This is a genomic window from Klebsiella sp. Lac1, assembly GCF_009825425.1.
GTDB lineage: Bacteria > Pseudomonadota > Gammaproteobacteria > Enterobacterales > Enterobacteriaceae > Klebsiella > Klebsiella electrica.
Map to the genome: position 1 here is coordinate 2,962,471 of NZ_VJZJ01000001.1, position 57,671 is coordinate 3,020,141.

50 protein-coding genes and 6 tRNA genes (2 of these 56 only partly in view) are annotated in these 57,671 nt (G+C 53.7%); 22 read left to right on the forward strand and 34 right to left on the reverse strand.

Going from position 1 to position 57,671, the window contains the following annotated elements; all coding sequences use genetic code 11:
• The 16 genes from FNY10_RS14430 to tssB form a co-directional block, all read right to left on the reverse strand.
• Positions 1-2,783, reverse strand: the 5' portion of a protein-coding gene (locus FNY10_RS14430; protein ID WP_160702936.1) for an ImcF-related family protein. The gene continues 631 nt to the left of window position 1, outside the view; the window shows 2,783 of its 3,414 coding nt (coding positions 1-2,783); it begins with the start codon at positions 2,781-2,783; its stop codon lies off the left edge, out of view.
• On the reverse strand, positions 2,770-3,930 hold the full coding sequence (locus tag FNY10_RS14435) for a hypothetical protein (protein ID WP_160702938.1): 1,161 nt from the start codon (positions 3,928-3,930) through the stop codon (positions 2,770-2,772). The genes FNY10_RS14430 and FNY10_RS14435 overlap by 14 nt, the downstream gene beginning before the upstream one ends.
• 3 nt (positions 3,931-3,933) lie before the next feature.
• Entirely contained in the window at positions 3,934-4,200 is a 267-nt protein-coding gene (locus FNY10_RS14440) for a PAAR domain-containing protein (RefSeq protein WP_131048840.1), read from the reverse strand.
• 55 nt (positions 4,201-4,255) lie between these two features.
• On the reverse strand, positions 4,256-4,918 hold the full coding sequence (locus tag FNY10_RS14445; protein WP_160702940.1) for a hypothetical protein: 663 nt from the start codon (positions 4,916-4,918) through the stop codon (positions 4,256-4,258).
• Positions 4,915-6,795 carry a LysM peptidoglycan-binding domain-containing protein gene (locus FNY10_RS14450; RefSeq protein WP_160702942.1) on the reverse strand — a complete coding sequence of 627 codons (1,881 nt, stop codon included), beginning with the start codon at positions 6,793-6,795 and terminating at the stop codon, positions 4,915-4,917. The genes FNY10_RS14445 and FNY10_RS14450 overlap by 4 nt, the downstream gene beginning before the upstream one ends.
• 8 nt (positions 6,796-6,803) lie before the next feature.
• The gene (locus FNY10_RS14455; protein ID WP_227521256.1) at positions 6,804-7,334 is read right to left on the reverse strand and encodes a hypothetical protein; all 531 of its coding nucleotides are present in this window, start codon (positions 7,332-7,334) and stop codon (positions 6,804-6,806) included.
• Between the two features lies 1 nt (position 7,335).
• Positions 7,336-9,972 carry a type VI secretion system Vgr family protein gene (locus FNY10_RS14460; protein ID WP_100682838.1) on the reverse strand — a complete coding sequence of 879 codons (2,637 nt, stop codon included), beginning with the start codon at positions 9,970-9,972 and terminating at the stop codon, positions 7,336-7,338.
• An 80-nt stretch (positions 9,973-10,052) separates the two neighbouring features.
• The gene (locus tag FNY10_RS14465; RefSeq protein WP_131048835.1) at positions 10,053-10,280 is read right to left on the reverse strand and encodes a hypothetical protein; all 228 of its coding nucleotides are present in this window, start codon (positions 10,278-10,280) and stop codon (positions 10,053-10,055) included.
• Positions 10,277-10,882, reverse strand: coding sequence for a DUF2778 domain-containing protein (locus FNY10_RS14470; protein ID WP_100682840.1), 606 nt, complete (start codon positions 10,880-10,882; stop codon positions 10,277-10,279). Before FNY10_RS14470 ends, FNY10_RS14465 begins: the two co-directional genes overlap by 4 nt.
• 1 nt (position 10,883) lies before the next feature.
• Positions 10,884-13,532 carry a type VI secretion system ATPase TssH gene (gene tssH / locus FNY10_RS14475; protein WP_160702944.1) on the reverse strand — a complete coding sequence of 883 codons (2,649 nt, stop codon included), beginning with the start codon at positions 13,530-13,532 and terminating at the stop codon, positions 10,884-10,886.
• A 169-nt stretch (positions 13,533-13,701) separates the two neighbouring features.
• Entirely contained in the window at positions 13,702-14,193 is a 492-nt protein-coding gene (hcp, locus tag FNY10_RS14480) for a type VI secretion system effector Hcp (RefSeq protein WP_131048833.1), read from the reverse strand.
• A 4-nt stretch (positions 14,194-14,197) separates the two neighbouring features.
• A complete protein-coding gene (locus FNY10_RS14485; protein ID WP_202395316.1) occupies positions 14,198-15,922 on the reverse strand; it encodes an OmpA family protein in 1,725 nt (574 codons plus the stop codon).
• A gap of 3 nt (positions 15,923-15,925) precedes the next feature.
• Positions 15,926-16,579, reverse strand: coding sequence for a type VI secretion system protein TssL, short form (gene tssL, locus FNY10_RS14490; RefSeq protein WP_160702946.1), 654 nt, complete (start codon positions 16,577-16,579; stop codon positions 15,926-15,928).
• Entirely contained in the window at positions 16,576-17,913 is a 1,338-nt protein-coding gene (gene tssK, locus FNY10_RS14495) for a type VI secretion system baseplate subunit TssK (protein WP_160702948.1), read from the reverse strand. Before tssK ends, tssL begins: the two co-directional genes overlap by 4 nt.
• An 18-nt stretch (positions 17,914-17,931) precedes the next feature.
• Positions 17,932-19,482, reverse strand: coding sequence for a type VI secretion system contractile sheath large subunit (gene tssC / locus FNY10_RS14500; protein WP_160702950.1), 1,551 nt, complete (start codon positions 19,480-19,482; stop codon positions 17,932-17,934).
• A gap of 34 nt (positions 19,483-19,516) precedes the next feature.
• A complete protein-coding gene (gene tssB / locus FNY10_RS14505; protein WP_160702952.1) occupies positions 19,517-20,014 on the reverse strand; it encodes a type VI secretion system contractile sheath small subunit in 498 nt (165 codons plus the stop codon).
• 632 nt (positions 20,015-20,646) lie between these two features.
• On the opposite strand from tssB, the gene FNY10_RS14510 reads away from it, so the two are divergent.
• Together FNY10_RS14510 and ypdK are read left to right on the forward strand one after the other, a co-directional pair.
• Complete coding sequence (locus FNY10_RS14510) at positions 20,647-21,129, forward strand: WbuC family cupin fold metalloprotein (protein ID WP_100682848.1); 483 nt, start codon at positions 20,647-20,649, stop codon at positions 21,127-21,129.
• Positions 21,130-21,498: 369 nt separating this feature from the next.
• Positions 21,499-21,570, forward strand: coding sequence for a membrane protein YpdK (ypdK, locus tag FNY10_RS14515; RefSeq protein WP_099130696.1), 72 nt, complete (start codon positions 21,499-21,501; stop codon positions 21,568-21,570).
• A 71-nt stretch (positions 21,571-21,641) separates the two neighbouring features.
• On the opposite strand, the gene alaC is transcribed toward ypdK, so the two are convergent.
• Complete coding sequence (gene alaC / locus FNY10_RS14520; RefSeq protein WP_141964032.1) at positions 21,642-22,880, reverse strand: alanine transaminase; 1,239 nt, start codon at positions 22,878-22,880, stop codon at positions 21,642-21,644.
• A 398-nt stretch (positions 22,881-23,278) separates the two neighbouring features.
• Between alaC and FNY10_RS14525 the strand changes: the two genes are divergently transcribed.
• Positions 23,279-24,958, forward strand: a complete 1,680-nt coding sequence (locus FNY10_RS14525) for a sensor histidine kinase (RefSeq protein WP_160703313.1) — start codon at positions 23,279-23,281, stop codon at positions 24,956-24,958.
• A gap of 11 nt (positions 24,959-24,969) precedes the next feature.
• Entirely contained in the window at positions 24,970-25,713 is a 744-nt protein-coding gene (locus tag FNY10_RS14530; RefSeq protein WP_100686538.1) for a LytR/AlgR family response regulator transcription factor, read from the forward strand.
• A gap of 64 nt (positions 25,714-25,777) precedes the next feature.
• Here FNY10_RS14530 and glk read toward each other — a convergent pair whose 3' ends face one another.
• Positions 25,778-26,743, reverse strand: coding sequence for a glucokinase (gene glk / locus FNY10_RS14535; RefSeq protein ID WP_100686537.1), 966 nt, complete (start codon positions 26,741-26,743; stop codon positions 25,778-25,780).
• 264 nt (positions 26,744-27,007) lie between these two features.
• On the opposite strand from glk, the gene FNY10_RS14540 reads away from it, so the two are divergent.
• Positions 27,008-28,243, forward strand: coding sequence for an ion channel protein (locus FNY10_RS14540; RefSeq protein ID WP_160702954.1), 1,236 nt, complete (start codon positions 27,008-27,010; stop codon positions 28,241-28,243).
• Here FNY10_RS14540 and FNY10_RS14545 read toward each other — a convergent pair.
• A complete protein-coding gene (locus FNY10_RS14545; RefSeq protein ID WP_160702956.1) occupies positions 28,240-29,901 on the reverse strand; it encodes a thiamine pyrophosphate-binding protein in 1,662 nt (553 codons plus the stop codon). The two genes, FNY10_RS14540 and FNY10_RS14545, sit on opposite strands and share 4 nt — an antisense overlap.
• 177 nt (positions 29,902-30,078) lie before the next feature.
• On the opposite strand from FNY10_RS14545, the gene mgrA reads away from it, so the two are divergent.
• Together mgrA and FNY10_RS14555 are read left to right on the forward strand one after the other, a co-directional pair.
• Positions 30,079-31,071 carry an L-glyceraldehyde 3-phosphate reductase gene (mgrA, locus tag FNY10_RS14550; protein ID WP_100686534.1) on the forward strand — a complete coding sequence of 331 codons (993 nt, stop codon included), beginning with the start codon at positions 30,079-30,081 and terminating at the stop codon, positions 31,069-31,071.
• A gap of 153 nt (positions 31,072-31,224) precedes the next feature.
• Positions 31,225-31,617: a DUF2502 domain-containing protein gene (locus tag FNY10_RS14555; RefSeq protein WP_160702958.1), complete on the forward strand. Its 393-nt coding sequence runs from the start codon at positions 31,225-31,227 to the stop codon at positions 31,615-31,617.
• 50 nt (positions 31,618-31,667) lie between these two features.
• Here the strand turns inward: FNY10_RS14555 and FNY10_RS14560 are convergent, their stop codons facing one another.
• Entirely contained in the window at positions 31,668-32,906 is a 1,239-nt protein-coding gene (locus FNY10_RS14560; RefSeq protein WP_131048821.1) for an Nramp family divalent metal transporter, read from the reverse strand.
• Between the two features lie 346 nt (positions 32,907-33,252).
• Here FNY10_RS14560 and FNY10_RS14565 point away from each other — a divergent pair, with 346 nt between their 5' ends.
• Positions 33,253-34,455: a NupC/NupG family nucleoside CNT transporter gene (locus FNY10_RS14565; protein ID WP_100686531.1), complete on the forward strand. Its 1,203-nt coding sequence runs from the start codon at positions 33,253-33,255 to the stop codon at positions 34,453-34,455.
• A gap of 40 nt (positions 34,456-34,495) precedes the next feature.
• On the opposite strand, the gene FNY10_RS14570 is transcribed toward FNY10_RS14565, so the two are convergent.
• From FNY10_RS14570 to FNY10_RS14580, 3 genes are all read right to left on the reverse strand, one after another.
• Positions 34,496-36,676, reverse strand: a complete 2,181-nt coding sequence (locus tag FNY10_RS14570) for an EAL domain-containing protein (RefSeq protein WP_131048820.1) — start codon at positions 36,674-36,676, stop codon at positions 34,496-34,498.
• Positions 36,677-36,885: 209 nt separating this feature from the next.
• Positions 36,886-36,961: transfer RNA gene (locus tag FNY10_RS14575), tRNA-Ala, on the reverse strand.
• Positions 36,962-37,001: 40 nt separating this feature from the next.
• Positions 37,002-37,077 (reverse strand) — tRNA-Ala (locus FNY10_RS14580).
• A 219-nt stretch (positions 37,078-37,296) separates the two neighbouring features.
• Here FNY10_RS14580 and FNY10_RS14585 point away from each other — a divergent pair.
• A complete protein-coding gene (locus FNY10_RS14585; RefSeq protein WP_100686529.1) occupies positions 37,297-37,650 on the forward strand; it encodes a YfeC-like transcriptional regulator in 354 nt (117 codons plus the stop codon).
• A gap of 4 nt (positions 37,651-37,654) precedes the next feature.
• The gene (locus FNY10_RS14590) at positions 37,655-38,047 is read left to right on the forward strand and encodes a YfeC-like transcriptional regulator (protein ID WP_100686528.1); all 393 of its coding nucleotides are present in this window, start codon (positions 37,655-37,657) and stop codon (positions 38,045-38,047) included.
• A gap of 58 nt (positions 38,048-38,105) precedes the next feature.
• On the opposite strand, the gene gltX is transcribed toward FNY10_RS14590, so the two are convergent.
• Positions 38,106-39,524 carry a glutamate--tRNA ligase gene (gene gltX, locus FNY10_RS14595; RefSeq protein ID WP_141964023.1) on the reverse strand — a complete coding sequence of 473 codons (1,419 nt, stop codon included), beginning with the start codon at positions 39,522-39,524 and terminating at the stop codon, positions 38,106-38,108.
• Between the two features lie 259 nt (positions 39,525-39,783).
• Here gltX and FNY10_RS14600 point away from each other — a divergent pair.
• From FNY10_RS14600 to FNY10_RS14615, 4 genes are all read left to right on the forward strand, one after another.
• A tRNA-Val gene (locus tag FNY10_RS14600) sits at positions 39,784-39,859 on the forward strand.
• A 42-nt stretch (positions 39,860-39,901) separates the two neighbouring features.
• Positions 39,902-39,977 (forward strand) — tRNA-Val (locus tag FNY10_RS14605).
• A 46-nt stretch (positions 39,978-40,023) separates the two neighbouring features.
• Positions 40,024-40,099 (forward strand) — tRNA-Val (locus FNY10_RS14610).
• Between the two features lie 4 nt (positions 40,100-40,103).
• Positions 40,104-40,179 (forward strand) — tRNA-Lys (locus FNY10_RS14615).
• 316 nt (positions 40,180-40,495) lie between these two features.
• On the opposite strand, the gene FNY10_RS14620 is transcribed toward FNY10_RS14615, so the two are convergent.
• Positions 40,496-41,422 (reverse strand): LysR family transcriptional regulator, encoded by a 927-nt coding sequence (locus FNY10_RS14620; RefSeq protein ID WP_100683213.1) that lies wholly within the window; start codon positions 41,420-41,422, stop codon positions 40,496-40,498.
• 89 nt (positions 41,423-41,511) lie between these two features.
• Here FNY10_RS14620 and FNY10_RS14625 point away from each other — a divergent pair, with 89 nt between their 5' ends.
• Positions 41,512-42,510: a bile acid:sodium symporter family protein gene (locus tag FNY10_RS14625; RefSeq protein ID WP_100683214.1), complete on the forward strand. Its 999-nt coding sequence runs from the start codon at positions 41,512-41,514 to the stop codon at positions 42,508-42,510.
• Here FNY10_RS14625 and FNY10_RS14630 read toward each other — a convergent pair.
• The 3 genes from FNY10_RS14630 to zipA all read right to left on the reverse strand — a co-directional run bounded on the left by FNY10_RS14630 (position 42,507) and on the right by zipA (position 45,845).
• Positions 42,507-42,725: a DUF3820 family protein gene (locus FNY10_RS14630; protein ID WP_013878164.1), complete on the reverse strand. Its 219-nt coding sequence runs from the start codon at positions 42,723-42,725 to the stop codon at positions 42,507-42,509. The two genes, FNY10_RS14625 and FNY10_RS14630, sit on opposite strands and share 4 nt — an antisense overlap.
• A gap of 1 nt (position 42,726) precedes the next feature.
• Complete coding sequence (ligA, locus tag FNY10_RS14635; protein WP_160702959.1) at positions 42,727-44,742, reverse strand: NAD-dependent DNA ligase LigA; 2,016 nt, start codon at positions 44,740-44,742, stop codon at positions 42,727-42,729.
• A gap of 74 nt (positions 44,743-44,816) precedes the next feature.
• Complete coding sequence (gene zipA, locus FNY10_RS14640) at positions 44,817-45,845, reverse strand: cell division protein ZipA (RefSeq protein WP_160702960.1); 1,029 nt, start codon at positions 45,843-45,845, stop codon at positions 44,817-44,819.
• Positions 45,846-46,075: 230 nt separating this feature from the next.
• Here zipA and cysZ point away from each other — a divergent pair, with 230 nt between their 5' ends.
• From cysZ to crr, 5 genes are all read left to right on the forward strand, one after another.
• Positions 46,076-46,837, forward strand: a complete 762-nt coding sequence (cysZ, locus tag FNY10_RS14645; RefSeq protein ID WP_131048817.1) for a sulfate transporter CysZ — start codon at positions 46,076-46,078, stop codon at positions 46,835-46,837.
• A 201-nt stretch (positions 46,838-47,038) separates the two neighbouring features.
• Positions 47,039-48,010, forward strand: a complete 972-nt coding sequence (cysK, locus tag FNY10_RS14650; RefSeq protein ID WP_095100420.1) for a cysteine synthase A — start codon at positions 47,039-47,041, stop codon at positions 48,008-48,010.
• 379 nt (positions 48,011-48,389) lie between these two features.
• On the forward strand, positions 48,390-48,647 hold the full coding sequence (gene ptsH, locus FNY10_RS14655) for a phosphocarrier protein Hpr (protein WP_000487600.1): 258 nt from the start codon (positions 48,390-48,392) through the stop codon (positions 48,645-48,647).
• Positions 48,648-48,691: 44 nt separating this feature from the next.
• On the forward strand, positions 48,692-50,419 hold the full coding sequence (ptsI, locus tag FNY10_RS14660) for a phosphoenolpyruvate-protein phosphotransferase PtsI (RefSeq protein ID WP_100683219.1): 1,728 nt from the start codon (positions 48,692-48,694) through the stop codon (positions 50,417-50,419).
• Between the two features lie 42 nt (positions 50,420-50,461).
• The gene (gene crr, locus FNY10_RS14665) at positions 50,462-50,971 is read left to right on the forward strand and encodes a PTS glucose transporter subunit IIA (RefSeq protein WP_003861316.1); all 510 of its coding nucleotides are present in this window, start codon (positions 50,462-50,464) and stop codon (positions 50,969-50,971) included.
• Positions 50,972-51,012: 41 nt separating this feature from the next.
• Here crr and FNY10_RS14670 read toward each other — a convergent pair whose 3' ends face one another.
• A complete protein-coding gene (locus tag FNY10_RS14670) occupies positions 51,013-51,252 on the reverse strand; it encodes a cytoplasmic protein (RefSeq protein WP_131048813.1) in 240 nt (79 codons plus the stop codon).
• Positions 51,249-52,115 carry a pyridoxine/pyridoxal/pyridoxamine kinase gene (gene pdxK / locus FNY10_RS14675; protein WP_160702961.1) on the reverse strand — a complete coding sequence of 289 codons (867 nt, stop codon included), beginning with the start codon at positions 52,113-52,115 and terminating at the stop codon, positions 51,249-51,251. Before pdxK ends, FNY10_RS14670 begins: the two co-directional genes overlap by 4 nt.
• 82 nt (positions 52,116-52,197) lie before the next feature.
• Between pdxK and ptsJ the strand changes: the two genes are divergently transcribed.
• On the forward strand, positions 52,198-53,493 hold the full coding sequence (gene ptsJ, locus FNY10_RS14680) for a transcriptional regulator PtsJ (RefSeq protein ID WP_160702962.1): 1,296 nt from the start codon (positions 52,198-52,200) through the stop codon (positions 53,491-53,493).
• 132 nt (positions 53,494-53,625) lie between these two features.
• Positions 53,626-54,027 carry an SgcJ/EcaC family oxidoreductase gene (locus FNY10_RS14685; RefSeq protein ID WP_160702963.1) on the forward strand — a complete coding sequence of 134 codons (402 nt, stop codon included), beginning with the start codon at positions 53,626-53,628 and terminating at the stop codon, positions 54,025-54,027.
• Here the strand turns inward: FNY10_RS14685 and cysM are convergent.
• The 4 genes from cysM to cysT form a co-directional block, all read right to left on the reverse strand.
• The gene (gene cysM / locus FNY10_RS14690; protein ID WP_131048808.1) at positions 54,024-54,935 is read right to left on the reverse strand and encodes a cysteine synthase CysM; all 912 of its coding nucleotides are present in this window, start codon (positions 54,933-54,935) and stop codon (positions 54,024-54,026) included. The two genes, FNY10_RS14685 and cysM, sit on opposite strands and share 4 nt — an antisense overlap.
• A 119-nt stretch (positions 54,936-55,054) precedes the next feature.
• Entirely contained in the window at positions 55,055-56,149 is a 1,095-nt protein-coding gene (gene cysA, locus FNY10_RS14695) for a sulfate/thiosulfate ABC transporter ATP-binding protein CysA (protein ID WP_100683227.1), read from the reverse strand.
• The gene (cysW, locus tag FNY10_RS14700; RefSeq protein ID WP_131048807.1) at positions 56,139-57,014 is read right to left on the reverse strand and encodes a sulfate/thiosulfate ABC transporter permease CysW; all 876 of its coding nucleotides are present in this window, start codon (positions 57,012-57,014) and stop codon (positions 56,139-56,141) included. Before cysW ends, cysA begins: the two co-directional genes overlap by 11 nt.
• Positions 57,014-57,671 carry the 3' portion of a sulfate/thiosulfate ABC transporter permease CysT gene (cysT, locus tag FNY10_RS14705; RefSeq protein WP_100683231.1) on the reverse strand. 176 nt of this gene lie beyond the right edge of the window, so the window shows 658 of its 834 coding nt (coding positions 177-834); its start codon lies off the right edge, out of view; the stop codon is at positions 57,014-57,016. Before cysT ends, cysW begins: the two co-directional genes overlap by 1 nt.

The following is a 57,671-nucleotide window of genomic DNA, read 5'->3' on the forward strand; positions in this document are numbered from 1 at the left end:
GAATCTGCATTGAGGTATTTAGCCAGCAGCGGTAGTGATACGTCACTGCCGGAGTTGTTAAACGGATAGCGTCCACCAAAGGCACTGTTCCACTCAGCAACCACTGCCTGTTGCCACTGGGCATTGAGGCTGTCGGCCGCCGGGGTCAGTACCAGCTGCCAGGCCAGCTCCATTGGGTTAACAAATACTGTGCGACCAAAACCGCTCCACTCCTGGCCCAGACCGGCGGCAATCAGACTACCGTAGTCACGGGTTTCGGTCAGGTCCACCGCTTTACCCTGAAATACGGTCTGAGCAATGGCCTGGGTCATCGCCTGCGGGTCGGTAGCATTGGTCACCTGCTGCAGACGCAGACGCACCTGCGTCACGCGAGTCAGGTATGACTGCAGGCTCTGCTCCTGTGCCCCCGTGCGATTCTTGTCCATCAGCACCAGCACCGGGGCAAAGGTCGCATCCAGCGGGCCATAGACACCGGCACGCTGGTCAATAGCCCCCTTGTTATCACCGCCCAGCAGATTTTTCGCCGATTTCACCAGAGAGTCCGAAATCGCTTCGCCGGTTTGCCCGGTACGCCCCTGCACGTTCAGGGTGTTCATCAGCGCCACCAGAGGTGACTGACGCACGTCGGCCATCAGAGTCAGTTGGTCAATGGAGTCCGACAGCGTGGCAGTTTCGCGAAGCCGCAGACTGTTGAGGAACGCCAGCCACGCCCCGCTAAAATCGGCGAAGTAACGCTCCGTCAGTCGATTTTTCAGCGCTTCCGGGGACCTCTCATCCTGTGTATTCACCTGATGCTTGCTGTCAGTCAGCACCCAGTCAAGCTCATCCCGGCGCGCCTTCACCACTTTCTCAATGGCAGGCTGCACCGCTTGTTCCCATGCCTGACGGGTAAACATCCCCGGCACGATTTCGGTGGTGCTGAACAGGCGAGCAGCATCGGTATCGCCAGCCATATCTTCGAGACGCATATCGGCATACAGATGCGCCACCTCAGAGAGCATTTTCTGGTAGAGGGTCGATTCACTGTTGCGCATGCCCATCAGGCGAACCAGCAGCGAGCGGGCCTGACTGACCATGCTCTCATCTGCCCATAGCTTCCACTGCGGATGGGTCGCCAACTGCGCGCCATAAAACGACAGCAGTGACGGGGCCATCCCCTGCCAGACGCCGTCTTTCACGCCATCACGCTTCAGCCAGTCGCGCAACAGTGCCGAACTGAACCAGTTGGCGTCCATATGTTCCGGACGGGTCAGCATCAGGTACAGTTTGAGCTGGTCATAGGTATTTTTTGCCATCTGCTCACGCAGCGGGCTGCCCGGCGGCAGCGCATTAAAGGCACTGACCTGTTTCTGCAGATGGTCAGCGGCCGCATCCCGCAACAGCGGCAGGGCGCTGTCCTGATAACGTGGCCAGAGTGCGGCCAGCAGGGCATTATTCTGACTCAGTCCGGCCTGCTCGTACCATGGCACACCATGCTCAGCGCGGTACTGCAGACGGGCCAGGGTTTTCTGCAGTTCAGACAGAGCATGCAGGCGCTGTTCCAGGGGCTGATTCTGTCGGGTGGCAAGTGCGGCCTGGGCATTCGCGCCATCAATCTGACTGCGGTTGGTGACATACGCGATACTCATCCACACGGCCCATGCCACCATCGCCAGGGCGACAGCCGATGCCATTACCCTGCGCCACGGAATGCCCGGTTTACGCGGACGCAGTCCGGCAGGAAGCGTCCGGACGGACTCAGGCAGAACATCCCAGCGCTTATCCATGCCCCAGTGGTGCGGCACGGCACGTTCAGCATCGGCAGAAGGCTGGCTGAACACCACCCCTGCCAGCGGTAGCGGGCGGTACGGATTGAGCATCACCGACAGCGGAGCGGTCACGCTCTGTGGTTCGCGAATAATCTGGTCGGCAAGCGTCAGTAAGAAGTGATGTTTAACCTCGCCGCAGGTCTGCTGCAGACCTTGCGAGGTCAGCCCGGACGTCAGGGCTGCAAACTGTTCAGCCAGCGTTTCAGGACTGCATCCAGCAGGCAGCAAACAGCCAGTGGCCTGCACAATCCGGCCTTCCGGCTTTCCGGAGCGTGGATGCAGGGACCAGACATACAGGGGAAGTTTCCAGCCCAGTTCATCCATACGCGCACTGATGGCATGAGACAGGGAATCCATGGTGCTTTCAGACGGTACCGGCAGCGGCTGCTTCAGTCCTGGCGCTGAGAGCTGGTCAAAAGCCGAGGTAACCCATACCAGACCATCCACCGGACGGCGGCGCAGCTTTTGCAGTGCCTTCAGCCAGGCACTGTCTGCTGGCGTATTGAGGTCACCGCCCCACAGCAACAGCGTGCCGCGGTCTTCCTGCCAGAGCTGGTCTGTCAGGCCAGGGGTCAGTTGCTCAACCTCAGCGACGGTGCCGGTTATCAGCAGGATGCGTGTTTTACTGCCCCAGCGCCGACCGTAGAGGTTGCGCATGGCGAGGCGGATAGTGTCGACGGTGATATTGCGTGGTGCGGTCTGCTTGACGCGCCCCTCATCGGCAGGCAGGACACTTTTACGTTTCGCCTGAAAACGAGACCACTGTTGTTTAATTGCTAGGCTAATGGTTTTGCTATGACGGACAAGCAACAGAAGGATTATCGCCGCCACAAATCCCAGCAACTTTAGTCCATTGCTGGTAAGTCCGAATGCATCACCCTTTTTCCAGATGGCCAATCCGATCGCGGCAGTAATGAGTACGGTAATACTGAGGCGTCCCCAGTTACCACGCCACACTGAACTATCCTTCGCCATTTATCTGATTCCCTGTAGTTACGGTATTTATAAAACGCAGCTCTTTGTCACCCGAAAGCATCAGGCAATCTTCTTTTGTCAGCGCAGCAATATCGCTGACGACAGCAGCCATGATCCAGGGTGAGAAAGGGCCGCTAAGTCCGGCATACTTTTCCAGCCAGTGGCACTGTTGAGGTTTCCAATTACCTTCATATTGTTTTGCACTGGCCAGAAGAGTGGAAAAATCACCCCCCCACTTCATGCTGTCGCCCACTATTGCATGCGCAGCAATAGCCTGTGACTGGGTTGAGAAAAAGGTATCGAGCTCTTCACTCAGCATTTGGGCTGATTCAAGCGACATAGGCCGAAGCAGGCGAGCGTGATGGTTTAGCTGATACTTCGTTGCTACATCATCAGAGGTCAACATTAAAGCCGAGAGCGAATCACTGTACTCATTCCCTCCCTGAGTCTGGTGAACCAACAGAAGCTCAACATCCAGAATAGGGGCTTTTAGGCGATCGCCCACCCAATCGAAGGCCCGGTCTTTAAAAATCGTCAGTAATGGTACGGGATACGCCTGTCCAACTAACTGGAGCCAGCATGCTGAAAATTCTCTCTGCAATGTCTCATCAGGATCGTGTGAATCAGTCAGTAAGGTTGCGTGGAAAGGGAGGTCAGATAAGCGCTGTAATTCTGATATATCCAGGCCCCCAATCAATACTGAAAAAACATCTTCGCCTGCAGGTAACGTTATTCCCCGACTAAAAGAACTACCCTGCTCTCGATCTTTGGGAGCCTGCAGAAATATGGATGGCGTCAATTCATCAGGCAGGATAACCCGACTATACATAACTGCCAGGTAACGTCCAGCCCAGGAAATCCATTGCTGCTGAACATAATCTGCCTCATCGGATTCAAACTGATGACGGTCCATTGCATGGTTATACATCCAGCCACGAAGACAAATCGTAATGAACCAGATTAAAATAGGACTCCCAGAAACAATCCAGAGGTTGAATTTTTGCAATTCACCCAGAAACTGATTGGCATGGAGGACAAAGAGCAGCACTCCAGCAATTACAGCAACAAGACCTGCAATCAGCCAGATGACCAGAGACGGTTCTTCTGGCTCTGTAGTAATTGTGGCTTTCTGACGCTCCCAGCTCATAACTTATCCTACTGAACAATCCGGCGCACTTGAGATAACATGGCAACCACATTCACATTTGCAGCCATCCACAACAACAGACTTGCCATCAGAGATCCATTCTGGTGATCCTTCAATAATGGCATTAACACCATGCCCTTCAACAGGGCAATTAATTTCGTCGCCAACAAGAGCTACTTTCTTTCCGTTCACAATCATGGTCGAAGATGCAGATATAACCTCACCACCGTGAGTAGTTTTATCTCCTAGCAATACAAATCCTTTGGACATAATATCCCCTAGAATATTTAACTGGTCGAAAGATCAAGCTCAAGAAGCAGAAGTTTCATTGAATTTTTTCAAAAAGAATTCGCCCTTCTTTTATTTGCCGAACATTGTCATCATTAAGCAATAGGCCGCAAATTCCTGAATCGGTTGCAAATATATTTGTATTGTATGAAATATCATCCTCCGTGTAATCAGGGAGTCCATTTTCATAATAACCATTTATCTTTAAATATTTTTTGCAATCTACGCTAAAGGCATCAGGCCTTTCAACCTTGAAAGGAATAATTTCCTTTTGGGCGGGAGAAGTGTCCCTCCCTGAAAAATCATAATTGATATAGAATTTCCCAGGTGGAATCTTACCATCAAAGAAAGTATTTGATATATTGTTTTTTATGCTGAAGACACCATCCAAAATATCGACATCACCACGACCGATTGTCACAACGCCCCCATCATCATTCACTTGCCTGTAATATATATTTACAGTATCATCCGATACTCGTAGATAAATTTCATCACCAATTATTGACGCATTATCTGGAAGTAAGTACACCCCATTTTTATCGCGATTAAATTTATTAGACAGTATTGGATACACTTTTTCCATATTGTTTTCTGAGTAAACCCATTTAGAATAATAAACTCCATTTGTTAAAATATTTGCATTAACATAAAAAGGGAACTGAGTTACAATAAAAACAAGCATGAGTCTTATATTCATTGTCTCACCTCCAAATGGAAAACGGGCTCACCGTTATAAGCATAAGGACTTATATAATAGATATCATCATTACTTTTCATGTACGCTTTAACTGCTTTATCAAAGGGTTTCGCGAGTTTATTCATCCTTGACTTGCTAATGTCGACCACATTTCTTTGCGCATATATTTCCTCACTAACGCAATGTCTTGATACTACTTGCCCGTCACTCATAAGAGTATTAATTTCATCAACCATTGCCTGAATGGCTTTATTGCGATCTTCTATGCCTGCAGCCACACCTGCCTGAATTACTTTCCAGCCAGCTGGTTTGTAATGATGCTGAGAATCCACACCTAAATTTTTAGCATTAGAATACATCGCCTGCGCTTGTTCCAAAGGTGTCCTTAGAGTACTGGTAATGTGAACCTTGTGAATCCCTGCACTTTTAGCTATGTTTATTAAAATTTCTTTAGTTTTACTGCTTACTCTGTTTTTATCACTATTGCCTTTATCAAAAATCAGTACTGGTACGAAATCAGCATTTGTTTCAATTTTTTTAGATGTTCCCTGCGTATCTGTTTGATGTTTCTCAGGCTCTTTTCCAGTTCTACTATTAACAGATTTATCGGTTGTCGTAGTTTTAATGTGAATTACATTGTCTTTTTTTTCTGAGTCCGCAGATTTACTTCCTTTAGGCAACACGATATGACTTCTTGAATACTCTATGGCCGCTTTAGCATTAGCATTTTCAACTCCAACATTTTTGAGAATCTCTTTTTTGGTTTGTTCAGAAACATAGCGGCTAACATACCCATGATTTTGATTACCTACAGGTATTTTCAATTTAGTACCCACGCGTAACATGTTTACGTTATGAATCTTATTAACTCTTGCTAGCTTCTCAACTGATACGCCATGGCTCTTAGCTATTGCTGATAAAGTGTCACCTTTCTTAACGGTATAAGTTAGAGTCTTATGCTTTTCATCGGTGTCTTTTCCACCAGTTGCTTTAGCTAATTCTTTGTAATTATCAGCAAGAATAGTAAACACAATTTCTGAACCTGCGATAGCATTGACTGATTCAGTCATCCCGTTTTCATCAGTCACGCCTGTGATAAAAACCAGAGATTTCTCATAGTCTGACACTAAATTTGGGCATGTTGAACTTGGAAATGGAGAGATTGCAGCAATATAATTTTTGTTTTTGAATGCTGTGTTATTTCCCGTAGACAGTTTAAATTTAGTATTAACTTCAGTATTTTTTAGTAATCCTTCCACAACTGATAAATGCTTAGTTATATACAGTGCCCACTTCTTGCCATCTGCACTTTTCTTACGCGTACCATCCAGATATTTCCCTAAGCTATAGGCACCATCATGATGCAACAAATAAAGCCATTCCCAATATTCACTTTGATCTGATGTGTAACTCTCCATTACCTTAGACTTGTTGAGTAAAAATGAATAAATTACCGCATAACATCCTTTCTCAGCATCAAAAACTTCTTCATTACGAAGATCTAGCTGAAAACCAAGAATGTCTTCAGATTGTGTCAATGCATCTTTGATAAAACCAACTGTTCCTTGTGCTAAACCAGCTGCACTAGTAGTCCCTGCTGCCGCATCGGGGTTAAACCCGGACTCGACTTTAGTTGTTAATAAAATATATGATATCTCTTTATAACTTAATCCATAGCGGACAGCTATGGTAATAATCATATCTATAATAGCATCTTGAACATCTTTATCAGCATCTCCTGTTGTACGGCTGTTACCTCTTAGCTTTCGGGATGTATCTATATCCGGATAGAGTGAGATTAGCGAAAATGGCTTAATCTGATCATCAAAATATGCTTTTCCCTTCTTGGCATTTAAATACTCATATAAATCAGACATACCATACCTCAGCGATTGCTAATAAAGTCTATATTCGTATTGTCATATGGTTTTTTTATCTCTCGAGATCTAAGCTCAGAAAGCTTGTTACCTGTAATAAAGTTACCTGAAAGATCAATAAATGGGGCGTCAATATAGGACAACAATGAACCCTTTACGCTCTCCTCTTCATCCAACCCTAGATGGTATCCGATCACAATGTTTTCATTATCATAGCATTTCATTGTGGAGGGGACCCAATCACCAGGCTTAACTACATCATTAAAGGAATAACCCTGTCCTTCCAGGAGGACTTTTTGGCTATTCGGGATGTATGGCAAAGAAAAGTCTTTATTATTCGTGCCGTTTTTTATTTCCAACTGGTAATTTTTGCATATATTCTCCGTTGGGCTTTTCTGATTCACCTGGCATTCAGCACTGACTTTTACCAAAGCTGAGCCACATTGCATTTGTGCTGATTTAGCATTCCATGTGCCACTTGCAAAAGAAAAAAATGGAGCCGGCAACATGCATAACAATAATTTAAACTTTAAAGTCATATCACGCACTTTTATTTCCCTCACAATCACTGCATTGACAACCATCATCCTGGAATGACATATCTGAAAATGATGAACAATGTACTCTATCCACAATATTCTCACTATCGTACCAATAATCACTTTGAATCATTTCAAGTTCAAAAGGCTCATTCGGGTTTGATGAGTAAACTGGGACTGTTTCACCGTTCTCGTCTGTTCTACCAAATAATTTCTGCCCATTACTCGATGTCAACATATATGCCGCAGCTGCAACTGGAACACCTGCATCAGACGATGCCGTGAATTTCCCACTATATCCAGATGGAAACTGGGGCATAACACTACTCATGCTTACACTACCCATTTTCTGCGCATTGGCACATTTCCACAGAATATTACCTTCACAACCCAAAATAATGTTTTTACCTTGTAGCTGAATGAAAGACCCATCCAGATTTTTCAGCACAACATCTTTCGCCGCTGTGATTTCGACCCGCCCTTCCGTGCTGGTTACGGTCACATCCTTTTTGGCTATCGCATCAAGCGCATCATCCTGAGCCTGAATTTCTACTTTGCCCTTAGCAGCAAAGAGTTTCATCCCAGCCTTACGGGCCAGCATACTCACGGCTTCACCCGCAGCTACCGTAAAACGCTTAAGTGCACTGATGTCAGTGTTTTGTTGTGACATAATCCCGACGCTGGCGCTTCCCGAGGCCATACGCACTGCCTGCGGACTGGTGATACTCACGCCTTCTGGTGCATTCAACACCATGCCTGGCTGCACCAGATCTTTGAGGGCATCACTCAACTTCACCTGGCTCTGTATATCTGCAGGAAGTGCCTGCGCGGTTTCAGCTGCATCTGACATGCTTCGGGCAATACTCAGTGCATTCTCAAGCTGGGCTATCGCCTCCTGCATGGAAAGCATCTTGTCCCCGGCAAACGGCTGTTTATCTGCAGTGATAAACACCCCGGCACCACCCCGGATAGAAACGTGTCGGTCAGTACGAAGCTCAGCACCTTCGCCGCGAAGTTTCCTGGAAGCGTCTACATTGTGCCCTAAATTAAGTTGGGTCTTACCCCCATACTCTGTGCTGAGCTTAACGTGCTCTTCGCCGCGCTTGTCCTCCATCCGCAGCTTGCTCAGGCCAGCTGTGCGGATAACGTTACGCGTGCTGTTCAGTTCAGTGACATGGTCAACGTGACGGGAGTCGTGCAGGGCGTGAGCGATATACGGACGATCCGGATCGCCTTCATGGAACGCGATGGCGACTTCAGTGCCCTGTATCAACGGGAAGTGGAAGCCGTACTTGTCACCACCGTAAGGTTTGGCAAAACGTACCGGCATACTTTCCATGCCCTGTCGTTTATCGTCGCGATCAGCATCAAATTTCACCCGGTACATGCCTGATGCATCCTGCCAGGCGTAGATGTCGTTATCTTTGGCGCTGGTCACTCGTGCCGTCAGGGTGCCGCTGACCACCGGGCGCTTTTTAGCAGCAGGACGCCAGCAGCGGTTCTCGTAGTACGGCATGGCCGCCCATTCCACCTTCAGCGCGTTCTGACGGCTGGCGGAGTAACCGGCGCTGATGATGACAAGACCGTTTTCGGTTTCACGCGGCAGCGTCGGGGGGATAGCCGTTTCAGTGATAGTCAGCACCTGAGCCGGGCCCAGGGTATGGTCGGTACTGCTGCCAGTTACAGTGGTCTGAGTGGAAAGGTAGCGTTCATGCTCCAGGCGTGCCCAGAAGTTACCTGTTTCTGCCGTCGGCGTGATTTTGTCGCCACGTTCAAGGTGACGCGGGCGATAATGGTACACATCGCCGTAGGTATTCCCTTCCCCGTCACCGCGGGTCATATCCGCCGGAACGGACGTCAGGACGTTCTGGGCTTCGCGGTGGTTATAGTCGCTGGCAGTGACTGAACGTTCCACCACGTTATGCCAGACATGCACGTCCCACACCGAATCCGCCGCATTGTCATTCGCCCCTGACGGGCTGTTCAGCGGGAGCTTTTTACCAAACGTCCACGCGCTCTGCTTGTCCGCAAAGTGCACCACTTCGGTCTGGGTGTCGGGCTGCAGGGTGAAGAAGTAAAAAATCCCCACCTCCGCCAGCAGACGTTCTATGAAGGCGAGGTCGTTTTCCTGGTACTGGTTAATCTGCTCACGCTTTGGATAGTCGGCTTTGAGCGTGAACTCATACTCCCAGCCTTTCAGGCCATGCTCCGTGAGCACCTCTGCAACCACTTCTGGTACTGACTTGTTGACGAAAAAGCGGTGAGTGCGGAACTGATTGCCCAGCAGCGCCAGAAACGGCTCCAGCACAATGCAGTACTGCGCTTCATCTGCAGAACCTCCGGTACGCTCGAAATGCGTCACCACCCCGTGAACCACCTTGCGATCCGCCAGGGAAAGCAGATTGCCGGCCCCCATGGTCAGTGTCGCAGGCTTACTCATCATCTGGCGGGCATCAATGTTCTTGTCGGCACTGGTGAAGTTGATGGTGTAGCTGTAAAGCTCGCTCATCGCTTCTGAACCACTGAAGTCCTCCACGTCGATATCGGCCGTACAGGAAGGGATATCGAGGCGGTAGCGGTTCAGGGCTTTTCCGGTGACGGTGGTCACCATCGTGTTCAGGGTATCCGTCAGGCTCATGGCGTTGACTCCATTGTGTATTCGGTTATTCCGTCAGGGCTGGCGCGGGCCAGCATTTGGCACAGGAAGTGAGAAAGAGATTATTTTTTTTGGTGATTTTTCATCCAGAAAAGCAGCTTCATCAGGAGGAACGCCCCGGCAGCACACAACGATGTTTTAATCACGATGATATGCATCTCAAAGCTGTCCATCGCTTCTTCTCCGTCACCACTAATCGGGATATGGGCTTTCACAAAACCCGCAATCCATGCATCGGGAATGAAGTGGATCCCGCCCCAGAACAGCACAATAAACAGCAGGATTTTCATTCGACATTCTCCGCTCGCTTTTTCAGAGCCTGCTGTGTCCGGCGTTTCTCAGCCTCTTTTCTTTCTTCGGTCTCTTTATCGCACTGGTTGTAGTCCGGGGTGCCACGCACATCGATACGGGCATAGGCCTTCAGACCATTGCCGCCAGGAACCGGGAAGGTTCCTCTCTGCAGTAGCAGACGTCGCAGATGCTGAAAATCACTGAACCGGCGCAGGGTGATACAGCCCCAGGATTCACCTGAACCATCGCTGTTCAAAGGATGAAGACGAAATCCTGTACGGTTCAGGCCATTCACCATGATGCCGTCTCTTTTAGTTTTATCGCTGAAAAGGGCAAACCATTCGGAATGATGATTTCGGTAACCATGCCAGGCATCAATCGCCTCTGCCCGGACTCGGTTGTACAAGCTGCCGGCAGGCCGGTCGGTGACCCAGTATGTCCCCGGCGGGATAGCAGCATTTTCATGGTCGGCACAGTCAGGATTATTGATATAAAAATCCACGCCCGTCAGCACTTCAAACGTCCCGATGCCGTAGCATTTCAGGTACGCCGTTTTGCCATCCGCCGACAGGTTGCCGTAATCCATCATGCAAATCTGCATTTCAGCCTCCGTGTGCCTCATTAAACACCAGCCCAATCCCCTCTTCCTCACTCCACCCCAGCGTCAAAGATTGCGGCTTTTGCTTCGCCGCCATATGGGCCAGCAACTGCTGGCTCAGCACCGGCAGAATTTGCTGGTTGAGCAGACTGTCGACGTTACGCGCACCGGTGTCTGGCAGCAGGCAGGCGGCGGTCAGCGCATCGAACAGGCTCTCGTCGATATGCGTGGTCAGACCGTAATGACGGTGCAGACGCTTGCTGACCTGACCGAGTTTCATTTCGACGATAGTGCGCATCGCTGCTTCCGCCAGCGGGCGATAGATCACCGTCTGGAAACGCGCCAGCAGTGCAGGCTGGAAGTGGTCCCTCAGAATGGGTCGCATTAATTCGTGCAAATCGCCTTCGGTGGCGTCCGGCTGTTCATCAAGCAGCTGCATCAGAGGGGCGCTGCCGAGATTCGAGGTCATCAGAATCACGGTATTGCGGAAGTCGATTTCACGGCCTTCACCGTCGCGCATAAAGCCGCGATCGAAGACCTGATAGAACAAATTCATCACATCGCGGTGCGCTTTCTCTACTTCATCCAGCAGCACCACGCTGTACGGACGCTTGCGCACGGCTTCGGTGAGAATGCCGCCCTGACCATAACCGACATAGCCCGGCGGTGAGCCTTTCAGCTGCGACACCGTGTGCGGTTCCTGGTATTCCGACAGATTGATGGTAATCAGCGATTTTTTGCCGCCGTACATCACGTCTGCCAGCGCCAGCGCGGTTTCGGTTTTCCCGACACCACTCGGCCCGACCAGCAGGAACACACCCTGTGGGCCATTCTCGGACGTGAGGCCGGTTTTCGCTGCACGCAGGCGTTGCGCGATGGCTTCCAGCGCCACATCCTGCCCGACCACGCGCTTGCTGATTTCATTTTCCAGGGTCCGCAGCCCGGTCTGTTCATCTTTCAGCAGCGACGACAGCGGCACGCCGGTCCAGTCGGCAATCACGGTAGCCACAGTACGCACGTCGACATCAACAGAGAGCAGCGGGTTGCTTTGCTGCAAACCATTCAGTTCCTGTTGTAACGCATGAGTCTCACTCTGACGGGAGATATCCTGGCGGATTTCCAGCAGCCGTCCGGTAAGTTTCAGCGCCTGGCCGTACTGAGTTTCCAGTTCGTCAAGCTCAACGATAAGGGCGTTTTCTTCCTGCCCGATGGCGCTCAGGCGCTCACCGCGGCTCTGATTGCCGACGGCAATGTCTTCCAGCAGCGCCTGCTTCTCCATTTCAAGTGCGGTAATCTGCGAACGGATGCGAGTCAGCGGTTCCGGTACGGTGTCGAGACTCATGCGCACGCGGGCGCTGGCGGTATCCAGCAAATCGACGGCTTTATCCGGCAACTGGCGGCCCGTCAGATAACGGCGGGAGAGTGTGACGGCAGCACGCACTGCATCATCGGTAATGTGCACGTTGTGGTGCTCAGCATAGCGGGACTTCAGGCCGCGCAGCATCAGGCAGGCGGCGTCATCGTCCGGCTCGTCCACTTTGACCATCTGAAAGCGGCGCTCCAGCGCGGCGTCACGCTCGAAGTATTGTTTGTACTCAGACCAGGTGGTGGCGGCAATGGTACGCAGTTCGCCACGTGCCAGCGCGGGCTTCAGCAGGTTGGCGGCATCTGCGCCGCCCGCCTGGTTGCCCGCGCCAATAATAGTGTGTGCTTCATCGATAAACAGCAAAACTGGTACCGGTGACTGCTGCACGGCGTCAATCACGTTTTTCAGACGCTGCTCGAATTCGCCCTTCACGCCTGCGCCCGCTTGCAACAAGCCGAGGTCGAGAGTGCGCAGCACCACAGGCTTGAGGGATTCCGGGACGTTGCCTTCAGCGATGCGCAATGCAAGGCCTTCCACCAGCGCGGTTTTGCCCACGCCCGGCTCACCGACCAGAATCGGGTTGTTCTTACGGCGACGGGAGAGAATATCCACCATCTGGCGGATTTCGGTATCGCGGCCAAACACCGGGTCGATTTTGCCTTGCTTCGCTCTGGCGGTGACGTCGAGAGTGAATTTATCCAGCGCATTCTGTCGTGCCGGGCTCAGTTCGCCCTCTTTTACCTGCGCGCCGACAGGACGCCCGACAAACGCCACATCGCCGCCATGACTCTGCGCCAGTTCAGCTTCCTGCTGCACTTCCGGACGTTCGTCAGACTGTGCATCAAGCAATGGACGCAGGCGAGCCAGCTGACTCTGACTCAGCGTCAGCAGTGGCCACAGTCCGTCACAGCGGGCCAGTCCAGGCTTACCGACCAGCGCCATCAGCAGATGTACACTACGGATTTGCTCTTCACCATTCAGGGAGGCAATCAGCCAGGCTTCCTGCATCAGCGTCTGAATGCTGTCTGAAAGCTGCGGGCGACTGCGAACAGAGCGGGGAAGTGTATCAAGCCAGCCGAGCAACTCCTGCCACAGCGCATCCATATCCCACTCGTAGCGGCGCGCCAGTACCGTCAGGTCTCCCTCCCCCTGCTCAAGCAGTTTCAGTAGCCAGTGTTCTGGCAGAATTTCCGCATGCGCGCGGGTCTGGCAGAGCGAGGCCGCCCCTTCCATGGCGCGGGCACAGTAAGGGTTCAGACGTCGCAGCAGGATGGCTGGATTTTCCATGAGTCTCTCTCTTTGTCGGTTCCTGGACACGCTACCGCCCCTCGCTGTTTCCCGTGAAGGGGACCAAAGCGCATACGGTCGGCTGGCAGATTGTGAGTTCTTTGCTGAAAGCCCGTGCCAGCAGACGTTCGGCAAAAATTGCGGACAGGGATCCCTGCCCGCATCAGGTTTATGCAGTGGCGCGTTCATTCCAGGAATCGGAATGAATGATGTTGCCGTCTTTGTAGGTCCAGGTGATTTTTTCGTAGCGCAACTCGATCTGCTCGAGGTGGTTGTGCTTCTCGTAAGCAGGATCCTTGATGTCGTGCATCAGTGGGTTCACTTTCACCACTTTCACGTTTTCGAGTCTGGTGTTGAAGTACTCCACTTCCTGGCCCGCGTCGTTGATTTTGTACCACTTGAATTCCGCAGACTTGAGGGTCTGACCGGTGGTCACCGCCTTGTACAGATACGGGCTGGACGAATCGATTTCCTTGGTGAACAGGAACGGCGTATGGATACGGGTACCGGTCAGCTTGCCGGTGTTGTTATCGGTCGGGATGTACAGGTTATGCTTCTGCGCCACCACTTCGATGCTGCCTTCACGGTCCTGAACGTCGACAGACCCTTTGATGTCCGCGCCGCCGTCATCTTTCAGCCAAAGATAAACAGGAATTGCCATAGAATTACTCTCCATTGTGTAGTGATGCGCCATCATCCTGCGATGACGCCTGGGTTTTGCCCGGTATCTGGCAGGCACTGGCCTGCGGTACCAGACTGATTTCGACACGGCGGTTGAGCGCGCGCCCCTCCGGGGTGTCGTTGGTTGCAGCAGGACGGCTTGCGCCATAACCCTGGACCGCAAAACAGCTTTCCGGCACGTCGCCGGTGTCCCGCATCCAGTCGCGCACCGCCTCGGCACGTTTCTGAGAAAGCGTCTGGTTCAGTTGCGGGGTGCCTGTGTTATCCGTATGGCCGGCGACCACAATCAGCCAGCCCGGCTTTGCCTTGACGCCCACCAGTGAGTTGACCAGCATTCTGGTAGAGCCGGTTTTCAGCACGGACTGCCCGGAGTCGAACAGTGACATGCTGTCGAGACGGAGTGTCTTCGGCCCCTGTACGATTTTTTTGATAACCGGCGTTGGCGGCAATGGCGGAGCCCAGTCATTCACGGCCGCTTCAACAGCAGGCACCAGACGCATCCCCTGATACAGCCCGAGGCGATAGCGCACAGGCTCACCCCGACGCTGCCAGCCATCCAGCAGTGCGCCGTCGGCGCGCAGCCGCTGCTGAGCACGGAGTTTCGGCTCAACCGGTGTCCCGGTAAGATGGTGGTACAAGGCAAGATGGTCGCCGACATTGCGGATCAAACGCTGGTTGTTCATCCATGACGCCAGCATGGCGAGTGCCAGGAAAATCCCCCCCAGCAGCCCGACATAACGCCAGAACACCATCCGACCGCTGACGCCGCGACGGCGTGGCAACGCTGGCAGAAGGAGCTCAGGCAGCGGCAAAGGCTCCCCGTTATCAGTCGCATCGGGCGGCAGCGCAGTGACAGTGGCGATGTGCTGCTGCCAGAGGTTACCGGCAACCCCCTTCACAGGTACCATGCACAACCCCTGCACGCAGGTTTTCAGGGCAGGTAATTCCCCCTGACGTACTGACAGCAGGCTGTTGACAGCGTTGTTCAGCCAGGTGAGTCCACTGTCAAGCCACAACCCCTGGCTCAGGCGGGAAAGTCGCTCGCCCGCCGCCGTTTCCCGGATCCAGTCCATGAGTGACAGATTGCCCTGACCGGGCTGATACACCTGGATCCCTGCCCGCTGACTGACCGTGGTAAACCAGACCGGCTCCGCATCAGCACAGGCGGCTGGCGGTGACACCCAGGTCACAATCCACAGCGGCGGAAGTCGGCCAGAAGCGGTACGACTCTGCACCACCGCACACTGCCAGACGCGCAGGCTCTGGGTAAAGTCGACGTCGGAGGTATGTCGTTCAGGCAATACCGCCAGCAACACCGAGATTTGTGACACCAGCGCCGGGCGGATCTGACTAAGATGTTGGGCGAGCAAGGGCAGATGTTCTGCGTCTTTTATCCGCAAATACCAGCCCTGACGGGTTTCACGATGCTGTGCAGACTCAGCGAACAGCGCGCTGTTATCACCACACACCAGAATGACCGCCCCCTGAAAATCTTCCGGAGGCAGACTCTCGTCCACAATCTCTCTGAGCGCCTGAGCCCACAGCTGTAATGCCCGGTGCTGACGCCAGAGCATCGCCCCGCACACCAGAACAACCAGCAGGACGAGCGCCACGCGGCTCCCGACCGACAGCGGCCAGAAACCCAGGATGAGCCACAGCGCCAGTACGCCCGTCAGGACAATTAACAGACTCCGGTAAACATCACGCATCCTTTACCCCGGTCTGACCGTCTGGCTCACCAGTTCGGTGAGGGAGGAAGAGAGAAAGAACCACAGCGCAGCCAGTACTGCCGCCCCGAGGATCCAGGAAATCCAGTACAGACGACGGCCGCTGCGCAAGCGAGACGCTCTGATAACGAGCGGCGCATCCTGGGCAAGCGTAAAAGCGGGCACCCGTTCACCCAGCGCACGTACCACGTCTTCACGGCGCTCGTCATCCTGCGCCCGGTACTGGCCGACAAATCCCAGCTGCAGGGTCCGGTACATGCAGGTCAGTATGGCCGTGTCCGGTGCGGACTCTTTCAGCAGGTTGCGGATACGCTCCCACAGTTCCTCCCCGGCGTTCAGGGTACCGAAGAAATGCGCCTGCAGCGGGTCGCGGCGCCAGGTCAGATAGCCATCGTCGGTGGTACCCCGGTTCAGGACACTCTCATCCAGCAGAGCACACAGGGCGTAAACCATGTGATCCCGGCTGATTTCGCTGTAACCTGCATCCGAGAGCAACGTACGCGCTTCCTGAACCAGACGGCAGGCCCGGCGATAGAGCACTTCTCCGTCCCGGACTACCTGTCCGCCGCGCAGCTGGCTGGCCATCAACCAGCCCGGATAAAAAATCTGTTCGATTTGACTGTGAGCGGATTTATTCATGAGCGCAGCACCGCAAAGAGTTCAAGTTTCACATCCCCCAGTGAGCGCGGGGTGTAGAAGGTGCAGCTTCCCATTTCCAGCATGCTACGGGCCGCTTCCGAGCTCAGATCCAGGGAGAAGTACTGGTTCTCAAGACGTAAAGGGATCGCCGCCGGCACATGCGTCAGCGGTTTGATCACCATTCCGCTCAGGGCCACGTTCACCACATCCGAGACATCTTCAAAGCTACCCGCCTTACACAACAGCGGGAATTTCGTTTGCAGCTCGTGATTCGGCATGGAAGAGCGCACGGAGAGGTAGAAATCGGCCCCTTCGCGCAGGCGCGCATCGTGAAGGGCGCCTTTCCAGATCTGTTCCTGCCGCTCAAGCTGAATGCTGACCACGCGTGATGGCAGGCTGGCTTCCAGCAGCTTATCAAGCAGCGTCAGCAACGGCGGAAATACATGTTCAGGCACATCATGCTGATAAGCAGGAATCTCCCCGGCATCGTGCTCCAGTGAAAACGTCAGCAGGCTGCCCGCCAGGCGAGCCAGTTCACGGTAGAGCAACTCAGGGTGACGCCCCGGGGTCTGCAGCAGTTCGGCCAGCACAGGCTCCGCGCTGTTGAGGGCATTGAGCAACCAGAACAGGGAGACATCCGCCACAGCAAAATCCGCCATACGCTCGTTGCTTTCACGGCGCATCGCCATCAGACGCTTACGTCGTGCCTGCAGGCGCACCAGCAGGTCACCCAGTTCAGTCACAAGCAAAGGGCTTGCCGCAACCGAGAGCATCGGAGGGATAAAGGACGTATCACGATTCCACAGCCCCTGCGCATTACGTGCCAGGCGGGCCACAGGACAGGTCAGGTAAGCGGTATTTTCCTGCGTGGACAAACGAAGGGTGATGGCATTACGCAGAATGGCCAGCTCACCGCTTTCATACCCGGCCAGCTCCTGAACCACCACGCGCTCGGCTTTCCAGCGCTTAGGACGCTCGCTGTCCTGACCGTTATCCAGATTGCCGCCACTGGCACTCAGCAGCGGCAGTGCCACAACCACGTCGACGGACTCTCTGCCAGCGGCAGAGGATAAATCACAGACCGGCGGAAGATTATCTGCCAGGCTCGTATCAACCAGAGTACCATCCTGAAAGCGCACCACCAGACGGGTGGCATTCAGGCGCGACAACGCCAGAGCGGCGTCATCAAATTCGGCACTCACCACGCCCCAGAGATGGGAAATCCCCATCCCCGCGACCGTATCGGCAATGTGTGCATTCCAGCGGGCCTGCTGCTGGAATTGTTGCGGGGCCAGAACCGCCCCGTCCTCCCAAAGTGGGCGAAAAATTTTCATCCCTGATTTCCCCTGACCTTACGCTTTAGCCTTCGGCATACGGGAGACCAGCGACAGGTTGACGTCCATCCCTTCCACCTGGAAGTGCGGGATCGCGTACAGCTTCACGCGGAAGAAGCCCGGGTTATCCTCGATGTCTTCCACCACCACTTTCGCATCGCGCAGCGGGTGTGATGCCTGCAGCTCATCGCCCGGATCGGTCATTTCGGTGACCAGGCCACGCACCCAGGTGTTCAGCTCCAGCTCCAGCAGACGGCGGTCTTTGGTGGTACCGATATTTTCGCGCTGAATCAGCTTCAGGTAGTGGGCGATGCGCGACAGCAGGAAAATGTACGGCAAACGCGAGTTAATGCGGCTGTTGGCCGTGGCATCGGCTGTGTCATACAGGGCGGGTTTCTGGGCGGAGTTCGCAGAGAAGAAGCACGCGTAGTCGCGGTTTTTGTAGTATGACAGCGGAATGAAGCCGAGGCTGGAGAACTCAAACTCGCGGGTTTCCGGGATCATCACTTCGGACGGAATTTTCACCTGATTGCCGGTACCGAGGTCATACAGATGGATCGGCAGGTCTTTCACTGCGCCACCGGCCTGCGGGCCGCGAATTTGCACGCACCAGCCATTATTGATGAAGCTTTTCACCATATTGGCCGCAAAGGCGAAAGACGCATGAGTCCACAGGTATTTATTGTGATCCGGGCCTTTCACTTCTTCGACATAGTTGAAACTACGTACCGGTACGGTGTCCGGACCATACGGCAGGCGACCGAGCACGCGCGGCATCACCAGGCCGATATAACGTGAATCGTCCGTCTCGCGGAAGGATTTCCACTTGATGTACTCGGCGCGGTCGAAGTAGTTGCTGATATCTTTGATGGCCGCCACCTCTTCCATCGACTCTTTGAGGAAGAATTTCGGCCCCGCAGAGCCAATAAAAGGCATGTGCGCGGCGGCGGAGACTTTTGCAATATTACGCATCAGCGCCACGTCCTGCGCGGTGGCATCGAACTCATAAGCTGAAATCACCGCCGCAATCGGCTCACCGCCCGGGGTGTCGTATTCAGCGATGTAGGTCTGTTTGTACAGGCCGCTCTGGACAATTTCCGGAGAATCTTCGAAATCCTGCCGCAATTCTTCTTTGGACAGATCGAGGATTTCCAGCTTCACGTTCTGGCGAAAGTCAGTCTTGCTCACCAGGGACTGAAGGCCACGCCACACGGACTCCACTTTCTGGAACGCGTCATGGTGCATGACTTCATCAAGCTGACGGCTGATCTGGAAATCCAGTTCAGCGATATGGTGGTCCAGTAATGTCTTATCGAGCTTCTCGACCTTCTGACCAGACTTGTGCAGACACTGCATGAAAACCTGAACAGCGGCGGTAACACGTTCATCGGCGGAGGTTTCCGCCATTACGGTATTATCTTCAAATCCATTCAGGTCACCCGTTTCGGCGACCGGAGTTAAATTAATTTTGTCGAACAGTGAAGCATATACACCGTTCTGCGGCAGCATTTTTTCAACTGTCGCTGCCCTTCCCTCATTCTGGATTTCGTTATTTACTGACATCAGCATTTTTCTCGTTAATATTCCGTTAAAGTTCCAGACATTAATCCTGGGCCGGGGCAAGCGCATTCAATTCACTGCGCAGCTCATCGGAAAGAGCAGGGTCTTTTAAAATGATTTCCAGTTCTTTCCTGAAAGTAATGTTGTCCAGCAGATTGGATTTCAAATCACGTAACAAATTACGCATAGCAAGCATCACACGCAGCTGTGGAATTTGCCGCGCGACCGCCTCAGGTTCAAAATCCTTCATATCCTGAAAGGCCAGTTTCACATTCTCTTCGGACCCATCGTTGGCGAGGGTATTTTTAACAGTGAGACAAACTTCGGGATGGAGATCCGCGAGGACGCTGTTGAAATTACTCATAGTGATATTGATTTTTTCGCGCTCTGAAAGCGTCCCTTGCGCCTTGCCATTGCTGAAGTCACCAACGCTCAGGAGCTTCAACGGCAGCTCAATTTTCTTCTTATCGCCACCCGTCACCAGATCCAGTTTTATATTTACACGTGCACGAGGTATCTCATTCTGAAATGATTCAGACATATATATTTATCTCCTGAATAAATTAGTCCCTTTTCCGGACAGAGTATTGCCATATAAAAGACAGGTTTTTATTTTAACCAGTAATTTGCGTTAAGGTAAAGCAGGCAAAAAAAGAGTGATACATTCAGGGCCATCGTAAAATATTTAACAATGGTGTAAACACCGCGCCATTACTGTATTTTCAGATTAAATCGCTCAACTATTCGAAAAATTCAAAACAACAATCTCATCAAAATAAGAATATCCTTCATATATTGAGAGAAAAAATCTTACTTTTAAAAAACTGAGTTATATAAAACCGGCTATATCTTTGTCATAATACAATTCATAAAATGAATAAGTTGTATTATGACACCGCTGACATACAATAATAATCATTCGAGTTTATGGAAGGCGTCATATATATCAAGGAGCCTGCTACGGTCTACCATGCTCCAGGAGGTCACCGAAAGGTCAATGCCGTCAGCGTGTTGAACTGACCACGCGATATAGCGCCTGATGAAACCGAAAAACAGTGCGCGCCGGCCAGGGGAATGGATACAATGCGGCGACCGGGTTTCTGCCACACAGTGCAGAGCTCATCTACGGTAGCGAAACCATTCGCAATCTCAGACCTCACGTCAGGCGGCTAAATGAAATACATCACTTTCAGTGACATGCAACAGCAGAGCGAAGCGGCAGCGCGTTCACCTCGTTTACGCGCTCATCGTAATTTTCACCCGGAATTAACCGATCCCGTACAACGTCTGGCGATCGCGATGGAACCGGGAACCTATATTCGCCCTCACCGTCATCCGCACACCTTTGAACTGCTGCTGGCTCTCAGCGGCCGTTTTGTGGTGCTGACTTTTGATGACCTCGGTTTCGTCACTCGCCGCATCGTATTAGGTGAAGAGTGTACGGCGTTAGAGATGGATGCCGGGACCTGGCATGCGGTTCTGTCGCTGGATGCCGGCGGCGTCATTTTTGAGGTCAAACACGGCGGTTATCAGCCTGTTGCTGCCGGAGATTATGTGTCGTGGGCGCCAGCGGAGGGTGAAGAAGGAACGCTGGAACTGATGGAATGGTATCGTCACGCCGAAGTGGGCGATGGTGGACACATTCGCTCACTCTGACCTGATCGGGGTGGTTAAAAACGAGCCCGCCGCAAGGAAGCGGCCGGTAACAGCATACATGCCAAAATCAAGCCGCTATCGCCGAAAGGCCGCTACGGCGAAAACCGTCGCCAGAATGGAATTTATTACCGAATGAAATTAATGTGTCGCCGAATCACGACACTCGTAAGTAGCTAAAAATTAATAAAAAAATGCCTCTTGTTTCCCTCATTTTTTAGGCGTACATTAGCGCCATCTGGAGCAGTTATCGCACAGAATTTCGACCTGCCGCGGCCGTTATAATCATCAGCTTTTACTGCGACAGATCAGAATCAACAATGAAGATTAAATTCATTTAGGCGTTTCGCCGAGAACGCGGAGTGATGAGTCGTGAAATACTTTATTATGGGCGTATCTTTTATGGTCATCGTTTGGGCCGGTACTTTTGCCCTGATGATTTAAGCACCGCCAGAGTCAAAAAAACGGGAGCCAGCGGCTCCCGTTTTTTGTTGGTGCTGTTCCTGGCTTCGCCGTTATTCGAGGCTTTCCCCGGCTGACTTACCCAATGCAGGCAACAGCCCGTCGGCGCGAAACATCGATTTGATCCCGCGAATGGCCTGGCGGATACGATCGCGGTTTTCGATAAGCGCAAAGCGCACGTGGGTATCACCGTAATCGCCGAAGCCGATACCCGGCGAAACGCATACTTTCGCATCCTGCAGCAGCTTTTTCGCAAACTCCAGCGAGCCCAGCGCCGCATACTGATCGGGGATCTTCGCCCAAACGTACATCGATGCCTTCGGACACTCGACCATCCAGCCCGCTTCATGCAGCCCTTTAACCAGCACATCGCGACGGCGCTTGTACTGTTCGGCGATATCACGAACGCACTGCTGGTCGCCTTCCAGCGCCGCAATTGCCGCGACCTGCAAGGGGGTGAAGGTGCCATAATCGTGATAGCTTTTAATACGCGCCAATGCATTGACCAGCGTTTTATTACCGACCATAAAACCGATACGCCAGCCGGCCATGTTGTAGCTTTTGGAGAGGGTAAAGAACTCCACGGCCACATCACGCGCGCCGGGAACTTCCATAATTGAAGGGGCCTTCCAGCCATCATAAACGATGTCGGCATAGGCCAGATCGTGTACCACCAGCACATCGTAACGCTTCGCCAGCGCGACCACTTTTTCAAAAAATTCCAGTTCGACGCACTGTGCGGTCGGGTTGGACGGGAAACCGAGGATCATCATTTTCGGTTTCGGGTAGCTTTCGCGAATCGCCCGCTCCAGCTCGTTGAAGAAATCAACGCCTTCCACCAGCGGCACGGAACGCACCTGCGCACCGGCAATCACCGCGCCGTAGATGTGGATCGGGTAGCTGGGGTTAGGCACCAGCACCGTGTCGCCATGATCCAGCGTCGCCAGCATCAGATGCGCCAGCCCCTCTTTTGAACCAATGGTGACAATCGCTTCCGATTCCGGATCGATCTCAACGTTGTAGCGATCCTGATACCAGCGCGAAATGGCGCGGCGCAGGCGAGGAATACCGCGGGAGGTGGAGTAACCGTGCGTATCAGGACGCTGGGCAACGGTGCAAAGTTTTTCAACGATATGCGGCGGCGTCGCGCCGTCCGGGTTGCCCATGCTGAAATCGATAATATCTTCACCGCGCCGACGCGCAGCCATTTTCAGCTCAGCTGTAATATTAAAAACGTAAGGGGGCAGACGATCGATACGTGTAAAACGGCGTTCAGGACTGGATGCAGTCATAGATTCCTCAGAGTAACGTTAGCGCCCGGACCGTCCGAGCGACGCTGTCGCGTTTGCGACGAGCTTAGAAAATAACCCGAAAAAAATGATGCTGTCGAGAGGGTGAGAAAAAAATAATCGCCGGCGAAAAATGCGGGCATCAGGCTAATGACATCCGACGGCGGACATCCTCGATTTAGCCGCCACGAAAATTAGGTGCAACATATTAATATCTATTAATTTACCTGTTTTTATCATTTATCTCCCGCTCATCATGTCGGCGCTGGCCCGGCTATCAATCCCCTTTTTTTCGTGTGACTTTTCCCTGTTCGACGCTTCGCTGGCCTTCTGTCGCCAGGTTTTTTATGATGTTGCTTTCCCGCGATAGACACGGCGCACCCATGCACGAAATATTTACAATGCTGCTGGCGGTTTTCGACCGCGCGGCACTCATGCTGATTTGCCTTTTTTTCCTAATCCGTCTGCGCCTGTTTCGCGAGCTACTGCATAAATCTGCGCATACACCGAAAGAGCTGCTGGCGGTTATCGCCATTTTTTCCCTGTTTGCCCTGTTCAGCACCTGGTCTGGCGTGCCGGTAGAGGGTTCTCTGGTCAACGTGCGGATTATCGCAGTGATGTCCGGGGGGATTTTGTTTGGCCCCTGGGTCGGAGCTATCGTTGGGGCCATTGCCGGTGTACATCGTTACCTTATTGATATTGATGGTGTAACTGCTATCCCCTGCTTTATCACCAGCATTGTTGCCGGGTTGCTGTCAGGGCTGATTAATCGCAAAGTGCCGAAGGCTCAGCGCTGGAAGATCGGGATTCTCGCCGGGATGCTCTGCGAAACGTTAACCATGATCCTCGTGGTCTTTTGGGCGCCGTCGTTTTCGCTGGGCCTCGATATCGTCTCCAAAATCGGGATCCCGATGATCCTTGGCAGCGTCTGTATCGGTTTTATCGTGCTGCTGGTCCAGAGCGTCGAGGGTGAAAAGGAGGCCAGCGCCGCGCGCCAGGCAAAACTGGCGCTGGATATCGCCAACAAAACGCTGCCGCTCTTCCGTCATGTCAACAGCGAATCCCTGCGCCAGGTGTGCGACATCATTCGCCGCGATATCAACGCCGACGCGGTGGCCATCACCACCACCGATCGGGTTCTGGCCTACGTCGGATTTGGCGAAAGCAACTATCACGATAGTGATAATGACATCAGTCCCACCACGCGCCAGGCGATCGAAAGCGGAAAAATCATTATTAAAAACAATGATGAAGCTTACAGAACGCCGGAGATTCACTCCATGCTGGTCATTCCGCTACGGGAGAAAGGCGTGGTGACCGGCACGCTGAAAATTTATTACTGCCACGCCCACCGCATCACCTCGTCCCTGCAGGAGATGGCCGTCGGTCTGTCGCAAATCATCTCCACTCAGCTGGAGGTCTCACGGGCGGAACAGCTGCGGGAAATGGCCAACAAAGCCGAACTGCGCGCCCTCCAGAGCAAAATCAACCCGCACTTTCTCTTTAACGCCCTCAATGCGATTTCATCCTCGATCCGCATGAATCCGGATACCGCCCGTCAGCTTATTTTTAATTTGTCGCGCTATTTACGCTATAACATTGAATTAAAAGACGACGAACAGATTGATATCAAAAGAGAGCTGTACCAAATCAAGGATTATATTGCCATCGAACAGGCGCGCTTCGGCGATAAGCTCACCGTTATCTACGACATCGACGATGAGGTCAGCTGCGTGATACCGAGCCTGCTGATTCAGCCGCTGGTGGAAAATGCCATTGTCCACGGGATCCAGCCGTGCAAAGGCAAAGGCGTCGTCACCCTCGGCATCAACGAGTGCGGTAATCGGGTGCGGATTAGCGTTCGCGATACCGGAAATGGTATCGATCCTGCCGTGGTCGCGCGGGTGGAGGCGGATGAAATGCCGGGGAATAAAATCGGTCTGCTCAACGTTCACCATCGGGTAAAATTACTGTATGGCGAAGGGCTGCACATCCGCCGCATGAATCCGGGAACCGAGATTGCGTTCTACGTGCCTAACAAGCTTGTCTCCCAGACCACTGCGGTGTCTCTGTTGCCATGAACGGAGAAAAAATGAAAGTCATCATAGTTGAAGACGAGTTCCCGGCGCAGCAGGAGCTCACGTGGTTAATTAACACCCACAGCCAGATGGAGATTGTCGGGACGTTCGACGACGGGCTGGACGTGCTGAAGTTCCTGCAGCACAACAAGGTTGATGCCATTTTTCTCGACATCAACATCCCTTCGCTGGACGGCGTCCTGCTGGCGCAGAATATCAGCCAGTTCGCGCATAAACCGTTTATTGTGTTTATCACCGCCTGGAAAGAGCACGCGGTGGAGGCCTTTGAACTGGAAGCGTTCGACTACATTCTGAAGCCGTACCAGGAATCACGCATCATTAACATGCTGCAAAAGCTGACCAGCGCCTGGCAGCTACAGCAGCAGACAGGCAGCCAGACCGGGACGACGACCAATCCGCAGCGGGAAAATGACACGATCAATCTCATAAAAGATGAGCGAATTATCGTGACCAGTATTCACGATATTTACTATGCGGAAGCCCACGAAAAAATGACCTTTGTCTATACCCGGCGGGAATCATTCGTGATGCCAATGAACATTACGGAGTTTTGCGGCAAGCTGCCGCCAGCGCACTTCTTCCGCTGCCACCGCTCATACTGCGTGAACCTGAATAAAATTCGCGAAATTGAGCCCTGGTTCAACAATACCTATATTCTGCGCTTACGCGATCTGGAGTTTCAGGTGCCGGTCAGCCGCAGCAAGGTCAAAGAATTTCGCCAGCTTATGCATCTGTAGCAGGGGTATGCAGAAGAGAGTCGCCCGCGCACGGCTGCGCCGGAACGGGCTGACGATGACAAGGTTAGAGAATCTGCCCAAGCGTCTGGCGCAGATGCGCCCCGGAACCCAGCAGGCCCGGATTATCGTGCACGATCAGGTAGACCGGAATATCCTGGACGAAGGCTTTAAAGCGCCCTTTGTCTTCAAACCCGCCGCGGAAACCGGAAGCTTTAAAGAACTCCAGGAAACGCGGGACGATGCCGCCAGCAATATACACGCCGCCGAAGGTGGCCAACGTCAGCGCCAGGTTGCCGCCAAAGCGCCCCATAATCACGCAGAACAACGACAGCGCGCGACGGCAATCGATGCAGCTGTCGGCGAGCGCGCGTTCGGTCACATCTTTCGGCTGGAGATTTTCCGGCAGGCGGCCATCTGATTTCACTATCGCCCGATACAGATAAACCAGCCCCGGACCGGATAGCACGCGCTCGGCAGAGACATGCCCCAGCTCTGCGCGCAGCTCTTCGAGGATAATCCCCTCTTCTTCGCTGTTCGGCGCGAAATCAACGTGTCCCCCTTCGCCCGGCAGACTCACCCAGCGTTTGTCGACATGCACCAGGTGCGCAACGCCCAGGCCGGTTCCTGCGCCGTAAACGGCGATAGGTTTTCCTTCCACCGGCGTTGTACCACCAAACTGAATCAGGTGCTCAGCCTTCAGCATCGGGATCGCCATCGATACTGCGGTAAAATCGTTGATGATCTCCAGATGGGAAAAACCGAGGTTCTTTTTCATCTCGGCGATGGAAAAGGCCCACGTGTGGTTGGTCATCGCCACCCAGTCACCGGTGATCGGACAGGCAATCGCGATGCAACCGTCTTCAACCTCAACGCCCTGCTCGTCAAGGTAGACGCGGACAACGGCTTCAAGACTGGGGTAATCGAGCCCGGAATAGGTTTTTGCCCGGGAAATCTCCCCGTTTGCAATATCGCATAATGCCAGGCGGGCATTGGTTCCGCCGACGTCTCCTACTAAAGCAAATTTTGTCATTCCGTTACGGCTCCACTAAAGTCAAAATGATTCTTTTGGCACACTGTAAATTCATGATGCCTTAACAACAACGACCAACATATAAGTGCCCACAATTTAGCGACCTATATCACATTTGAGTTGTAACCTGTGCAAAATGATGCTCAACGCACGGTAAGATCGTCAGGCATAACCGTCCGTTTCTCGTTTCAGCATCATTTGCATCGACGCCCCGCTGGGGTACAGACAAAATCGGGCTTCACGACCTTTAAAAGGAAATATTTCATGCTGCATCCGCGCGCCAGAACGATGCTGTTGTTATCGATACCCGCCGTGATTATCGGTATCGCTTCCAGTCTGGTATTGATTGTGACGATGAAGATTGCAGCCATATTGCAGCATGTTATCTGGTCCAGCGTGCCGATGGGTTTAGGCATTGAAGCCAGCGGGCCGTTATGGACTATCGCCGTACTCACGCTGACCGGTATTGCCGTGGGTCTGGTGGTCCGTTTTAGCCCCGGGCATGCCGGGCCGGACCCGGCCACCGAATCGTTAATTGGCGCCCCCATCAGCACCGGCGCGCTACCGGGCCTGGTCGCCGCGCTGGTATTAGGTCTCGCTGGCGGAGTCAGCCTCGGGCCTGAGCATCCGGTCATGGTAATGAATATCGCCCTTGCCGTCGCGATAGGCTCTCACCTGTTCCCCCGCGTCAGTTCGCTGGACTGGACCATTCTTGCCGCCTCCGGTACCATCGGCGCGCTGTTTGGCACCCCGGTGGCCGCCGCGTTAATTTTTTCACAAACCCTCAACGGCAGTCACGATGTGCCGCTGTGGGACCGGTTGTTCGCTCCCCTGCTGGCGGCGGCGGCGGGCGCCCTGACCACCGATCTGTTCTTCCATCCCCGTTTCTCGCTGCCCATCCCCGTTTATCCACAAATGCACGTCGTTGATATCTTCAGCGGCGCTATCGTGACGCTTATCGCCATTGCCGTAGGAATGGTGGCCGTCTGGTGCCTGCCGCGACTGCATGCGTTGATGAACCGCCTGAAAAATCCGGTGCTGACGTTAGGCCTCGGTGGCCTGCTGCTGGGGATTCTCGGCGCCGCAGGCGGACATATTACGTTGTTTAAAGGGCTGGAGGAGATGCAGCAAATCGCCGTGGACCAGACCCTGACGGCCGGCGACTTTTTGCTGATAGCGCTGGTGAAGCTGGCAGCGCTGGTCATCGCCGCCGCCAGTGGTTTTCGCGGCGGGCGCATTTTTCCCGCGGTTTTCGTCGGCGTGGCGCTCGGTTTAATGCTGCACGCGCACGTTGATACCGTTCCGGCCGCCATCACGGTCTCTTGCGCCATTCTGGGCATGATGCTGGTCGTCACCCGCGATGGCTGGCTCAGCCTGTTTATGGCGGCGGTCGTCGTCCCGGATACGACGCTGCTGCCGCTGCTGTGTATTGTGATGCTCCCGGCCTGGCTGCTGTTGGCCGGGAAGCCGATGATGATAGCCAGGCGACGAAACGACTAAACGCGGCTGTTTCGCTCTTCCAGAGCCTGGGTTACCGCGCGCAGGAAGTCGGGTATATCCATTTTGGGCAGCATGACCTCCACCAGCGTCAGCTTATCGGATCCAATACTGCTGGCCATCGCCTCCGCAAGCTCTTCCGTGTGCGTCACGCGCCGGCATCGGGAAGGGACATCAGGCGCGAAGGCGCCCGGCAAGCGGTTCCAGTCCCACAGCGCAATATCGTTATACCGCTGCTCGGGGCCGTGAATCGCTCGTTCAACCGTATAACCTTCGTTATTAAGCAACAGGATCAGCGGGTGCTGTTTATCGCGTAGCATCGACCCCAGCTCCTGAATCGTCAGCTGGGCTGCCCCGTCGCCCACGATCAGCACCACCCGTCTGCCCGGCGCTGCGGTTTGTGCGCCATAGGCGGCCGGTAAGGTAAATCCTATCGATCCCCACAGCGGCTGGACCAGCAGGGTGGCGTCTGAGGGAAGCCTGAGCGCCGCAACGCCAAAAGCCGCGGTTCCCTGATCGGCAAGAATGATATCCCCGGGACGCAGCTGCTCTTGTACGGTACTCCAGAAACTCCCCTGCGTGAGGTTGCCGCCCGTCATGCTTTCCACCTTCGGCGCAGAGCAGTCTGGCAGCTTCCACTCTGCTGACAGGCTGGCGGACAGAATCATTAACTCATTAAGGGCTTGATCCATCGGGATGCGGCTAAACCAGTGGTCGCCCACTCTGACGGCAAAGGGCTGAATTTCAATCGTGCGTTCAAGGGGTAAATGTTGGGTAAATCCGGCGGTAATGGTGTCGGTGAAGCGGGTTCCTACACAGATGATGGTATCGGCATTTTCAATGGCCGCACGCGTTTGCGGCGCGCTGGCGATCCCGCTATAGGTGCCGACAAAACCAGGCTGCTGCTCATCAAATAACCCTTTTCCCATCAGCATCGTGGCACAGGCAATCGGCGTTTTCGCCACCCACATCCGTAGCGTATTCTGCAGGCCATAGCGCTGGGCGAGGAAATCCGCCAGCAACGATACCTGACGGCTGCTGCGCAGCATCTGCCCGGCATGTTCACGAAACCCGGCCAGCTGATTATCATCGGCAGGCGGCCCTTCGATCGCCAGACGACGAGCGGGCGGCGTCGCTTTTGCTTTCGCTACATCGGCGGGTAACATCAAATAACCGGGACGATGGTGGGTGAGCATCTCGCTCAGCACGCGATCGATTTCGTGGCAAGCATTCCCCGCCGTCAGCGTAGCCTGGGTGCAGGTGATCTGTTCGCTCATCCGCGCAAAGTGCGTGAAGTCACCATCTCCCAGCGTATGGTGCAGAAGTTCTCCGCGCTGCTGGGCCCCGGAGCCAGGCGCCCCGACAATATGTAGTACCGGAATATGTTCCGCATAGCTGCCGGCCACGCCGTTAAGCGCACTCAGCTCACCGACGCCGTAGGTCGTCAACAGCGCCCCGGCGCCTTTGATGCGCGCATACCCGTCGGCGGCATAGGCCGCATTCAGCTCATTCGCGCAGCCAACCCATCCCAACGCCTGGTGCGCGATAACACGGTCGAGGAATTGTAAATTGTAATCGCCAGGTACGCCAAACAAGCGGTCTATGCCGCAATCTACCAGACGATCCAGCAGATAATCGCCAATGGTGTAAGTCGGTTGCATCTCCATACTCCTCTTCCCGTTGCAGGTGATCTGAGTATTGAATAAGCGATCCAACTGTCCAGATAGCGGTCGATAATCGGGGTGGAAAGCAAAATTTACGCCTTTGAAGTGTGTACTCCGCGCTGAATATTCTTTAGTGTAACCGTATACACAACCTGTCCTGTCTGCGGAGGAAGTATGGTTTACCAGGCAAATGCGGCACGATATCAGACGATGGAATACCGCCGTTGTGGCCGGAGCGGATTAAAGCTACCGGCCATTTCCCTCGGCCTCTGGCACAATTTTGGCGACGAAACGCGGGTGGAAACCAGCCGTCAACTGCTGCGACACGCCTTCGATCTTGGCATAACCCATTTTGATTTAGCCAACAATTACGGGCCGCCTCCGGGCTCGGCGGAAAGCCATTTTGGCCGGATCCTGCGGGAGGACTTTTTACCCTGGCGCGATGAACTGATTATCTCCAGTAAAGCCGGTTACACCATGTGGGACGGCCCCTATGGCGACTGGGGATCGCGTAAATACCTGGTCGCCAGCCTCGATCAAAGCCTGAAGCGTATGGGGCTGGAGTACGTTGATATCTTCTATCATCACCGCCCGGATCCCGAAACACCGTTACAGGAAACCATGCGCGCGCTGGACCATCTCGTGCGCCAGGGCAAAGCGCTGTATGTCGGGCTTTCCAACTATCCGCTCGCGCAGGCAGCCGAAGCGGTGCGCATTCTCAATGACCTAGGGACGCCGTGTCTGATTCATCAGCCTAAATATTCCATGCTCGAACGCTGGGTTGAGGATGGACTACTCGATTTTCTGCAGGCTGAAGGCGTGGGCAGCATCGCGTTTTCACCGCTGGCTGGCGGTCAACTCACCGACCGCTATCTGCACGGCATTCCGGCAGACTCCCGCGCCGCCAGCAGCAGCCGTTTCCTGCAAGCGGAACAGTTAACCGAGGCGAAGCTCGAGAAGGTTCGTCGGCTGAACGCGCTGGCTGAGGCCCGTGGGCAAAAGCTCTCCCAGATGGCGCTGGCCTGGGTTTTACGCGCGGAGAAAGTGACTTCAGTTCTGATTGGTGCCAGCAAAACCGCACAGCTTGATGATGCCGTGGGCATGCTCGCTCATCGTCATTTCAGCGCAGAAGAGTGTGCGGCAATCGACGCAATCCTTGCGGCGTAAACACCATTTCGCTTTAGCAAAAAGTGCTCTTATCCGCGATTTAGGAGTCCATCCAATGCGGCGGGGCTTTACCGCCTCGTAATATCACGTTAACAGGCCCAATGAGCGCCACTATCATCCGGCGCTCAGGTCCCGATCGTGAAGGAGAAGAGTATGTTCAGGTCACTGATTCTGGCTGCGGTGCTTTTGGTCTCAGCACCACTGGTCGCAAATGCCGGAGAGATCACCCTGCTGCCATCTGTAAAATTACAAATAGGCGATCGTGATAATTACGGTAACTACTGGGACGGTGGCGGCTGGCGCGACCGTGATTACTGGCGTCGTCACTATGAATGGCGTGATAACCGCTGGCGACGTCACGATAACGGCTGGCATCGCGGCTGGGATAAACGTAAAGCCTACGAACGCGGCTATCGCGAAGGCTGGAATGACCGCGACGACCGACGCGGCGACTGGGGTCGCGGACCGGGCGGTTGGGAACGTGGACCGGGCGGTTGGGGACGCGGGCCGGGCGGCGGTCCCGGCCACGGTCATGGCCATCATTAATCAAATCGGGGAGCCAGTTGGCTCCCCCTTTTTCATGGCTGTCGACGTGATTACAGCCCGAAGATCGTGCCGACCAGTAGCCAGCCATTGAGCAATACCACGATGCCGACAATCACCCACCCCGTGCGCTTCACCCACGGGGTATTGACCAAATCCCCCATCAGCTGTGAATTACTGGTGAAAATCAGCAGCGGGACCAGCGCCAGGGCGATACCAAAACTCAGCAGCACCTGGCTCATCACCAGAATTCTCGTCGGGTCCAGCCCCATCATAATGACAATAAACGAAGGCAGCATCGTGACCGCACGACGAAACCACAGCGGAATATGGAAGCGAATAAAGCCCTGCATAACGACCTGTCCTGCCAGCGTTCCCACCACCGTCGATGACAAACCAGCGGCCACCAGACTCAGGCCAAAGATAGTCGCAGCCGCGTGACTTAACAGCGGTTCCAGCGTCAAATATGCCTGATCGAGGTCGGCAATCCCGGTGTGGCCGTTAAAGTGAAATGCCGCAGCGGCGGTGGCCATCATCGCCAGGTTAACAAACCCGGCAATGGTCATCGCAATCGCAACGTCCCAACGGGTGGCGTGATAACGCTCTTTGCGCGTACCGTCGTGCAGATTCTGCGTTAACGACGAGTGTAAATAGATGACGTGTGGCATGATCGTCGCGCCAAGCACACCGGCGGCCAGGAACACGGCTTCACCGTTCGGCAAACTCGGGATAATCATCCCTTTCGTCAGCGGCGCCAGCGCCGGTTGGGAGAAAATCAGTTCCACAATGTAGGCGACGGCAACAAACAACAGTAAACCGCCGATCGCTTTTTCCAGCGGCTTTTGCCCGCGACGCTGCAACATCAGGATCAAGAAGGTGGCAATCCCGGTTAATACCGCTCCCTGCAGTAACGACACGCCAAGAATCAGCTTAAAGCCAATGGCTGCGCCAATAAATTCGGCGAGGTCGGTCGCCATGGCGATAATTTCCGCCTGTACCCAGTAAAACCACACCACCGGACGCGGATAGTGATCGCGAATCTGTTCCGCCAGATTCTTACCCGTAGCAATACCGAGCTTTGCCGATAGCACCTGAATCAGCATCGCCATCAGATTTGCCCATACCACCACCCACAGCAGTTGATAGCCAAAGCTGGCGCCCGCCTGAATATTGGTGGCGAAGTTGCCGGGATCGATATATCCAATGGCAGCAATGAACGCAGGCCCCATCAATGCGAGCTTCATCTTGCGCGCTGCGCGACCGCTGCTATTCTCAACGCGACTGCTAGTCATTTTCTGCCTCTGAAATATAGCCTTTGCTATGTTTCATGTTATCAAAATGCGAATGATTATCAAGTTCGTTTAGAAAGATGATCATTATTGCTTTGATAGGCGGGAACGATAGCGGCTAACAACGAAAAAAGTGGCATTGATGAATTCGCATCTCGCCGGTTCACAGATTAGTACAATCTAAGCAACTTTTAAAACCTTTACGCTACATAACAAAAATGTATGTTTGATCACTAATTTGGCGATTGGTCACAGTTCATTGCAATAGTGTGGATTTGATCTCGTTTTCTTTGGTCTTGTTACATAGAATGTGCACAGAAATCTAACCTGCCTCATATTTGGAGCAAATATGGACCGCGTCTTGCATTTTATCCTCGCGATCGTAGTGGTGGCTATACTGGCTCTTCTGGTCAGTCATAACCGTAACCAAATTCGCATTCGTTATGTTATTCAATTACTTGTCATTGAAGTTTTGCTGGCATGGTTCTTCCTGAACTCTGATATCGGTCTGGGTTTTGTGAAAGGCTTCTCCGAGATGTTCGAAAAACTTCTCGGCTTTGCCAACGAAGGGACCAACTTCGTTTTCGGTAATATGAATGACAAAGGCCTGGCTTTCTTCTTCCTGAAAGTTCTCTGCCCTATCGTCTTTATCTCTGCGCTGATCGGTATTTTGCAGCATATTCGCGTCCTGCCAGTCGTCATTCGCGCCATTGGTACCGTGCTGTCCAAAATTAACGGCATGGGCAAACTGGAATCATTCAACGCCGTCAGTTCCCTGATTCTGGGCCAGTCAGAAAACTTTATTGCCTATAAAGATATTCTGGGCAAAATGTCGCGCAACCGGATGTACACCATGGCTGCGACCGCGATGTCGACCGTTTCCATGTCTATCGTCGGTGCATACATGACGATGCTGCAGCCTAAATATGTCGTGGCTGCGCTGGTGCTCAACATGTTCAGCACCTTTATTGTCCTGTCGCTGATTAACCCGTACCGCGTTGAAGAAAAAGAAGAAAACCTGCAGATGTCCAACCTGCATGAAGGTCAGAGCTTCTTTGAAATGCTGGGTGAATACATTCTGGCGGGCTTTAAAGTTGCCATTATCGTTGCCGCCATGCTGATCGGCTTCATCGCCTTGATCTCCGCGCTGAACGCCCTGTTTGCTACCGTTACCGGCTGGTTTGGCTACAGCATCTCCTTCCAGGGGATCCTTGGCTACATCTTCTATCCGGTTGCCTGGGTCATGGGCGTACCGGCAGGGGAGGCGCTGCAGGTGGGCAGTATTATGGCCACCAAACTGGTTTCGAACGAGTTTGTGGCGATGATGGATCTGCAGAAAATTGCCAGCACGCTCTCTCCGCGCGCTGAAGGCATTATTTCTGTCTTCCTGGTCTCCTTCGCCAACTTCTCCTCTATCGGGATTATTGCCGGGGCGATCAAAGGCCTCAACGAAGAACAGGGTAATGTGGTTTCCCGCTTTGGGCTGAAGCTGGTTTACGGTTCGACGCTGGTGAGCGTGCTCTCAGCATCTATCGCCGCACTGGTTCTGTAAGCGCACAAGATGATGAAAAAGCCGGGCTCGCCCGGCTTTTTTACGTCCGCAGATCGCTGAGCGGCCGCGGTTTGCCGATTAAATATCCCTGCAAATAGTCGACGCCTAATGCCAGCAGTCTCTCTTTTTGCTCTTCCGTCTCGACGTACTCCGCCACCACCGTCAGGTTTTTAACCTTCGCGACTTCAATAATGGATTTAATCATAATCACATCCAGCGGCTCGTTCTCGAGATCGCGGACAAAACAGCCGTCTATCTTGACGATATCCGCCTGTAGGCGCTTCAGACGTTCATAGTTGGCATAGCCCGTACCAAAATCATCAATGGCGATAGCGCAGCCAAAATCCCGCAGCTGCTGAATGTTATGCATACTCTCTCCCGCATCGCTGAACGCCTGCTCTTCGGTAATCTCGATAGTGAGGGTCTCCGGCGACAGCTGATAGCGTTTAAACAAGGCGATAATCTGCCCGGCGCTATCATTTTGCATCAACGTGTAAGGCAGCAAATTAACGGAAAAATGGTGCCCTGGGTACCGGTGCAACATACTGAAGAGCGTTTCCAGCACCAGCATGTCAAAACGCTGACTCAGGTTGAACTGAACAATCAGCGGAATAAACTGGTCCGGCATCATCATTGACTTGCCACACCGCATCCGCGTCAGGATTTCATGATACCCCTCACCCGCCGAATTCTGGATAGGCTGGGCATACAGCACCAGATCGCGTTCATTCAGCGCCCGCTTCACCTGGGTCAACATCCGAACCTGCTCGCTGGTCTGGTCAGAAACCTGCTCTTGCGCAGCATCCAGTGCCAGCACCTGGCGACCATTCCCCGCCTGCTCTGACAGCCAGCTCAGTTGGCCCAGCATTGGGTGAAGCTCTTCTTCGCTGCCGCGGTGTCTTGCCCAGGCCGCACCAAATTCCAGATCCAGCGTTTGATTGTGCCAGCTAAATTTCTTGTGATTCAGCATCGCCACCATATGACCCAGTCGCGCGCAAGGATCGGGCCCGTCTAAAACCAGTAACAACTCGCTCCCCGGTAGCTGGAAGAGTTCATCCCTTTCCCCCAGCAGCGGCCGTAATTTGCTGGCAATTTGCTGTTTGCAATGCACCCGCATCATCATGCCGTAATGACGGCTGAGGAAGTCGAGGTTAGCGATCCGTAAGCTACTGATGACGAAGTCAGCATCCTGGCGCAGATAGCATTCCAGCGCGCGCAGGTTCGGCAGCCCGGTTAACGGGTCTTCCTGGGCCTGATCCCGCCATCTGAGCTTAATTCGTTCATTCTGGCTGTAAATATCAACCATATAAAACAAACAGATGGTGAATGAGATCAGTACGGAAAGAACAAATGACAGGGAGTATTCGGTCTGTACCCCCTGGAGAAAATTTCGATTATAGGCAACGAGTAAAAATGCCGAAACAGACCAGGAAATACGAATTAATACATGGCCTAGTCGACTAATACCAATAAAACACACAATGAAAATAAGTGGTACTAAATAACCTGCAATATAATCAGAATTATAGGGGGCGCACAGCACCAGCAATATGGCGCCCAGAGCCATAAACCAGTACAGGGTAAATGCCCGCCGCTCGCGGGTAAACCATGGCTGGCAATGGCGTCGCCAGAATAATTTTGCGTAACGCGGACTGATAACCATCCGCATTGGATAATAAAAGAAAGTGGTAAATATTAATGCAGCGCTGATCAGGCTTTGTATATCAATAATGGTATACACGGCTGGCATCTCTTTGAAATAGCTAGAGATAGCCAACGGGAACGCGAAAAACACGCCAACCAGATACATAGTCAGTTTCATTAACACCGGTGCAAAAAAACCGCCCCAGAAAATCCATGTCCCCATATACCTGGCCGTCAGCCCGCTGCGCCAGGTTCTGCCAGTCAGCATTCTGACAATCGCGCAGGATACCAGCACTGAAAATAGCTGGCAAAATAGCAGCAGCACCGACTGTAGTGCCGTCAGGGGAAGGATGAGATGATTAGTAATCGCAAAAGAAACGATTAATGGGGCGATTGCGTAGCGGCCAAAAATAAAGATAACCGCATACATCATACTTAACGGCAACCAGGCGAGAAAAACCTGATTCCCGTCGACAAGAGTCAGAGGTGAAATAAACCTGGCTAATGGGATCGAAATTAAACAAACAACCAACGCGAGTAACGTTTTTCTGATATTAATGTTAAAGTTAGCAATCATTATTGTTAAGGAAAACTCCGGCGCTGGGCAATACTGTTTTATATACAAGAAATACTAAAGGGGATAATAAATCCAGGCAAGGAAATAACCTGGGGAAGAATCTTAAATTACGCAGAATACTGATAGCAGCAAGTTTTCTGACTTAACCAGAAAGTACTTTACATTCGCGATGATAAAAAAAACCCCCGCCGTAGCGAGGGTTCTGAATTTGGTGGAGCTAAGCGGGATCGAACCGCTGACCTCTTGCATGCCATGCAAGCGCTCTCCCAGCTGAGCTATAGCCCCACAAAGTGTTTTACGAACCAAACCTGATGGGAACAGTGTTTGGTGGAGCTAAGCGGGATCGAACCGCTGACCTCTTGCATGCCATGCAAGCGCTCTCCCAGCTGAGCTATAGCCCCGAACCGTAAAACGTGTCGTGTTGACGGGCGGCATAATATGAATTCCTTCGTCAGGTGTCAACGGCAAAATGAATCCTCACCATTTGATCGCTGAAAAAGCAGGCAACTTGCTGACATTGCGAGCCTTATCGCAGGTAGACGTTAAACATGTCACTCTTTCATGTAAAAGGATGCTATAACATGAGCAACTAATTCCCACATTTTTACTCAGGAAATAGTATGCTCAAGGAACGAATGACACCTGAAGAAATTGCGCATCTTACCGGGTTCAGCCGGCAGACGATCAATAAATGGGTACGTAAAGAGGGATGGCAAACATCACCTCGTCCCGGCGTGCAGGGCGGTAAGGCGCGTCTCGTCCACGTTAATGACCAGGTTAAAGAATTTATTCGCAGCGCACAGCGCGTGGCGGAACCCTCCCCTTCTTATTCCCCGGCAGAAAACGACCTTGAACCCTTGCTGCTGACGCTCAGTAAAGAGATGACGCCCGGGGAACAAAAACAGTTGATGTCGCTGCTACTGCGCGAAGGCATTCGCGGGTTACTCCAGCGGCTGGATATTCGTGACCAGTAATATAATGATGAAACTAAAAGATAAAATGACGCCGGCAGAGCTGGCAGATTGCCTTGGGCTGGCCAGACAAACGATTAATCGCTGGGTCAGAGAACAACAATGGCGCACGGAGAGCATTCCCGGCGTCAAAGGTGGCCGCGCTCGTCTCATCATTATTGATAAGACAGTCCTCGATTTTCTGGCCAATATTCCGGCACTCCGCCATCTGCTAACGGAACATCAGTTGGCCGAACCGTCCAGCCACTATTTTGTTAACGATGCGGGCGCTATCTGGCGGCAAATTGCCGAAACGCTGCATCTTATGACGATAGAAGAGCAACAGCACCTGCGGGACCTTCTCGCCCGTGAAGGAATCAGCGGATTCTTGTCGCGTCTCGGAATTGCCAGTCAGAAATAAGTAAAAAACGGCAGGATATAACCTGCCGTTTCGTTAAGCTTCGACGAGCAAACCTGAATCAGGATTGCTGGTTTTCGCGTTCTGCAATAAAAATCAGCGCTTTATTGATACGTTCTACGCTGCGGGATTTACCGATAGCGTGGACCGTAACGTCAAGCGCCGGCGACTGACCAGCCCCGGTTACCGCAACGCGCAGCGGCATCCCGACTTTACCCATCCCCACCTCCAGCTCATCTGCCGTCGCCTGAATAGCGTGGTGAACATTTTCTGCTGTCCAGTCTGTGATAGCAGACAGTTTGTCACGCACGACTTCCAGCGGCTGACGAGCCACCGGACGCAGGTGTTTCTTCGCGGCGTCAGCATCAAACGCGTCAAATTCTTCGTAGAAATAACGGCAGCTTGCCGCCATCTCTTTCAGCGTTTTGCAACGTTCACCCAGCAGAGTGACCAGCTCAGCCAGCTGCGGACCGTTGCGGGTGTCGATATTTTCCTGCTCAATATGCCACTGCAGATAGGTCGCCACGTATTCCGGCGCCATCGAATTAATATAGTGATGGTTCAACCACAGCAGTTTATCCGTATTGAATGCGCTGGCCGATTTGCTGACCGCGCCGAGGGAGAACAGCTTGATCATCTCTTCGCGGCTGAAGATCTCCTGGTCGCCGCTGGACCAGCCCAGACGCACCAGGTAGTTCAGTAGCGCTTCCGGCAGGTAGCCGTCATCACGATACTGCATCACGCTCACGGCGCCATGGCGTTTGGAGAGTTTCTTACCGTCATCACCATTAATCATGGAAACGTGGGCATATACCGGGACCGGCGCGTTCAGCGCTTTCAGGATGTTGATCTGACGCGGGGTGTTGTTGATATGGTCTTCACCGCGGATCACGTGGGTGATCTCCATATCCCAGTCATCCACAACTACACAGAAGTTGTAGGTCGGAGAACCATCGGTACGACGGATAATCAGATCGTCAAGTTCCTGGTTGCTGAATTCGATTGGCCCACGGATCTGGTCGTCAAAAATAACAGATCCGTCTTGCGGGTTAGCAAAACGCACCACGCAAGGTTCATTATCGGCATGATGTTCATGGCCGTGGCGGCAGCGCCCGTCATAACGCGGCTTTTCACCCTTCGCCATCTGCTCTTCACGCAGCGCATCCAGACGCTCTTTGGAGCAATAGCATTTATACGCGGTACCCGCTTCCAGCATTTCATCAATGACGGCGTTATAGCGGTCAAAACGTTTGGTCTGGAAGTACGGACCTTCATCCCATTCCAGGTTCAGCCAGTTCATCCCATCCATGATGGCTTCAATTGCTTCCGGCGTTGAGCGTTCAAGATCGGTGTCTTCAATACGCAGAACAAACTCACCGTCGTTATGACGAGCAAAAAGCCAGGAATAGAGAGCAGTACGCGCACCGCCAACGTGCAGATAGCCTGTCGGGCTGGGCGCGAAGCGAGTTTTGATTTTCATGAAATGGCCTTACGTTTAATAAAGATGCCGACAACCGGCAGAGTCCGTGGGTATTTATGGGTGAATATTCTAACACCGTGGGCTGATTCCTCAATGTTGTTCAGGTCTGAACGTCACGCTTTGCTATTTTTGTTTATAAATCATGCTCCGCGGATGCTTTTGCGATCGTTTTGGCTAATTTTACGACGAACAAACAAATTATTTAGAAAAGGCGTTGACTCATTTTCAACTCTCCCTATAATGCGACTCCACACAGCGGGGGTGATTAGCTCAGCTGGGAGAGCACCTCCCTTACAAGGAGGGGGTCGGCGGTTCGAACCCGTCATCACCCACCACTACTTAGGTAGTCTCCGCCGTGTAGCAAGAAATTGAGAAGTGGGTGATTAGCTCAGCTGGGAGAGCACCTCCCTTACAAGGAGGGGGTCGGCGGTTCGATCCCGTCATCACCCACCACTTTCTCGCCAGCTGGATTTCTTGTCAAAATGTGAAGTACCGAAGTGGGTGATTAGCTCAGCTGGGAGAGCACCTCCCTTACAAGGAGGGGGTCGGCGGTTCGATCCCGTCATCACCCACCACTTCGGGTCGTTAGCTCAGTTGGTAGAGCAGTTGACTTTTAATCAATTGGTCGCAGGTTCGAATCCTGCACGACCCACCAATGTAAAAAGGCGCCCTAAAGGCGCCTTTTTGCTATGTGCAGAATTTAACGATTCCAACCTGCAGCAGGTTCGACAAAATCGTCGGGAACGATTTTGCATCGCCGCCTGCGGCGACCCGTAGGACGAGTCTCAGGATGAGACGAGTGATATCCTGCACGACCCACCATATTCAGAAAAAAGCGCCTTCAGGCGTTTTTTTCGTTTCCGAGCACCATGCTCAACTGTGCAGGTTCGAGTCGAGCGAAGCGAGTTATCCTGCACGACCCACCCGCTCTCCCCCTCACTTTTCTGTTATTTCTTAGCGCCACATCGACCTCACCGCTGATACAGCGGATCGTCGGTTCTGCCTGCGGTCAGCGTATTTCCCTCTTCACGCACGACCTCCCACAACGCCTGCGCGGCGGTAGAGAGTGAGCGGTTTTTACGCTGCGCCAGCATCAGCTGACGCTCAACAACCGGGGTGAGTCGCTTGACCCGCAAATGGCTGCCTTGAGGCAACGGCAGCGCCAACGCCGGTAGAATGCTGATGCCAATGCCTGACTCCACCATTGGAAACAGCGTAGCCGGATGCCCAATCTCCTGCACAATACTGGCGTCAATGCCAAAATGCGCCAGGGCGGCATCAATCAACGGTCGGCTACCAGAGGCATAATCCTGCAATACCAGTCGCTGGTGGTGAAGCTCCTGCCAGCTCACCGATGCCCTTTCGGCAAAAGGATGATCCTCCCGACATAAAAGCAAAAAAGGTTCCGCCAGCACCGTTTCACATTGCAGATCGGTCGCCGCACCGGGATCGATAACAATACCGAAATCCACCTCCCCCTGGCGAATGCTTTCCAGCACCCATTGCTGCGGACGATCGTGCAGAACAAAGTCGATCTGCGGATAACGTTGATTACTGTGCGCAATACATTGTGGGATCAGGTGCGCTGAAATCGTCTGACTGGCGGCTACCCGTACGGTTCCGGTTAACTGCTGTCCGACCCGTCCGGCATCACGCAGCGTACTGTTCAGTTCGTCCAGCAGCCGCTCAAGACGACCGGCCAGCTGCTGTCCCGCCTCCGTCAGCACCACCTCCCGGGTCGTACGGTCGAGCAGACGAACGCCGGTCTGGTGTTCCAGCTCTTTTACGCTATGGCTGACCGCAGACTGACTAAGACCAATCATCTCCCCTGCCCGGCTGAAGCTTTTTGCTCTGGCGACGGTGACGAAGACCTTTAACTGGCGAAGCGAATAATTCATCTTTTTTATTCATGAATGGATGCAATAAATTAATTTTATTTCTCAAAATAGAAAAAGCACAATAGCGATATCGATTTTCAGGAGCGTTTATGAAACTTTTCCGCATTCTTGATCCCTTTACTCTGACTCTTGTCACCGTGGTGCTGCTGGCCTCTTTTTTCCCGGCCCGCGGCGAGTTTGTTCCCTTCTTTGAAAATTTAACCACCGCCGCCATTGCGCTGCTGTTTTTTATGCACGGGGCAAAACTCTCCCGCGAGGCCATCATCGCCGGTGGCGGCCACTGGCGCTTGCATCTGTGGGTTATGTGCAGCACGTTTGTGGTGTTCCCGGTTTTAGGCGTGCTGTTTGCCTGGTGGGCGCCGATTAATGTCGACCCTGCGCTGTATACCGGATTTGTCTATCTCTGCATTCTGCCTGCAACCGTTCAGTCGGCTATTGCCTTTACCTCGCTGGCGGGAGGTAACGTCGCGGCAGCCGTCTGCTCTGCATCGGCTTCGAGTCTGCTGGGGATATTTATTTCGCCGCTATTGGTCGGTGTGCTGATGAATCTGCACGGCGCTGGCGGCAGCCTGGAACAGGTCGGCAAGATTATGCTGCAACTTCTGCTGCCGTTCGTTCTTGGCCACCTCTCTCGCCCATGGATTGGCGATTGGGTTGCCCGGCATAAAAAGTGGATCTCAAAAACCGACCAGACTTCGATTCTGCTGGTGGTCTATTCCGCATTCAGCGAAGCGGTTGTGAACGGTATCTGGCACAAAGTCGGCGTCGGCTCGTTGCTCTTCATCGTCGCCGTTAGCGTGGTTCTGCTGGCTATCGTGATTGCCATCAATATCTTCGTCGCACGCAAATGTGGCTTTAACAAAGCTGATGAAATCACGATTGTTTTCTGCGGTTCGAAAAAGAGTCTGGCAAACGGCATACCGATGGCCAACATTCTCTTCCCGACTTCGATTCTGGGGATCATGGTGCTGCCGCTGATGATTTTCCACCAGATCCAGCTGATGGTGTGCGCCGTACTGGCCCGACGCTACAAACGGCAGGCTGAAGCACGGCTGGCGCAGGAGAAAACCCGCGCCTCTGAGGCCTAACGCGGCTGCTTCAAGGGCTGAACCAACTGGGTCAGCCCTTCCGTTTTAATCAATAAGGTTAATGCCATCAGCTCGCCAAGATGACCGGCAGGAAACTGGTCTTTACGGGCAAACCACAGCAAATACTCTTCCGGCACATCAATCAGGCGACGGCCTTTGTATTTGCCAAACGGCATTTCCGTATTGGCAATCTCTATGAGCTGAGCTTTATCCACGTTATTCTCCCAGCAGCCGCAGCATTTCGGCTTCGTCAATGACGGCAATGCCCAGCTCCTGAGCTTTAGCAAGCTTAGAGCCCGCCGCTTCGCCGGCAATCACCAGATCCGTTTTCTTCGAGACGCTGCCGGCAACTTTCGCCCCCAGCGCCATCAGCCGCGCCTTCGCATCATCGCGAGAAAGCTGGCTGAGACTGCCGGTCAGGACAACCGTTTTACCGGCAAACGGGCTATCAATCTCCTCGGCATTGACCACCACCGGCGCAGGCCAGTTGACCCCTTCGGCGCGAAGCTGCGCGATCACATCGCGGTTGTTCTCTTCAGCAAAGAAGTGAAAGACGTGCGTGGCCACGACAATTCCCACATCCGGCACTTTTTGCAGCTCCTCAATAGTAGCCTGCTCCAGCGCTTCAATCGTGGCGAAACAGGACGCCAGCCCGGCGGCCGTTGCTTCGCCGACTTCGCGAATGCCTAATGCGTAGAGAAAACGAGCAAAGGTGGTTGCTTTCGATTTTTCCAGGGCATTAACCACGTTTTGTGCTGATTTAGGCCCCATACGATCCAGGCCGGTGAGCTTCCCGGCGGTTAAGCGAAACAGATCCGCCGGGGTGTGGACGTACTCTTTTTCAACCAGCTGGTCGATAATTTTATCCCCCATGCCCTCCACATCTAACGCGCGGCGGGAGACAAAATGTTTTAATGCTTCCTTGCGCTGGGCGCCGCAAATCAATCCGCCGGTACAGCGCGTTACCGCCTCGCCTTCTACCCGCTCAACATCAGAGTTGCACACCGGACAATGGGTCGGGAAGACGATTTCTCGCGTCTCCTCCGGGCGCTCTGAAAGTACGACGTTGACGACCTGCGGAATCACGTCCCCCGCGCGGCGAATCACCACTTTATCGCCAATTCGCAGCCCCAGACGCTCTATTTCATCGGCGTTGTGCAAAGTAGCATTACTCACCAGAACACCGGCCACATGCACCGGCTCCAGGCGAGCCACCGGCGTGATGGCTCCGGTACGCCCCACCTGAAACTCTACGTCGCGCACGAACGTCATTTGCTCCTGCGCCGGGAACTTAAACGCCACCGCCCAACGCGGCGCACGGGCCACAAAGCCAAGCTGCTCCTGAAGCGCCAGAGAATCGACTTTGATGACCACGCCATCAATATCAAAACCTAAATTCGGACGGTCTTCTTCAACTTTACGATAGTAAGTGAGCACTTCCTCTGGAGTATGGCAAAGCTTCACCCGGTCGCTCACCGGCAGCCCCCATTCTTTAAACTGCCGCAGACGGCCGGAATGACTCTCCGGCAGCTCACCGCCAGTCAGCGCGCCTACGCCGTAGCAAAAGAAAGTAAGCGGTCGCTTCGCCGTAATTCGCGGATCGAGTTGACGCAAAGAGCCTGCCGCCGCGTTGCGTGGGTTAGCAAACACTTTCCCTCCGCTACGGCGGGCCTCTTCGTTAATTTTTTCGAAGCCGGCCTGCGGTAAGAAGACCTCGCCGCGAACCTCCAGCCGCAGTGGAATATTATCGCCACGCAGTTTCAGCGGGATGGCGCGAATGGTCCGGACATTGGCGGTGATATCTTCGCCGGTGGTACCGTCGCCACGGGTTGCCGCCTGAATCAGCACGCCGTTTTCATACAAAATGCTGACCGCCAGCCCGTCCAGCTTTAGCTCACAGCAATAAATCAGGTCATCACTGCTCTTCAATCGATCCTGAACGCGCTTATTGAAGGCAAGGAAGCTCTCTTCATCAAAGACGTTGTCCAGCGACAACATCGGAACCTCATGGCGAACCTGGCTGAATGACGCCAGCGGCGCCGCGCCCACGCGTTGGGTTGGTGAGTCAGGGGTAATCAGTTCCGGATGCAGGGCTTCAAGCTCGCGCAGTTCGCGCATTAAGCGGTCATATTCCGCATCGGCAATCTCCGGGGTATCCATAACGTGGTACAGATATTCATGATGGCGAAGCGTGGTTCGCAGTTCAGTTAGCTTTTGTTCGATCGGTTCCATATCACACCATCAATGATAAAAAACCCCCGGCAGGCGGGGGTTCTGGATTGGTAGACGAAACGCCGGGGAATAAATCAGGCGTTAGCCTCTTTAACTTCACGAATACGGTCCTGATATTCGCGCAGTTTTTGCGGGGTCATCATCCGACGCTGATCGTCCAGCACCACACCACCGACTTCATCGGCAATATACTGTGCGGATTGCAGCATCAGTTTAAAGTTCTGTAGCTCATCACCAAACGACGGCACCTGCATAAAGATCGTGACCCCAGGCGTGGTCATATCGGCCATACCGTCAGGGTTGAAGGTACCCGGTTTAACCATATTTGCCAGGCTGAACAGAACCTGACCGCTGCCGTCCGGGCTGAGATGGCGATGAAAGATATTCATATCACCAAATTTAAAGCCCGCCTGCTGGATGCTGTTAATCAGCACTTCGCCGTTAATCTGCGAGCCCTGATGCGCAGAAACGTTCATGACGATAACCGTTTCTTTGCGTTCTTTTGGCTGCGGCGCTGGCTGCTGAGGCTCGGAGACCTGCGGTTCAGTTGTCGGCTGAGGCTGTGCGGCGACAGGCTGCGGCGCCGGCTGCTGTACCTGAGCAGGCTGCGGCGGCGCACTCTGAACAACCGGCTGCCGAGGCGCTTGCTGAGGCTGATATTGCGGCGGCACAGGTTGCTGCGGCGCAACAGGTTGCGGTGGCTGTTGCACCTGAGGAGACGGCACATGAGGCTGTGGCGCCTGATGCTGAGCGGGCTGCTGCCGTACCGGTTCTTCCGCACGCACAGGCTGCTGCACCTGACGCTCGTAAGGAGGCTGATATTGGTGTTGCGGCGGCGCCTGACGAGGTGCTTCTTGCTCCCCATGCGCGCCATTTGGGGCGTGGTTAACCCGGTGAACGCGAACTTCACCTACGCCTTCAACATCGTCATCAAAGTCATCGTTCTCAGACTCTTCGTCATCGCGAGACTTCATACGTTTCAGTGGGCGATCGCGAAACATCGAGGAACGTTCTTTACGGCTGGTCCAGAAACCGTGTACCAGTAAAGCGAGTATGGCGATCGCGCCAACAATGATTAATATCAGACGCAAATCCTGCATCATTATATTCTCTGTTGTTCTAACACCTTGCCACCACGGCAAACATTTACTCACTAAGAGTATTTGCCGATTACGTCGAGTGCAAGTGTGTCTACCGCTTTCACTACATAAAGATGAACTAAATCGTGCTTTTTGCTGTTTTTTCGAACATTTCCTAACTGGTTATTGTCTGGCAACCCGATAAAATAAGCGCGCATTCAGTTAGGATGTCAAAAGAGGAGCATCGCCTGACCATGGTTTCAACATCCGCATCTACCCCGCGTAGCGGCGTCTACTATTTTTCGCAGGGCTGGAAACTGATCGGGCTGCCGGGGATTCGTCGTTACGTTTTTTTGCCTTTGTTAGTTAACATCATTCTGATGGGCGGCGCCTTCTGGTGGCTGTTCACCCGCCTGGATAGCTGGATCCCATCCTTAATGAACCATGTCCCGGACTGGCTACAGTGGCTGAACTATCTGCTGTGGCCCATCGTGGTCATCTCTATTCTGTTAGTGTTCGGTTACTTCTTCTCCACCATCGCCAACTGGATTGCCGCGCCGTTTAGCGGCCTGCTCGCTGAGCAGCTCGAAGCCCGTCTGACCGGCGCCACGCCGCCGGACGTGGGCATTTTTGGCATCATGAAAGACGTGCCGCGCATTATGAAGCGTGAGTGGCAGAAGTTTGCCTGGTACCTGCCGCGCGCTATCGTACTGCTGATACTCTATTTCATTCCTGGGATTGGACAGACTCTGGCACCGGTACTGTGGTTTCTGTTTAGTGCGTGGATGCTGGCCATTCAGTATTGCGATTATCCGTTTGATAATCACAAGGTCCCTTTTAAAACTATGCGCGAGGCGCTGCGTACCCGTAAGGTCACCAATATGCAGTTTGGCGCTCTGACCAGCTTATTTACGATGATCCCGGTGTTAAACCTGGTCATTCTGCCGGTCGCCATTTGCGGCGCAACGGCCATGTGGGTCGATTGCTATCGCGATAAACACGCCATGTGGAAATAGCCGTCCTCTCCTTGCGCCTCAATGCTTCAGGCCAACAAAGGCGCGGCCTGAAGCACAGCGGCTATATACCGCGCCTTATTCCTTCTGGCTTACCATTATTTCCCTTCCGAATATAGATATGCTAAATCCTTACTTCCGCATATTCTTTAAGCGGGTATGCTGAAGCCGTACTCCCAAATTTCATACAGTTAAGGACGGGCCATGAGTAAGATTTTTGAAGACAACTCCCTGACTATCGGCCACACGCCGTTAGTACGACTGAACCGAATCGGTAACGGGCGCATCCTGGCAAAGGTTGAATCACGCAACCCGAGCTTCAGCGTAAAATGCCGAATCGGTGCCAATATGATTTGGGATGCCGAAAAACGCGGTGTACTGAAAGCAGGCGTTGAACTGGTTGAACCGACCAGCGGCAACACCGGTATCGCTCTCGCCTACGTTGCGGCAGCGCGCGGTTATAAGCTGACGCTGACCATGCCGGAAACCATGAGTATTGAACGTCGTAAATTGCTGAAAGCACTCGGTGCGAATCTGGTGCTGACCGAAGGCGCGAAGGGCATGAAAGGCGCCATTCAGAAAGCAGAAGAGATTGTCGCCAGCGACCCGGAAAAATATCTGCTGCTGCAGCAATTCAGCAATCCGGCAAACCCGGAAATTCATGAAAAGACCACCGGTCCGGAGATCTGGGAAGATACGGACGGCCAGGTGGATGTCTTTATCTCTGGCGTCGGCACCGGCGGTACGCTGACCGGCGTGAGTCGCTATATCAAAGGCACTAAAGGCAAAAAAGATCTGATCACCGTGGCGGTTGAGCCGACCGACTCCCCGGTTATCGCGCAGGCGCTGGCAGGCGTTGAGCTGAAGCCAGGTCCGCATAAAATTCAGGGTATCGGCGCCGGCTTTATTCCGGGCAACCTTGATCTGAAACTGGTTGATAAAGTGGTGGCTATCACCAACGAAGAAGCCATCTCTACCGCACGTCGTCTGATGGATGAAGAAGGCATTCTGGCCGGTATCTCATCCGGCGCGGCCGTCGCTGCCGCACTTAAGCTCCAGGAAGATGAGGCCTTTACCAATAAGAATATTGTGGTTATCCTACCGTCCTCGGGTGAGCGTTATTTAAGCACCGCGCTGTTTGCCGATCTCTTCACCGAGAAAGAACTGCAACAGTGATGCCAGCTCGTTAATATTGTGTAAAAAAGCACCTTTTCAGGTGCTTTTTTGTGGCATACGTCAAAGTTTTACCCCTCCTGGCATTGATTCACCGCGTAGGGTCTGGTATTTAACCAACACATTTATTTTGATGCGCGAAATTATTCATAATTGGATTTCCATAAGCTGAATCGATTTTATGATTTGGTTCAAGACTTCCTTTCGCTGCATAATGTTTAATGACGTGCCAGACGTCCACGGCCAGATGGTCTGCACAGCGAATATGCTGCTGACAACTTAGCCAGACACGTAGTGCCGACGCTAACAATACAGGCTAAAGCCTTGCCGTTAGGCTAGACTTTAGGTCCACAACACTAAACCTATAAGTTGGGGAAATATAATGTTCCAGCAAGAAGTTACCATTACCGCTCCGAACGGTCTGCACACCCGCCCTGCTGCTCAGTTTGTTAAAGAAGCAAAAGGCTTCACTTCTGAGATCACTGTAACCTCCAACGGCAAAAGCGCCAGCGCCAAAAGCCTGTTCAAACTGCAGACTCTGGGTCTGACTCAGGGTACCGTCGTCACCATCTCCGCTGAAGGCGAAGATGAGCAGAAAGCAGTTGAGCATCTGGTAAAACTGATGGCTGAACTCGAATAAGTTCACGGGTTCTTTTTAATATCAGTCACAAGTAAGGTAGGGTTATGATTTCAGGCATTTTAGCATCCCCGGGTATCGCTTTCGGTAAGGCTCTCCTGCTGAAAGAAGACGAAATTGTCATCGACCGGAAGAAAATTTCTGCCGATAAGGTTGATCAGGAAGTCGAACGTTTCCTGAGCGGCCGCGCCAAGGCCTCCGCCCAGCTGGAGGTCATCAAAACCAAAGCTGGTGAAACTTTCGGTGAAGAAAAAGAAGCCATCTTCGAAGGGCACATCATGCTGCTGGAAGATGAGGAGCTTGAGCAGGAAATCATAGCCCTGATTAAAGATAAGCAGATGACTGCCGATGCGGCAGCAAATGAGATTATCGAAGGTCAGGCCACTGCCCTGGAAGAGCTGGATGATGAATATCTGAAAGAACGTGCGGCTGACGTACGTGACATCGGTAAGCGCCTGCTGCGCAACATCCTTGGTCTGGCTATCATCGATCTGAGCGCGATTCAGGAAGAAGTTATTCTGGTTGCCGCCGATCTGACTCCGTCAGAAACCGCACAGCTGAACCTGAACAAGGTGCTGGGCTTCATCACCGACGCCGGCGGCCGTACCTCCCACACCTCTATCATGGCGCGCTCCCTTGAACTGCCTGCCATCGTGGGCACCGGTAGCGTCACCACCCAGGTGAAAAACGGCGATTATCTGGTCCTTGATGCGGTGAATAACCAGGTTCTGGTTAACCCGACCAACGAACAAATCGAAGAACTGCGTAAACTGCAGGTCCAGGTCGCTGAAGAGAAAGCGGAACTGGCCAAACTGAAAGATCTGCCGGCGATTACGCTGGACGGACATCAGGTTGAAGTCTGCGCCAACATTGGTACCGTCCGTGACGTCGATGGCGCAGAGCGCAACGGCGCGGAAGGCGTAGGTCTGTACCGTACCGAATTCCTGTTCATGGACCGCGATGCGCTGCCAACTGAAGAAGAGCAGTTTGCCGCCTATAAAGCGGTTGCCGAAGCGTGCGGTTCGCAGGCCGTTATCGTTCGTACCATGGACATTGGCGGCGATAAAGAGCTGCCGTACATGAACTTCCCGAAAGAAGAGAACCCGTTCCTGGGCTGGCGTGCCGTGCGTATCGCGATGGATCGTAAAGAGATCCTGCGTGACCAGGTACGCGCCATCCTGCGCGCCTCTGCGTTCGGTAAGCTGCGCATCATGTTCCCGATGATCATCTCTGTTGAAGAAGTGCGCGCGCTGAAGAAAGAGATTGAGATCTACAAACAGGAACTGCGTGACGAAGGTAAAGCATTCGACGAAAAAATCGAAGTCGGCGTGATGGTTGAAACACCGGCAGCGGCAACGATTGCCCGTCATTTAGCGAAAGAAGTGGATTTCTTTAGTATCGGAACCAATGATTTAACGCAATATACTCTGGCAGTTGACCGTGGTAATGATATGATTTCACATCTTTACCAACCAATGTCGCCATCTGTTCTGACGCTGATTAAGCAAGTTATTGATGCTTCCCACGCCGAAGGCAAATGGACTGGCATGTGTGGTGAGCTTGCGGGCGATGAACGTGCTACACTTCTGTTGCTGGGTATGGGGCTGGACGAATTCTCTATGAGCGCCATTTCCATCCCGCGTATCAAGAAGATTATTCGTAACACGAACTTCGAAGATGCGAAAGTATTAGCAGAGCAGGCTCTTGCTCAACCGACAACGGACGAGTTAATGACGCTGGTTAACAAGTTCATTGAAGAAAAAACAATCTGCTAATCCACGAGATGCGCGGCCCAAATTACTGCTTAGGAGAAGATCATGGGTTTGTTCGATAAATTGAAATCTCTGGTTTCTGATGACAAAAAAGACTCCGGAACTATTGAGATTGTTGCTCCGCTCTCTGGCGAGATCGTCAACATCGAAGACGTGCCGGATGTGGTTTTTGCGGAAAAAATTGTGGGTGATGGCATTGCCATCAAACCTACCGGCAACAAAATGGTTGCGCCGGTAGACGGTACCATCGGTAAAATCTTTGAAACCAACCATGCATTCTCTATTGAATCTGATAGCGGCATTGAGCTGTTTGTTCACTTCGGTATTGATACCGTTGAACTGAAAGGCGAAGGCTTCAAACGCATTGCCGAAGAAGGTCAGCGTGTGAAAGTCGGTGACCCGGTCATCGAATTCGATCTGCCGCTGCTGGAAGAGAAAGCCAAGTCAACTCTGACTCCGGTTGTTATCTCCAACATGGATGAGATCAAAGAACTGATCAAACTGTCCGGTAGCGTGACCGTGGGTGAAACCCCGGTTATTCGCATCAAGAAGTAATTCTTGCCGCAGAAAAAATGGCGCCTTTTGGCGCCATTTTTCTATAGGATCGATTTTACCGGCTGAAAGCATTTCTCCCGGGAGAGCACCTTCATCCCCTCCGGCCCACTTTCCAGAATCCGCCGTTCGCTATCTGAAACCAACAGTTCGCACTGGTATCCTCCTGTCACGCCAAACAGCGACCGGGCTACGCAGACATCCTCCAGGGCATCATGACCGGTGGTATCAAAATAACCGACAATACGCCCCTGCTGACGTACGACTAAACGATAGCTCTTCATGCGCTCACCTCCAGCGGTGGCAGGATCAGCTCATCGCACCCCTGCCGATCGGTCCAGGTCATGACGGCCAGCACGCGCTGCGCCGCAGCCTTCGTCGCCGCGCCCAGCGCCAGCCCCGATAGCAGGCCGCTAATCAGCTCGGCGCAAAACAGGTCGCCGGTTCCTTTCAGGTCCGTTTCAACTCGTGGATGAACCACCACCTCAACCGAATCAGCCGTCACCACCAGAACGTTAATCGTTGCGCTGTCCATTCCCGGAGCGCTGGTAATCACCACCCACTTCAGCGAGTCGGATAGCAGACTGCGCGCGGCAGCGATGGCCTCCTGCTGATGACGGCAGGGCATCCCGCTCAGCGTTTCCAGCTCGAACAAGTTAGGCGTTATCCCCTGCGCCAACGGCAGCAGATGAGTACGATAGGCATCCGGAATTTCCGCCTTCACGTAGATCCCGCTATCGACATCGCCAATGACCGGATCAACAAGAATACAGAGCTGCGGGTGAGATTCGCGGATCCGGCGTAACCACTGCGCCAGACGTTCTATCTGTACCGCGCTGCCCATATAACCCGTGGTCACCGCCCGTAATTCGCGCAGCGCGTCACGCTCTTCCAGCGCCTGCAGGTAGCCCACAAACCACGCTTCCGGAATCACGCCGCCATAGAACGTATCGTAGTGTGGCGTATTACTGAATAACACCGTCGGCACGGCCATCACCCGCAGTCCATGCTGCTTAATGGCCGGCACCGCGATACTGTTACCGACGCTGCCGTACACGACCTGCGATTGCACGGCGACGATGTCGACCTCTAGCGCCCGGCTCTTGTCGTTGAAGAGCACTGATTGTATTTCGTCTTGTTGGCCCATCCCTTCTCCCTCCGCTGGACAGCGGGTCATACTCTGATTATCATTCGTCCTATGCTAAAATTCATTTTGTCATAGGTCAATAATGATCGTTGGAAAAACCGCCGGTGAAATTTTTGATAACATCCGCCATCTGATCCAAAGCGGAGTATTAAAACCCGGAGAAACGCTGCCTCCGGTGCGTGAGCTGGCTGCTGAACTGACGGTTAACCGCAACACCGTCGCTGCGGTCTATAAACGGCTGGTCACCTCCGGACTGGCCGTCAGTCAGGGGCGCAACGGTACCGTCATTAAATCGGCGAATGCCCCCCTGGCGCAAGAAGGCGGAGATCCTTCTTCCCCCCTCAGAGACATCTCCGGCGGCAACCCGGATCCCCGCCGCCTGCCGGATCTCGCTCGCTACCTGAATCAGCTCTCGGTGACCCCACACCTGTACGGTGATGCTGCCGTGGAACCGAATCTGGCGGCCTGGGCACAGCGCTGGATGCACCAGGATCTGGGAATTCATGCGGAGATTAACCTGACCAGCGGCGCCATCGACGCGCTGGAGCGGTTGCTTTGCGCCCTGCTTCTGCCCGGCGATGACGTTGTGGTTGAAGACCCCTGCTTCCTCAGCAGTATCAATATGCTGCGCTACGCCGGATTTAATGCCTGCCCGGTAGCCGTCGACGAAGAAGGGATATTGCCTGACGGGCTGGAACAGGCTTTACGCAGCGGCGCGCGAGCCGTCATTTTGACCCCGCGTGCGCACAACCCGACCGGCTGTAGCTTCAGTGAAGCCAGAGCCGCGGCTGTTCGCGAGATTCTGACTCGCTACCCGCAGGTGCTGGTGATTATTGATGACCACTTCGCATTGTTATCGGCAACGCCCTGGTACTCCCCTCTGCCCGCCACCACTCAGCGCTGGGCGCTGGTACGCTCCCTGTCAAAAACGCTTGGGCCGGACCTGCGCCTGGCGTTTGTCGCCAGCGACAGCGCCACCTCGACCGCGCTACGTCTGCGGCTCAATGCCGGAAGCCAGTGGGTCAGTCATCTGCTGCAGGGTTTTGCCTTTGCCTGCCTGAATGATAGCGTCTTTAGCGCCTCGCTGACGGAGAGTCGACGCCATTATCGTCGGCAGAATGAAAAACTGGCCGCCGCCCTGGCCCAGCGCGGTTTTCCCTCTTACCCGCCGGGAGATGGCCTCAATTTCTGGCTACCGCTAACGGAGCCGAGTCAGCCAATAGCTTTGCGCTTAGCGCGCGCCGGCTGGTTAGTCCGCGAAGGGGAAGCGTTCGGTATTCGTACGCCATCGAACGGTCTTCGGCTATCGCCGGGGACGTTAAGCGATGATGAGATTGAGCGCCTGGCTGATGATTTACACCTTGTTCTACAGCCCTGACGCAAGTGGCCAGCGCTTTATCCGTTCCGCACAGGAGATGCGCTGCCGGGATTATCGCGAGATGAGCCAGAGGCGGTGGGCATTTCTCGCTAATCTGCTGACCCATTTTCTACGCTACCCCCGGAGGCATTCATGGTAAACCCGCCGCTCAAAGCCGTCATTGAAGCGTGTGACCGCGCGATATCGCAGGAAGACTACGAGACGTTAATGGACTATTACGCCGAGGATGCCCTGCTGGTGGTGACGCCGGAACGGGTCGTGAAAGGCAAGGAGAACATCCGTAAAGCCTTTCTCGCCATTGCCGACTACTTTCAGCACCGGCTGGTGGTGACGCAAGGCAGGATGGAGATACTGGAAGGCGGCGACACTGCGCTGGTGATTATGGAAACCCGGCTGGATATCCCGACGACGGAGGGGGGAACCACCCAGGTCACGCGCCGCGCCACCTATGTTTTTCGCCGCCAGGAGCAGCGCTGGCTGTGTACCGTAGATAACTCCTACGGTACCGACCTGCTGGACTCGCCTGCCCGTTAAATGCCCGCCCCCTGGCTGAAGTGCTCTTCGCCAAACACCCCGGTAGACAGATAGCGATCGCCGCGATCGCAGACGATCGCCACCACGACCGCGCCGGGGTTTTCACGCGCGATACGTAACGCGCCGGCTACCGCGCCGCCGGAGCTGACGCCGCAAAAAATCCCTTCCCGCACTGCCAGCATACGCATGGTGTTTTCCGCGTCCTGCTGATGAATATCCAGCACCGCATCAACCAGCGCAGCATTAAAAATTCCCGGCATATACTCTGCCGGCCAGCGCCGAATCCCCGGAATGCTGCTGCCCTCTTCCGGCTGCAGTCCCACGATGCTCACCGGCTTATCCTGTTCACGCAGAAAACGGGACACGCCGGTAATCGTGCCGGTGGTGCCCATACTGGAGACAAAATGGCTGATTCGCCCGGCGGTCTGCTGCCAGATTTCCGGCCCGGTGGTGGTGTAATGCGCATAAGGGTTGTCGGGATTATTGAACTGATCCAGCAGTTTCCCTTCGCCGCGCTGAGCCATTTCCGCCGCCAGATCGCGCGCGCCTTCCATCCCCTGCTCTTTGGTGACCAGAATCAGTTCGGCACCGTAGGCCAGCATCGCGGCGCGGCGCTCCTGGCTCATGTTGTCCGGCATCAGGAGCTTCATCTGATAGCCTTTCAGCGCGGCAATCATCGCCAGCGCGATACCGGTATTCCCGCTGGTGGCTTCTATCAGGACATCGCCGGGCTTTATTTCACCGCGTTTTTCGGCTTCAACGATCATTGAAAGCGCGGCGCGGTCCTTGACTGAACCCGCCGGGTTGTTGCCTTCCAGTTTGACCCAGATTTCACTGCCGTTGTCCGGTCCCATGCGCTGAAGCTTGACCAGAGGGGTATTACCGATGGTGTGTTCAAGTGTATTCACGATTTTTACTCAATAAAAAAGCCGGGTTGCGCGCAGCGATCCCGGCCTACAAGACGTAGTGATAACTGTAGGCCCGGTAAGCGCAGCGTCACCGGGCGATAAACATATTCAATAAACTATCAGGCTGACTCCGCCAGAGCAATATCCTCGCGCGGCTCTATCCGCTGATTGCCGTTATACAGTCGCGCATTCTGTAAGCCGACGAACAGTCGCTCACCGCGATACGGCGCGACATCGCCCGGCAGCACGACGGTCAGCGGTTCGTCATACCACCCCAATGGCTGAACAACTAATTGGGTGTAGTGCCCTTTCGGGCTGGCTTCCAGTACCTGGACCGGCAGCGGTGAATCGAGGCTGGTACGGCGACTGATATCCACTTCCCACGGACGCAGGAACAGATCCACCGGTCCTTGATAAGCCGGGGTATACCCCAGCGGCCAACGATGGGCGCCGACATGGAACTGACCGCCGCGCACAATCCCTTTCAGGCGGTTAACCTCGCCCATAAACTCCAGGACAAAGCGGGTGGACGGTTCACGCCAGACCTGTTCCGGCGCATCGGCCTGCTCGATATTGCCCTGGCTCATGACCACCACGCGATCGGCTACTTCCATCGCTTCCTCCTGGTCATGGGTCACGAACACGCTGGTAAACTTCAGCTCTTCATGCAGTTGACGCAGCCAGCGACGGAGCTCTTTACGCACCTGAGCGTCCAGCGCGCCGAAGGGTTCATCGAGCAGCAGAATTTGCGGCTCCACGGCCAGCGCACGTGCTAACGCCACGCGCTGCTTCTGACCGCCGGAAAGCTGCGCCGGGTAGCGATCGGCAAGATGAGCCAGCTGCACCATTTCCAGCAGCCGGGTGACTTTCGCTTTGATCCCGGCGGCGTTCGGACGTTCACGGCGCGGCAACACCGTCAGCCCAAAAGCGATGTTCTCAAAGACCGTCATATGACGGAACAGCGCATAGTGCTGGAAAACAAAGCCCACTTTACGGTCACGGGCGTGAACGCGGCTCACGTCGGTGCCATGAAAACGAATATGACCGCTGGATTGATTCTCCAGGCCGGCAATAATACGCAGCAGCGTGGTTTTGCCGGAGCCGGATGGCCCCAGCAGCGCGACCATCTGTCCGGAAGGGATATCCAGAGAGATATCATTCAGCACCTGAGTGCGTCCAAAAGATTTCTTAATATTGACAATCTCAATGCTCATGATTCCCCTCCAGTTGCGCGCGTTTTTCCTGATTGGCCAGACGCCATTGCAACATACTCTTTAAAAACAAGGTCAAAATAGCCATTAACGTCAGCAGAGCGGCGGCGGTAAAGGAACCGACGGTGTTGTAATCCTGCTCCAGCAATTCAATCTGCAGCGGCAGCGACAGGGTTTCACCGCGAATCGAGCCCGAAACCACTGAAACGGCGCCGAACTCCCCGATAGCGCGCGCGTTGGTCAACACCACGCCATACAACAGCGCCCAGCGGATATTCGGCAAAGTCACCCGGCGGAACATCTGCCAGCCGGAGGCGCCGAGCAGAATCGCCGCTTCATCTTCGTTACTCCCCTGACTCATCATCACCGGAACCAGCTCACGCACCACAAACGGGCAGGTAACGAAGATGGTGGCCAGCACCATGCCCGGCCAGGCGAACATAATTTGCAGGTTATGCGCATCCAGCCAGCCGCCGAGCGGGCCGTTGGAACCGTAGAACAGCAGATAGACCAGACCCGCCACCACCGGCGAGACGGCAAAAGGAATATCCAGCAGCGTCAGCAGCAGCTGGCGGCCTGGGAAGTTAAAACGCGTCACCAGCCATGCCAGCAGCGTACCGAAAACCAGGTTAACCGGTACGGTAATCAGCGCAATCATCACCGTCAGCCAGATTGCATGCAGCATGTCCGGGTTAGCCAGATTTTGCAGCACCGGCATCAGCCCTTTGCTGAAGGCCTGGACGAAGATGTAGACCATCGGCACGATCAGAATGAAGGCGGAAACCAACATTCCAGTGCCAATCAGAAACCATTTCCCCCAGTTGATGCGGGGAGCATCGTAACGCTTCAATTGAGTAACTTCCGCCATTAGTGACCTACCACACGTCGACCGAAGCGACTTTGCAGGGTGTTGATGGAAAACAGCAGCAGCAGCGAAGCCGCCAGGATCACCGACGCAATCGCGCTCGCCGCCGGGTAATCAAACTCCTGCAAACGAATAAAAATCATCAGCGAGGTGACTTCGGTTTTCCATGCGATGTTGCCGGCGATAAAAATCACCGCGCCGAATTCGCCCAGGCTGCGGGTAAACGATAGCGCAATCCCGGCCAGCAGCGCCGGAGAGAGCTCAGGCAGCACCACTTTGCGGAAACTCTGCAGGCGGGTGGCGCCCAGGGTTTCCGCCGCTTCTTCATATTCCGGCCCCAGCTCTTCGAGTACCGGCTGTACGGTACGTACCACGAAGGGGATGCTGGTAAAGGCCATGGCGACCGCGATACCGAGCCAGGTATAGGTCACCTTGATATCAAACTTCGCCAGCCACTCGCCGTAAAAACCGTTAACCGAAAACAGGGAAGCCAGTGTCAGACCGGCAACCGCCGTCGGCAGGGCAAACGGCAGATCCATCAGCGCATCAAGTAGCGTACGGCCCGGAAAACGATAGCGCGTCAGAATCCATGCCATCAGCAGGCCAAATACGCCATTAAAAATTGAGGCGACAAACGCCGACAGCAGGGTCACTTTATAG

Bases quoted from the DNA above. Each gene is read 5' to 3' on its own strand.
- FNY10_RS14435 (WP_160702938.1), bottom strand. From the start codon at position 3,930: ATGAGCTGGGAGCGTCAGAAAGCCACAATTACTACAGAGCCAGAAGAA.
- FNY10_RS14440 (WP_131048840.1), bottom strand. From the start codon at position 4,200: ATGTCCAAAGGATTTGTATTGCTAGGAGATAAAACTACTCACGGTGGT.
- FNY10_RS14445 (WP_160702940.1), bottom strand. From the start codon at position 4,918: ATGAATATAAGACTCATGCTTGTTTTTATTGTAACTCAGTTCCCTTTT.
- FNY10_RS14450 (WP_160702942.1), bottom strand. From the start codon at position 6,795: ATGTCTGATTTATATGAGTATTTAAATGCCAAGAAGGGAAAAGCATAT.
- FNY10_RS14455 (WP_227521256.1), bottom strand. From the start codon at position 7,334: ATGACTTTAAAGTTTAAATTATTGTTATGCATGTTGCCGGCTCCATTT.
- FNY10_RS14460 (WP_100682838.1), bottom strand. From the start codon at position 9,972: ATGAGCCTGACGGATACCCTGAACACGATGGTGACCACCGTCACCGGA.
- FNY10_RS14465 (WP_131048835.1), bottom strand. From the start codon at position 10,280: ATGAAAATCCTGCTGTTTATTGTGCTGTTCTGGGGCGGGATCCACTTC.
- FNY10_RS14470 (WP_100682840.1), bottom strand. From the start codon at position 10,882: ATGCAGATTTGCATGATGGATTACGGCAACCTGTCGGCGGATGGCAAA.
- tssH (WP_160702944.1), bottom strand. From the start codon at position 13,532: ATGGAAAATCCAGCCATCCTGCTGCGACGTCTGAACCCTTACTGTGCC.
- hcp (WP_131048833.1), bottom strand. From the start codon at position 14,193: ATGGCAATTCCTGTTTATCTTTGGCTGAAAGATGACGGCGGCGCGGAC.
- FNY10_RS14485 (WP_202395316.1), bottom strand. From the start codon at position 15,922: ATGCGTGATGTTTACCGGAGTCTGTTAATTGTCCTGACGGGCGTACTG.
- tssL (WP_160702946.1), bottom strand. From the start codon at position 16,579: ATGAATAAATCCGCTCACAGTCAAATCGAACAGATTTTTTATCCGGGC.
- tssK (WP_160702948.1), bottom strand. From the start codon at position 17,913: ATGAAAATTTTTCGCCCACTTTGGGAGGACGGGGCGGTTCTGGCCCCG.
- tssC (WP_160702950.1), bottom strand. From the start codon at position 19,482: ATGCTGATGTCAGTAAATAACGAAATCCAGAATGAGGGAAGGGCAGCG.
- tssB (WP_160702952.1), bottom strand. From the start codon at position 20,014: ATGTCTGAATCATTTCAGAATGAGATACCTCGTGCACGTGTAAATATA.
- FNY10_RS14510 (WP_100682848.1), top strand. From the start codon at position 20,647: ATGAAATACATCACTTTCAGTGACATGCAACAGCAGAGCGAAGCGGCA.
- alaC (WP_141964032.1), bottom strand. From the start codon at position 22,880: ATGACTGCATCCAGTCCTGAACGCCGTTTTACACGTATCGATCGTCTG.
- FNY10_RS14525 (WP_160703313.1), top strand. From the start codon at position 23,279: ATGCTGCTGGCGGTTTTCGACCGCGCGGCACTCATGCTGATTTGCCTT.
- FNY10_RS14530 (WP_100686538.1), top strand. From the start codon at position 24,970: ATGAAAGTCATCATAGTTGAAGACGAGTTCCCGGCGCAGCAGGAGCTC.
- glk (WP_100686537.1), bottom strand. From the start codon at position 26,743: ATGACAAAATTTGCTTTAGTAGGAGACGTCGGCGGAACCAATGCCCGC.
- FNY10_RS14540 (WP_160702954.1), top strand. From the start codon at position 27,008: ATGCTGCATCCGCGCGCCAGAACGATGCTGTTGTTATCGATACCCGCC.
- FNY10_RS14545 (WP_160702956.1), bottom strand. From the start codon at position 29,901: ATGCAACCGACTTACACCATTGGCGATTATCTGCTGGATCGTCTGGTA.
- mgrA (WP_100686534.1), top strand. From the start codon at position 30,079: ATGGTTTACCAGGCAAATGCGGCACGATATCAGACGATGGAATACCGC.
- FNY10_RS14555 (WP_160702958.1), top strand. From the start codon at position 31,225: ATGTTCAGGTCACTGATTCTGGCTGCGGTGCTTTTGGTCTCAGCACCA.
- FNY10_RS14560 (WP_131048821.1), bottom strand. From the start codon at position 32,906: ATGACTAGCAGTCGCGTTGAGAATAGCAGCGGTCGCGCAGCGCGCAAG.
- FNY10_RS14565 (WP_100686531.1), top strand. From the start codon at position 33,253: ATGGACCGCGTCTTGCATTTTATCCTCGCGATCGTAGTGGTGGCTATA.
- FNY10_RS14570 (WP_131048820.1), bottom strand. From the start codon at position 36,676: ATGATTGCTAACTTTAACATTAATATCAGAAAAACGTTACTCGCGTTG.
- FNY10_RS14585 (WP_100686529.1), top strand. From the start codon at position 37,297: ATGCTCAAGGAACGAATGACACCTGAAGAAATTGCGCATCTTACCGGG.
- FNY10_RS14590 (WP_100686528.1), top strand. From the start codon at position 37,655: ATGATGAAACTAAAAGATAAAATGACGCCGGCAGAGCTGGCAGATTGC.
- gltX (WP_141964023.1), bottom strand. From the start codon at position 39,524: ATGAAAATCAAAACTCGCTTCGCGCCCAGCCCGACAGGCTATCTGCAC.
- FNY10_RS14620 (WP_100683213.1), bottom strand. From the start codon at position 41,422: ATGAATTATTCGCTTCGCCAGTTAAAGGTCTTCGTCACCGTCGCCAGA.
- FNY10_RS14625 (WP_100683214.1), top strand. From the start codon at position 41,512: ATGAAACTTTTCCGCATTCTTGATCCCTTTACTCTGACTCTTGTCACC.
- ligA (WP_160702959.1), bottom strand. From the start codon at position 44,742: ATGGAACCGATCGAACAAAAGCTAACTGAACTGCGAACCACGCTTCGC.
- zipA (WP_160702960.1), bottom strand. From the start codon at position 45,845: ATGATGCAGGATTTGCGTCTGATATTAATCATTGTTGGCGCGATCGCC.
- cysZ (WP_131048817.1), top strand. From the start codon at position 46,076: ATGGTTTCAACATCCGCATCTACCCCGCGTAGCGGCGTCTACTATTTT.
- cysK (WP_095100420.1), top strand. From the start codon at position 47,039: ATGAGTAAGATTTTTGAAGACAACTCCCTGACTATCGGCCACACGCCG.
- ptsH (WP_000487600.1), top strand. From the start codon at position 48,390: ATGTTCCAGCAAGAAGTTACCATTACCGCTCCGAACGGTCTGCACACC.
- ptsI (WP_100683219.1), top strand. From the start codon at position 48,692: ATGATTTCAGGCATTTTAGCATCCCCGGGTATCGCTTTCGGTAAGGCT.
- crr (WP_003861316.1), top strand. From the start codon at position 50,462: ATGGGTTTGTTCGATAAATTGAAATCTCTGGTTTCTGATGACAAAAAA.
- FNY10_RS14670 (WP_131048813.1), bottom strand. From the start codon at position 51,252: ATGAAGAGCTATCGTTTAGTCGTACGTCAGCAGGGGCGTATTGTCGGT.
- pdxK (WP_160702961.1), bottom strand. From the start codon at position 52,115: ATGGGCCAACAAGACGAAATACAATCAGTGCTCTTCAACGACAAGAGC.
- ptsJ (WP_160702962.1), top strand. From the start codon at position 52,198: ATGATCGTTGGAAAAACCGCCGGTGAAATTTTTGATAACATCCGCCAT.
- FNY10_RS14685 (WP_160702963.1), top strand. From the start codon at position 53,626: ATGGTAAACCCGCCGCTCAAAGCCGTCATTGAAGCGTGTGACCGCGCG.
- cysA (WP_100683227.1), bottom strand. From the start codon at position 56,149: ATGAGCATTGAGATTGTCAATATTAAGAAATCTTTTGGACGCACTCAG.
- cysW (WP_131048807.1), bottom strand. From the start codon at position 57,014: ATGGCGGAAGTTACTCAATTGAAGCGTTACGATGCTCCCCGCATCAAC.